The organism is Mycoplasma bradburyae (genome assembly GCF_024339025.1).
Lineage (GTDB): Bacteria > Bacillota_I > Bacilli_A > Mycoplasmatales > Mycoplasmoidaceae > Mycoplasmoides > Mycoplasmoides bradburyae.
This window is the reverse complement of the sequence record NZ_CP101415.1, coordinates 692,057-749,727: the sequence shown is the minus strand read 5'-3', so window position 1 is coordinate 749,727 and position 57,671 is coordinate 692,057. Positions and strand designations below refer to the sequence as shown.

Here is a 57,671-nt window from a genome sequence, read left to right as displayed (position 1 = left end):
TTTTCGGTATTTTCATCGTTAAGCGACAAAACATCTAAAGGTGTTTATAATAGTTTTAGTACATTAAATGGTATTGTTAATAATCTGTGAAATGATCAAAGATTAGATAAGAATCCTAGTTCAGAATTAACATTCAATTATTACAAATACTTATACACTCTTCAATGATTATTAAGAAATAATTTACAAAACTTCAAACAAATAGCTAAAACTAGCATTAAACCTGGTGAAGTCGCTTTTGCCACTTGATCATTACCAGTTGATTTAGATGCAGCTAATAGTGCATCTTCTGATAACAACCCATTAACTAAATTTGATGCTAACCCTGATGGTATATTAGGATCAAAAGGATCTAACTGAAAGAATATTGTAAGCTCTGAAGCTAGCAAAATTACTAAAGCTAACTATTGAAACAACAGTTCATTAACTTACAAAGTTTCTGTAAGTGAAGATTCTCCTAAATCTCCTCAATATGGATTTGCTGGATTAGTATTTAAAGATAGTTCAGCTCCTATCGCGGAAGAAGTTAAATCAGCTTTATTCACAACATACAGTTCATCAGGTGAAAAAGGTACTTTCTTTGGATACGGAAACAAAGATAACTTAATTGCTTATGTTGATTCAATTAAGTCTGAACGTGAATTAGATAGTCTAGCTAACAGAATTACTGATGAAACTAGAGTTCCAAGTAACGACTACTTCAAAAAAGATGATAAGAACAATCCTTTAAGTTACGATAAGAAACTAGAAGAAATCAAGAAAATGATCAACTTGATTCCTGCTTCTGCTTTTGAAAGATTTGTTGGATACATCGGTAACAAAAAAGAAGAAAACTACGATCTAAACAACACATTATTCGTTAAAGGTAGTTTAAGAAGAATTGCAACATATGTTAAACAAATTAGTTACAGTGATGTTGATAAATTAGGTGCTGGATGATTAACTGATTCTAATAAAGCATTAGGCTTATCTCAATCAGAATTATTAACTATTATTGCTATGACTGCTAATAATTCAGCTATTCAAACTCAAGCGCTAACTAGCTTAGTAAACAACAAAAAACTAACTGTTCGTGACGTAAGATTATTCGGAGCTTTAGGTTCATTCTTTGCAAAGAAGATAAATTAAGAAAAGTAATTAAATAAAATGACTAATTTAGATAATAAGCGTTTTTGTATTAAAAATTGATACAAAAACAAATTAAATAAATCGCAAAAAATGTTCTTTTTTGTGTTTTTATTGAATATTGTTGGCTTAGGATTTGTTATCTATTCTTTTATAGATAGTTTAATGCACAACAATATAGGTCCTGCTGAAAAAAGAGTTTTTAGAAACGGATTTACGGAAGTTGATAAATTTACGAATCAAAGTAATCTTTTATTATTAGTATTTGCATTTGTCTATGTGTTCTATCCAAAGAACAGCTTACTTAAAAATGAGAAGTTCTTAATTGCTTGTATGACATATATCCTATTTACTTTTGTGGGATATAACTTGATCTTAAATTTAACGGCTAAAGATAAAGGTTATGCAGCTTTATTAAATGAAAATAGAATAGCTGCTTTTGCTGCAAGTATTACCTTACACTTCATCAACCCTGTTGTATTTATTGTTTGTGGTTTCTTAAGATTTGTATTTAACCCTGTTGAAAAAATTAAATCTTTCAAAGCGTTTGTTATCCCTGGAATGATCTATCCGATTATTTACTTAATCTATGTGATAACTATTCCGTATGTTTATAATTCACATGCTAATGGTGAGTATTATTCAGTATACGGTGGGCCAACAAACGTTATTAAAAATCCTAAATTAGCTTGACCTATCTGTATTGGAATGATTTTTGTTTATTTCCCAATTACATTCTTTCTTATTTGATTCGGGGCAAGAAAAATCAACACAAAATACTACGTACCACCTAAGAGTACTACACCACTAGAAAACTAAACGAAATAAAGAAAAGAACGCTTATTCAAAGTTATTTTGAATTTAATCGTTCATTTTTCTTTTTTAAAAGCATTTTATAAACTTTTAAAAAGAATAAAGAGCCGCTGTTTTACCTGAAAATAAAATCTGTATGAGTTCATTGAATCCTAGAAAATTTAGTGTTAAAAATTGATATAAAAATCAATTAAATAAATCGCAAAAGATCTTTCTTTTTGTGTTTTTTACAAATATCATCGGATTTTTATTAGTACTTCATGGAATCTTTGCAGCTATTTATAATGGTAAGGATGCATTCGTTGTAATTGGTAAATTTACGAATCAAAGTAATGTTTTGTTACTAATCTTCTCAACCATTTACATCTTTTTTCCGAAACATAGTTTTCTTAAAAATGATAAGTTTTTAATTGCTTGTATTACTTATATTTTCTTTACCTTCTTTATTTATAATACGATTAGTGCTGTTAATGCGATCGGAGCGGTTGTCTCACCAAATTCAGATCTAGCAGCTAGCCAGAAAAAGATTGGTTATGCTTTAAGCAAAAAAGGCTTTAGATTATTTGTTGATTTATACAAACACTTATTTAATCCGGTCATATTTATTATTTGTGGTTTTATTAAGTACATATACGACCCAAATATAAGGTTACAGAAATACCATCAGTATTTGATTCCGATTAGTATATATCCGATTATTTATTCAATATATACATCAACAATTCCTTTTGTTTATAAAACTAAGGATGGAACAACTTATACAGTGTATGATATAGCGACTAATACAAAAGATTATCCGCAGGTTGCTTATCCAGTAGTAGCATTCTTAATCTTGATCTGATTACCATTAACTTGTTATTTGGTATGACTAGGAGTAAATAAGATATCCAATAAATACAAACAAAATTATGTTGATAAACAAAACTAAATAAGAAAAATGATAAGAATATAAAAACTTAACAAATTAATTATGAATACATTAGATACGGAAACTAAAAGCTTTGATTATTGATTCAAATATAAACTAGATCGAACGCAAAAAATCTTCTTTTTTGTGTTCTTACTTAATTTAATTACTTTTGGGTTTATTGTTCAAAGGATAATTGATTCATTGCAAACGAATGAAATAAGTAAGAACATGATGATGGTTGAGAACTTTAAAAATGGTTATACCGTGATTGATAAATTTACCAACCAAAGTAATACATTGTTATTAATTTTCTCGTTTTTTTATGTGTTTTTTCCAAAGCACAGCTTCTTAAAAAATGATAAGTTTTTAATTGCTTGTATTGTTTATATCTTATTCACCTTTGTTGGATATAATTTAATATTAAACGCTCTGCACGATGGATATGAGGGAATCAAAATTCCGATCAATTTTGCTAGAGGTATTTTTGTTCATCTGATCAATCCGATCGTATTTGTTGTTTGTGGTTTTGTTAAATTTGTCTATGCGCCATCAAATGGAATTAAGAAGTTTTGATCTTACTTAATCCCTGGGATGATATATCCATTAATTTATGGTATTTATATTGCGACGATTCCGCATGTTTATAACACTAAAGACAACAACACATATTCTGTATATGGTTCAGCTACAGATGTTATTAACAACCCTAAAATAGCTTGGACAGTGATCATATCAATGTTGTTTGTTTATTTTCCGACAACATACTTCATTGTTTGATGATCACATCTTAAGATTTCTAAAAAATACATTAATTTCCCGGCTAAATTAAGAAAGCGTTCTATTAAATACATTAAATTTAAAATTAGCGCATAATAAAACTAAGTCAGACTAAATATATGGATAAAAAAAACATACGTAACTTTAGCATTATTGCTCATATTGATCACGGTAAATCAACACTTTGTGACCGTTTAATTGAAATAACTGGAACAGTATCTAAAAGAGAGATGAAGGATCAACTTTTAGATAGCATGGAATTAGAAAGAGAACGTGGTATTACGATTAAACTTAATGCTGCGCAGCTTAAGTTTAATAAAAATAATGAAGATTACACTTTTCATCTGATTGACACACCAGGTCATATTGATTTTACGTATGAAGTATCTAGAAGTCTAGCGGCATGTGAAGGAGCTTTATTAGTAGTTGATGCTACTCAAGGAGTTCAGGCGCAAACATTATCTAATGTTTATTTAGCGTTAGAAAATAATTTAGAAATTATTCCTGTAATCAATAAAGTAGATTTACCATCAGCTGATGTCGAAAAAGTAAAAAATGATATTGAAACTACAATCGGGATTGATTGTTCAGACGCTCCGTTGATATCTGCTAAGACAGGATTGAATGTTGAAGATGTTATCGATGCGATTATCAAGAAAATACCGCCTCCTAAAAAAGCTGAAAAGAACGATCCATTAAAAGCATTAATTTTTGATAGTTACTATGATCCGCACAAAGGTGTAGTTTGTTTTATTCGATTGTTTGACGGTCAATTAAAAGTTGGTGATGAAATCTTATTCATGGCTAATGGTGCTAAATATATTGTTACTGAAGTAGGGATTAAAAATCCTAATATGCAAAAAAAGGATTATTTAGAAGCGGGTGAAGTGGGTTATGTAGCTGCTTCAATTAAAACCATTCGCGATATTCATGTAGGGGATACGATTACCACTGTTGATAATCCTTGCGATAAACCTTTGCCAGGTTATCGTAAGATAATGCCGATGGTTTATGCTGGGTTATATCCAGTTGATACGGCTGATTACCAAAACTTAAAAGTAGCTATGGAAAAAATTGTTTTAACTGATGCGGCTTTAGAGTATGAATATGAAACATCTAACGCATTAGGTTTTGGTATTCGCTGTGGTTTTTTAGGTTTATTACATATGGATGTAATTCGCGAAAGAATTGTGCGTGAATATAACATTCCTTTAATTCTTTTAGCTCCATCAGTTATGTATGAATGTAATTTAACAAATGGCGAAACCATTAAGGTTGATAATCCTGCTAAGATGCCTGAAAGAAATAAAATCAAGGCAATGTTAGAACCTTTTGTTAAATTAACGATTTCAACACCAGATGAGTTCATTGGTTCAATAATGGAATTATGTCAAAACTTTAGAGGTGAATACCAAGAAATGAAAGAAGTAGATAGTACAAGAAAAATCTTGATCTACGAAATTCCGTTAGCTGAAATTATTTATTCGTTCTTTGATAAATTGAAATCAGTTACCAAAGGTTATGCATCATTAGACTATGAATTAATCGGTTATCGTGAATCAAATCTAGTTAAAGTTGATATCTTACTAAACTCACAAAAAGTGGATGCATTATCATTCATTAGTCATACCCAATTTGTTTATCAGAAATCTAAAAAAATCGTGGAAAAACTCAAAGATTTGATACCAAGACACTTATTCGAAATTCCAATTCAAGCAGCAGTTGGTTCAAAGATTATTTCACGTGAAACAATTAAAGCGATGCGTAAAAACGTATTAGCTAAGTGTTATGGTGGTGACGTTTCTCGTAAGAAGAAATTACTAGAACAACAAAAAGAAGGTAAAAAACGCCTTAAAGCGATTGGATCTGTTCAAATTCCTCAAGAAACATTCTCTAAATTATTGCAAGATGATGAATAATCAGTTAGATTGATTGTTAACAACAATCATTAATCAAGCAAGCATAATGGTATCAGATAAATACAAAACATCATTAATAATTAACTTATCGTTGTTTTTGATTTGTCTGATTGTAAGTGCTATCTTTTTTTGAAAAATAAAATTTGAAAATAAGGGTTATAAAAAACTTTTTATTTTTTACACAATATTTTGAATTCCGATTTTTCTAGTTAGAAGCTATCGTGGTAGTTTACATAATGACTTAATGCTTGATCGTGGTTTATTATATTTACCGCTAAGTTTATATGGTTTTGTGGGTATTTTTACCAGACCATTGTTTGACTATTTAGGAATAAAATTTAAATCACGAAAAAAGGTCATTTTTACCGCTCTTTTGTTACAATTAGTCACTTTTATTCCGATAATTATTAAGCCTAGTTTTGCAACTAATTTAATACAAGTAATTGGTGTTGGAATAGGCGCTTCATGTATTGGTTCATTCTCATTATGATTTAATGAACAACATGCTAAAGAAAAACCTTTTTTAGCGATATCAATTTTATCAATACCGCCATTATTAGCTGATTTTATAGCTTCACCGATCCAATCATTAATAAGAACTCTAGCAATTACACAAAACAAAACTGCTGATGTCGAGATTACAAAATATCTTTGATTAATTGGATTAATTGCGATTATAATAAATCTTGTTTTTTGATGATTTTTACGGGAAAATCCGCAATTTGTAGGTTTAAAAAAAGATGATCCAAAAAATATAATTGATAAATCATTTAACAAAATATATAGTTTTGTTGTAGCTATAATATTCGCTGCTATTGTGATATTTACCAAATTTGCTATATCGGATGGAATAGCTCAAATAACACTGCAGCAATTAGTAGGTAATAGCAATAGCGCTCCTTATGAAGGTTATTTATCAAATATATTCAGTGGTGCTCAACTACTTGGTGGAGTATTAATGGGTGTTATTGGAGTTAAGTATTTTGATAAGTGATTAGTAGCCATGTTTGGTTCTTTATTCTTCATTCTATACAATGTAGGGTTAATTTTATTAATCAATACTGATGCGCTAGAAACAACTAATAAAGGATATGTTTATTTAGCTATTCAATCAATTTCAGGATTTGGTTATGGAATCTTGTACAACCTATTAATAGCCCATGCTTTATCTTACGGGTTTAAAACGAATAAAATAACCCCCTTAGGCATAAATCAAACAACAAATTCAATAGCAATTACCTTTGCTAATTTTTTCACGAGTTTTATCAAAGATAAAATTTCTATAAATTTTATTAAAGCTAATACAGCTATTTCATATATACTTATAGGGATTATTTTAGTAGGTCTAACTCTTTATTTCTTTAGTAGTTGGATCGAGAATGGTAAAAAGATCAAACCAATCTTTACTAAAAAACCATTTAAATACTATATTTAAATTGAAGAAATTCACGAAACGGAATTTTTTAGTAGATTATAATAATATAAAATGTTTTGCTTATTTCAAAACTATTAGGAATTAATTGTGGCCAAAAAGACTAAAAAGAAAAATGATCTTTTCGAGGATCAAGAAGTTAATGACGAAATAAACGACGAAGATTCAGAGGCGATATTTGGTAACCTTTATGATGGTGCTGATGACGTTGTACCAGCAGCGTTAGCATACGAAAGTGGTCAATTACCAGAAGACGGTTCGATTCAAGTAGCATTTGATGCAGATAATAATGCTTACTACATTTCATACGATGCTGAAAATGAAATATTTATCGAACCTTATGAGCAGTATGAATTAGATGCTTCATCTTTATATGATGCAGAAGGTAATCCTTTTGATTTCTTTGCTAATTATTATGTAGAGCAAGAAGAAGGTGCTGAAGAAGAAAGTTCTGGTGAATACTGAGAACAATTTATTGGTGTCGAAGGATATGGTTATTATGATGAAAATAACGAATGAGTTTGATCAGGTTATTTCGATGATAACAATGAGTTCATACCAGAACAAGCTGAAGAAGCTGTAGAAGAAGAGCCAGAAGTACAAGCAGAACAAGAAGAATCAGTTGAAGAGCCACAAGCTGATGAAGTAGCAGAAGAAGAAGTTGTTGAAGAAGAACAACCGGAAGAACTACAAACTGCACCAGAAGAAGAATACCAAGAAGAATCAGTTGAAGAAGAAGCTGCGCAAGAAGAAACTGTTGAAGCTGCGCAAGAAGAGTATCAAGAAGAAGCTGCTGAAGAAGCAGTTGAAGTGGCTGAGGAAGAATACCAAGAAGAAGCAGTTGAAGAACAAGCTGAAAAACAAGCTGGATCTGCTGAAGTTAATTGAGAAGATTACATTGGCGTTGAAGGGTATGGTTGATACGATGAAAACAACGAATGAGTTTGAGCTGGTTACTTTGATGATAACAGCGAATTCGTTCCTTATGAATACGAAGAAGAACAACCAGCTGAAGAAGCAGTTGAAGCTGCGCCAGAAGAAGAATACCAAGAAGAAGCTGTTGAAGAACAAGCTGAAGAAGATTCTGGTGAATACTGAGAACAATTCATTGGTGTTGAAGGGTATGGTTGATACGATGAAAACAACGAATGAGTATGAGCTGGTTACTTTGATGAAAATAATCAATTCATACCAAATGAATACTCTGAAGATGTAGCTGAAGAAGTACAAGCTGCACCAGAAGAATACGCAGAAGAAGCTCAAGAGCAAGCTGATCAAGAAGTAGCTCAAGAAGAATACCAAGAAGAAGCAGTTGAAGAAGCTGTTGAACAACCTGCTGAAGAAGAAGCGGTTCAAGCTGAAGCTGAAGAACAAGTTGAAGAAGCGGTTGAAGAAGCAGTTGAAGAACAACCTGAAGAAGTTGAAGCGCAAGCTGATCAGGAAGCTGCTGATGAAGTAGTTGAAGAAGAAGCTAGTGAAGAATACAAAGAAGAACAAGTTGAAGCTGTTCAAGCTGATTCTGACGCATTCGAAAAGGCTCTAGCAGAAGCTGATCAATCATACGATGAAAACGCGCTAGTTCCAGTTGAAGAACACTTCGATGACCAAGCTGCTGACGATGATGTTGTTGAAGAAGAGCCAGCTCTAGTTGAAAAAGCACTTAACTGAGAAGATTATGTTGGTGTTGAAGGATATGGATTCTACGATGAGAATAATGAATGAGTATGAACTGGTTACTTCGATGAAAATAACGTGTTCATCCCTCAAGAAGGATTCTTAGATCTACTACCTCCTCCAGGTGAAGAACAAGAACACTCTGAAGAAGATATCCAAGAACTAGAAGCTCTAATTGAAAGTGAAGAATTAGCTGAACAATTAGCTGAACAAGAACAAGATAGTTCTCGAGAAGTAGTTGAAGAACAAGCTGAAGAAGCTGTTACTACAACTGAAGAACAACCTGCTCAAGAAGTTGTTACTACAGCTGAAGAACAAGCTGGTAGTGATGAAATCGTTAAAGTTGACGAACCAACTCAACCAGAAGAAGAATCAACTCAATCAGAAGTTCCTGCTACAACTGAAGAAAAACAACCAGCAGTTGCAGATGATCAAATTGCTATCGTTGATCAACAATCTGAACAAGTTGTTCAAACTAACATCGAACAATTCATTGGTAACATTGACTTTGGTTATTATGATGAAGCTTCAGAATGAATCTGAACTGGTCAATTTGATAGCTATGGAAACTTCTATGACTTCGATGGTAATCTAGTTTATAAATCTGGAAAACCAGCTGCTGAACAAGCAGAAGTTGTTGCTGATAAACAACCATCTGAAGCAGTTGCTACTGATGAAATCAAACAAGTTTCAACTGAAGAAGTTGTTCAAACAGAACAACAAACTCAACCAGTTGTATCTCAAGAAACTCAACCAGTTGCATCTCAAGAAACTCAACCAGTTTCAACCGATGAAAACAAACCAGTTGTAGTTGAAGAAGTTCAACAACAAGTTGTTACTAATGTAGCTGTTGAAGAAGTTAAACCTCAAACTCCTGCATTTGAATTCAAACCATCTGATTTATCAGATCAAATTCCTCAAACTTCATTAGTTGTTAGTGAAGCTGACATTTTATCTGAAAACATCGTTCAAGAAGTTAATTCAGATCTATTAGACTTTAACAAAGTTGAAATCGCTGGATTATTAAATTCAGCTCAAGTACCAGTTCAAGTTGAACAACCTAAGATTCAACCAGTTTTTGAACAAGAAAAACTTGCTTTACCAGCATTTAATACACCAATCCAAATCAGCACAGCTGAACCATTAATTCAAAACGAATTAATTGATGTTAAAGTTCAAGTTGAACAACCTGCTGTTGATTATTCTAAGCGAAGTGAATCTACTGCCTTAGCAATTATCAACCCAGTAGTTGTTGAAGATCAAGCTGCTAGCGATCTAATTAGTGTTGATGCGAACAACTTTGTTCCAGAAGCTACTCAAGCTATCTTTAATCAACCTAAACCAATTCAACCAATCCAATTTGACGAAATCAAGTTATTACAACCAACTGTAATTGCTGATGTTAAATTTGACACACCACAAGCTCAAACTGCTTTAGCATTAGTTCAACCAGCACCAGCATTACTTGGATATGACAAGATTACACACATCAGTGATGATCTTAAAGTTAATGTTGATATCTCATCATTAGAATCTACTGATGAACAAATCAGAATCAATTTATCTCAAGAAGCTCTATCTGGATCTTCTAAATTTGATTTGTTTGCTAAAAAACCAGAAGCACAAAATGAATTTGTTCAACGAGTTGAACAAAAACTTGATCTACAAGTAATTGAACAACCAGTTGTGCTAGAACAACCTAAATTATCATTAGATAAACAAACTTATGCAGATGAATCAAGCGCTATTAACATTAATGTTGATGAATCTGTTTCAGTTAAAGAAAAAGCAATTCAAATCAACCCAGTAGTTAATGAAACTTCTGATTTTGATATTAACAATATCTTAAAACCAAAACAAGAAGAAAAACCTGCTGAAGTTATTACTGTTGAATTACCTAAAAATCAACCAGAAATTATTCCAAGTCTTTATGTAAGTGTAGTACATGAAGAAGCTAAACCAGTTGAACAAATTATTGACGATAGTTTAATTACGGCTGATGAAATTATTGTTCAACCAGAAGCAGTTGTTGAAGTATTTGAAACTACAGAATTAGATTCTGATAAGATTGAATTCGAAGTTGTTGAAGAACAACAAGAATTAGTTGAAGAATTAAATATTTCACCTGAACAAATTCAACAAGCAATTATTGAATCTGAAACTAAAGCAATCAATAAAGATGATGAAATTACTTTAGTTGATGATGAACCATTCTTTAACAAATTCATCGGTGATGAAAACTACGGATACTACACTGATAAAGGTGTATGAATCTGAAATGGTTACTTTGACGAAGAAGGTAACTTCGTATCTGATAAACAAGACAAGATTTCTAAAGTTGATGAATTAATTGAAGAAATGAATCAACAAGCTGAACTTGAAAAAGCGCAAGCTGAAGCTGAACCATTCTTTAACAAATTCATTGGTGATGAAAATTACGGATACTACACTGACAAAGGTGTATGAATTTGAAATGGTTACTTCGATGATGAAGGCAACTTCGTATCTGATAAACAAGACAAGATTTCGAAAGTTGATGAACTAATCGAAGAAATGAATCAACAAGCTGAACTTGAAAAAGCTCAAGTTGAAAAAGAAACTGAAACATTCTTTAATAAATTCATTGGTGATGAAAATTACGGATACTACACTGAAAAAGGTGTATGAATTTGAAATGGCTATTTCGATGATGAAGGCAACTTCGTATCTGATAAACAAGACAAGATTTCGAAAGTTGATGAACTAATCGAAGAAATGAATCAACAAGCTGAACTTGAAAAAGCTCAAGCTGAAAAAGAAACTGAAACATTCTTCAATAAATTCATTGGTGATGAAAATTACGGATACTACACTGACAAAGGTGTATGAATTTGAAATGGCTACTTCGATGATGAAGGCAACTTCGTATCTGATAAACAAGACAAGATTTCGAAAGTTGATGAACTAATCGAAGAAATGAATCAACAAGCTGAACTTGAAAAAGCTCAAGCTGAAAAAGAAGCTAAAACTGAATTAAAATTAATTGAATCTAACGATCAAAAAGAAGAATCTAAAGAAGTTAAAGCAAAAGAAACTTTTGTTATTGAAAACTTTATTCAAGAACCAATTCAACTATTAAACCCTGCTAAAGAAGCTGAAAATCTATTAACTGTTTATCAAACTGAAAAAATTGATATCAATAGTCTTCGTGAAGAATTTAATAAGATCAAAGCTAGAGAAGAAAAAGAAGAATTTGATAACTTTAGCTACATCAATGATTTAGATGTAATTAATTTAGATAAAGCTTCAACTTCTAAGAAGAGTAATGTTTATGTATTCTCTGGATTCGAGAAAAAAGAAGAACAATTTGATAAGAAGAACTTAAGTTATTTAGAAGAATTAAAAATAAATGAAGTTGTTCCATTGTTAGAAGAAACTAGAGTAAGTAATTTAAGTGAATTCTTAAAACAAGATCCACAAGTTTTACTTCTAGAAGCTCACGAAGCTAAACCAGTTAATCCAAATACAAGTTTAGCGATCATTCCAGCTAAAGATGAAATTAAACTTATAACTGAAGTTCAAGTAGAATCTATCGAAAAAGAAGTTGAAGTTATTGAACAAGTTAACGCACTTCAGCCTATTGAACAGGTACAAGAACAACACGAACGTTCATCTCTAGAATTTTATGTGCCTAAATTTGATGATCAAAAATCATTTGAAAGTGTTGGTTTTGCATTACCTGCATCTAAACAACCTGAAGAAAATGAAGTTCAAGAAGTTGAACTGATCGATGTAATTACTCCTATTGAACAAGATGAATTATCATCTGAAAAACGTTCTGCTTTAGATAGTTACAAACCTACATTTGAAGACTCTAAATCATTTGAAAGTGTTGGTTTTGAACTTCCTGTAGTTAAAGAAGTTGCTCAAGTTCAAGAACAAAATAACTATGAAGAATTCGAAGAAGTTGATTCAATCGATGTAATTGCTCCGATTGAAGATGATCAAATCGAAAAAGTTCAAGAAACCGAAAGATCATTATTGAATAATTACAAACCAAACTTTGATTCTGAAAAAGCGCTTGATAATTACGGATTTAATTTTGCTAAACAAGACTTTAGTAATGTTCAATCTGAACAAAAAGTTGAAGAATTAGCAGTTAATGATGATTTAGTAACTGCTTTAGATCCAATTGAACAAGATGATATTAATATATCAACTAGAGAAGAACTTAAAGTTCAATTACAACCAAATATAGATCCAATTGATGTTATCTTAGATGAAGTTAGTGCTTTAGCTGAAGAAGACGATCAACCAATTACTAAGATTCACTCATTCAGTTCTTCTGATAACAAAAAAGTTGAAGATATCATTATTAAAACAGAAGATAATGATAACTACATTCAATTAGATGAACAAGATGAGCTTGATCAATTAATTAATCATGCAGATGATTCATTTACAAATGTCGTTGTTGAGTTAGAAGAAGAATCTCAACCAATTGTTGTGAGTGACAGCCAACAAACTCAACAACAAGAAAATATAACTAATCAAATCGCTGTACCTAACGAAGTATATAAGAAGGATATTGCAGAATTGAAACAATTCTTAGAAAAACGTTCTGAAGAGTTATTCAAACAATACTTTGCTAAATTTGAAGAATTATCAAAACGTCAAATTGAATCGTTTAACAATATTAAAGATGAATTACGTTCTGAAATGGACGAAATTCGTGACGAAGTTAAAGCTAACCAATTAGCTGTAACTTCTGAAATTAGTGAAGAAATTTATCCTTCAGCTCCTAAAATTACAAGAAAACAACAACTTGCATCTGATTTCATTAATCAAACAAACGAATTTGAATTTGATAATTCGTTATCATTAATTAATGAAAATAACTATGATCTATACGAATTACTAGATCGAATCATTAATTACGAAGACGTTCAATTAACAACTAGCAATGTATTCAAATCAGAGGAATACCAAGCTAAGATTAAACAAAGCGTTAATGAAGTTAAGATGATTCTTAAAAACTCTGAAAGAGAAGCGACTAAGAATTACAACTATATCTTATCTACACTGAAAAATGAAATCAGTTTATTACAAAAAGATCTACCATTAATCATTGCTCAAATTAATAAGATTCAAAATGATTTAAGATCTGGCGCTGTTAATAAAAATGATTATCGTTTTGCTCAAGAACAAATCCAACAATTACGAACAGAACACGCTAACAAATCTAGAGCTATCAGCTTCTACAATAAGAAGATTAGCGATCTTAAGTCAATTTACGCTCAACAAATCAGAAAAATTAAATCTGATTACAAGAGAATTAACGATTTAATTAACAATAAACAAGAAAGAAAACCGTTTATTCAACCACAACCTCGACCAAGAATGGCTTTTGATAATTCTAGATTTGCTCCTAGACAAGATGTCAAACGAAACTATGAACAGTTGTACAAAACTCAATTACAACAAAATCCATTCAGTTATGGAAATAACTACGGTAGTTTCAAACGCTTTGATTCATTAATTGATAATAATAATTATGAATACTTCATCGATCACCAACCAAGAGAATTCTTTAATGATTTAGAAAGTATTGATAATGATATCTTCAGTTCTAACGATTTAATTTATTCAAACCGCAATACATATTTAGATGAGAATTTCAAAATTAATGATTTTGAAATAACAAGCGGATTCGATGATATCGATGCTATCTATGGTATGGATAGATTAAGATTACCTGCTCTTGAAAGTGGTAATTCTATGAATGATCTAGACTTTACTAATATGTTTGATATTGATTTTGATACTGATTATTAATAAAATAATAGTTAGGTAATGAGGTAACTAAATGGACAATAATGAAACAAAAACACTGGATTTAGGTGTTCCTTCAAACCATAATAAATATGGTGATGGTTTAGCTGTACCTCAAGCAATTCAATTAGATCGACAGGCTAATAATTTTTATAATAATCATTACAATTCAGCTTCACTAGAATTATCTAATTATCAAGATCAAGCACAATTATCTTTAGAAAGACCACAAGATAGAAAAATACCAAAGTTTTATAAAAAAGAAATATTTTTTAATTCAATTGAATTAATCTTCGGGATTTTGGTATTATTGTTTTTTGGATCAGGGCTAACGCTATTGTGTTTATACATTTACTTTAATAGTAAATCTTGACATATCTTGTGGTCGCTTATTCCGTTTGCAATTCTTGCGATATTTATTGGTTATCGAACAATAAGTAATTACGCTAATATTAAATCCGGATTAAAACACGAACATATTTTTAATAAAAACCAAATTGCTGTTAATATTAAAAGAGCTTATAAAAGCTTAAGAATCTTGCCGATTAATGTTAATTGATTGTCAGCTGGTATTTATATAACTGTGATAATAGCTATTGTAGTCACTTTAGTAACTGCTTTTGCTGTTAATTTAATTACGATCGCTAACAATACAGATAGTTTTACTCAAGAACAGATAAAAGAGGCTAAAGCGTTTGGTTATTTATATGTTTTAAAACCTCAAGCTAACTTGGATAGTTGACCACTTTATTCAATTATTGTTAATGGTTCAATTGGTATTACTACTTTAGTGTTACAAATTTACTTAATAATTAATAGTTCAGTTAGAGCTAGATCGATTGAAAATTATTATGGCAAAATGCCAATCGAAGAACAAGATATTCAAAAAGCGATTGAATCTGCTAATAAACGTAATTTTAAAATATTTTTGGTATATCTAATAGTATTAGGTTTAATAATGCTTTTAGCAAAAAAAATTATTTCAGGTTCATTGGGTATTTTAAATAAAAAGAAAGTTGTCTCAATTGGATAAATTTTGTTATCTAAATATTTAGATTAACTAAATAAACAATCAAAACGAATATATAATGTCTTATTTAGAAAATAATCAACTTAAATTAATTGGAATTGATCTTGATGGTACTTTATTATCGGTAAAAAAGAAGGTTACCAAAAAAGTAATTAATGCTTTACTTAAATTAAGAGAAAAAATTCCTGATATTGTTATAGCTATAATTACTGGTCGTTCTTCGCTAAGTGCTAAAAGAGTTGTTAAAGAATTAGAAGATGCTGGTGTAAAAATTGATTATCTTTGTTCTTCTAATGGTTCAATGCTTTATAAAATAAATGCTAATAACCAATATCAGAAACTTGATGAGAATAATATTGATCCGATTAAAGCTAAGATTATTTTTGATTACTGTTTAAAGAATAAAATTTTATTTCAAGGTTATTTAGCTAATAGTAAAAATGATAAAAATGTTGTAGTGTCAAACACTTTTTTTGGTAGATTATTTTCACTACTTAATAAAAAACACAGCTTTGTATCAAATGATTTTGTTGAATCTGAATATCATAAGATTAATTTAATAAGTTTTTCTAAAAGAAAACTAAAAAGATTTAACGAACACATTGCTGAAAATTATCCAGAAGATTTAGAGATTGCTAACATATATTCAACATTTATTGAAATAACAGCTAAAAATATCAATAAAGCATATGCGTTAAAAAGCTTATGTAAGTTAGAAAATATCGATTTAAACCAAACAGCGGTTATCGGTGATTCGTTAAACGATTATTCGATGTTTAAGATAGCTAGCTATAAATTCGCAATGAAAAGAGCGAATAAAAAACTAAAACAAATTTCTACATATATAGCAAGTTCAAGGCGTAATAATCAATTTAATGAAATCATTGAAAAAACAATTGCTATTGTTGATGAAAAGAAAAAATAAAATCACGCGAATTAATTCAGCGTGATTTTATTTTGATTAATTTTAACTTTTGATTAAATTATCGTTTAATGATTTTGTGATATAGCTCATAAGCTACACCGTTGTTATCGTTATTAAATTTTGTAATGTATCTAGCTAATAATTTAGCGCTTGAAATCCCGTTCTTCATTGCATAACCAAATCTAGCTTTTTGTAACATTTCAATATCATTCTCACCATCACCAAAAGTGAAAATGAATTCTTTAGGAATCCCGTAATAACTACTAAGATAATCTAAAGCATTACCTTTGTTAGCATAAACAGTATTAACTTCTATAATATCACCAGAAATTGGTAAAGATCATCTTCTAACAACGAAAGTGCTAAAACATTCCTTTAATTGGAATATAACTTCATCAATGTTATTAGGGTTTTTAATTTGTAACAAAATAGTATTTGGATCTTGTCTTAAGTTAGCTAACTTATCCTTACCAAAAGAACAACTATCCATACCATCAATATGGAAACATTTCAAGAATTCTTCATATTCTTTAGGACTATTAGGTTTATTCATAATATAAGTCCCTTCATTATTTTCCACGATAATGTTATCAACTAATTTAACAATCGAGGTTTTATTTAATAAGTTGGTTACTAAAGATTTAGAAAAACTTAAATTAATTTCCTTAAAATAACGATCATTTGGATGTCAAATATACGAACCATTAAGATTAGCCATAACCGTATTCAAACCTAATTCATTGTAAATATCGATTGACGCTCTTGATGGTCTCCCTGTAGCAATACAGAAATAATGACCAAGCTTTTTTAAAGTTTTAACTGCAATAATTGTTTCTCTTGACAACTTCCCCTGACTATTTAAAAGAGTTCCATCTAAATCTGATATAACTAAAAATTTCTTATTATTAATCATTACACCACCATTCCTAGTTTTTTATAAACATTTAATAAAGTTGCTTGCGCGATTGGTAATAAATTTTCCTTACCTTTCATTAATACTTTTTTTACATCTTCATCCGAAATATTTTTAATATTAGTTTGAATAGTTCCTAATATGTTTCAGATGATTTCAAATAATTCTTCTTTAAAATCCTTATATGATTTATTGTGATAGCGATTTATGACATCCTCTACTAACACTTCGCTTGATTTGTTAAATAACTTAGTGCGCAATTCATTATTTAAATGATCATTAATTGATGCATAATAGATACCAACTAAGTTTGAGATCTCTGGTTGAGTTTTATAATCAAAACCAACAGTATTTAAATTATCGGTTTTAGCTGATTTAATTTTATTAAAAACATCTTCTTTAGAATCATCTAAATTAATAATCCCTTTTTTAGATAAAGCTGATTTAGACATTTTTTTGTTAGGATTAGCTAGATCCATAATTCTAGCTCCTACTTTAGCGATAATTGGTTCTGGTACCTTAAACAATTCACCATACTTATTATTCATTCTTATCGCTATATTTCTAGTAAGCTCGATATGTTGCTTTTGATCATCACCAACACAAACATAATCTGCGTTGTATAACAAAATATCGGCCGCCATTAAAGTTGGATAAGTTAATAACCCTGTGGGAATCTTAATTGTTTGATTATTTTGAACAAATTTTTGTTTTTTATCTTTATATTGGGTCATTCTTTCTAATTCACCCATTGTGGTGTGACACAACAAAACATGGCCTAGTGCTGGATGTTCGTTAATATCTGATTGTAAAAATATATTATTTTTACTTACATCAAGACCGCTAGCTAAATATATTTTTACTAGATCAATTATGTTTTGTCTTCCTTGAAAACGATCAAAATCAACGGTAATTGTGTGCAAATTCGCAACAAACAAATTTAATTGATATTGATTTTGTAAACTTAGATTTTTCGAAATTGAACCTAAGTAGTTTCCTAAATGTAATGAACCTGTTGATTGAATTCCTGAGATTATCTTATTCATTATTGTGACTATAATATTAAGATATATTATAAAAATATAATATATAAATATATTAAAAGATCGAGTAAGATAATTCTTTATACTATGTCAGATATTACAAACAACCAACAAGATAATATAGTGTTATTTATTACAGCTTCATGTATTGGCTGCACTAGAGTCAGAAGATTCTTTAAAGAAAACAATATTAACCATAAGGAAATAAATTTTTATAAGAATCCGATTGATGAAAAGTATTTTAAAGACATCTTATCATTAACTGAAAAAGGTGTGTTTGATATTATTTCGACACGATCTAAATACTTACAAAACAATAAGGTGAATATTGATGAATTAACAATAAGTCAACTTATTGATTTAGTTCATGAACATCCATCTATTCTTAAGCGTCCGATAATACTTCAATATGATAAGTCAGGTATTCCTAAGCGATTAATGATTGGGTATAACTCAACCGATATCAAGGTATTCTTAAGAGATGTTGCTGATGTTAAGGCTTATTATTTAGATGAATACTGATTTGATGAACAAAGTTCATTAAATACAAAAAAAGAAGATGAATAAAAAATATTGCCTAATTTCTTCGTTAGCTGATAAAGCAACAAGTCTAGAACCATTAATTAAAAAAGTATTAGATAAGAAATTAATAGAAACAAAAGATCCTGAACAAGCAGATTACTTATTTATTAATGGTGGTGATGGTACTTTTATAAAACATGCCATAAAACACGATAGGCAAGGATTAAAGATCATCGGAATCAATGGTGGGACTTTAGGATTTTATACAACTTTTAACGAAAATAATTTTGAAAGCATTATTGATTGTATTGATGATTTAGAATACACCAATCTAGATTTTATTAGGTTAAGGATTGATAATGAATACTATAATGCCTTAAATGAGTTTAATATCAATTCAACCACTGCTTATGGTTATGATATTTACATAAACAATGAATTCTATCAGAAATTCAGAGGGACAGGATTACTAATTTCGACCAGAACAGGTTCTACTGGAATTAATAAGTCTGCTAATGGTGCCATCTTATTTCCTGGTATTAATGCACTACAAATCGTAGAAATGAATCCGTTACTACATTCTAGTTTTATGACAGTTCAATCACCTATTATTTTGCCAATTAATGTCAAGATAAGAATTGAAATTAAAGAAAACTACTGTGATGGTGATGCTTGCCCAAGGATTATTGCTGATGGTACAGTGATTAAAAAAGGTTTAAGCTCTACATTAATAGAGTTTGATGTTATCAAATCTAAAGCTGAATTTATTTTTGCTAATGATCTCAAGAGTTTTATTCAAAGATTACAAAAAACATTTATAAGCTAGCAAATAACAATTTTTTTAAAAACCTAATTAAAAATTTTATAATCACAAAACGATTAAAAGATTAATTAATTGTTTAATTAATTACTAATTGCTTATATTAAAAAAATAATGAACAGACATACTTGAATTTTTTTAAACATTATTACATTAGGAATTTTAAAGCTTGTAGCTACTAAGAGGGCTAAGAAGATTTCAAGTAAGGTTAATCATGAGTTAATAAAGTCAGACAAGTTACCTTTTAGTTTAAATGACTTTATTGAAATTCTAGGAAAGATTGAAAACATCAAGAGTTCAGAATCTACATTAAACATGATAAAGATTAATGTAGAAGATAAGAGCAAGGTTGATCAGGATAAGTTAAAGAACAAGTTAAAGTTCAAAGGAATTATGTGAGCTAACACTAATCTGTCATTAGTATGTGGTGATTATGCTAGCAGTTTATCTGAGCAAATTAATGCTAAGATAAAGTTGAATTAAAGTTCTTAACTAATCCTTAAATAAGAATAAAAGATTCTTATATAAAAATATACCTGGCTTAATTTAAAATAATTAAGCCATTTTTTACAAAAACAATTAAATTTAAAAACAGACAATGAATAATTTAAATACAAACGAACAAAATAATGGATTAAAAAATGCTCCGCAATCAAAAAAAATTGGATTTTTTTCAGGAATTGGGATTGCGATTGGATCATCAATTGGTGCAGGTATCTTTTTTAAAGCTCAAGCAGTTTTGCAAAATTCACAATTTTCTTTAGTGTTTGCAATATTTTGTTGGCTATTTGCTGCTTTTTCTGTGATTTCGATGGCATTAGCGTTAATCGAAATTTCAAGTGGTAGAAATGATAATTTATCTATCATTGGATGATGTCAAACATTTACCAATCGATATGTTTATAAAAGTTGTAAAAACTTTATGGTGTATATTTATGTACCTTTAACATATTTTTTTATGCCACTTTATTTTATTTCATCTATTCAAGATGGGATTAAAGCTCTTAATGATAGTTATAATGGACTAGGAACTCAAAATGACTGAGCTATTATGATGTTAGCATCTCTTGGTGTATCTAGTTATTTCATTATTGTTACTGGGCTTAGCTCAAGAGCTGGCAATGTCCAAAACATTATTATTTCATTGGTTAAATTCTTACCTCTAGCTTTTGCAATTATTCTTGGTTTTGTAATTTTTACTAAAAATAACTATCTACCTATAAACGATAAAATTTCGGCAGGTTTTCAAAAAAACGACACAACTGATTTAGCTGCTAAATATAGTTTTAACAATTTATCTCCTGGGTTTGGAATGTTTATTGCTGTAGGCGGTATTTATTTTGCGTATGATGGTTTTTATTATGCTGCTGGTATTCAATCTGAAATGAAAAAACCAGAAAAAACACCATTAGCATTATTAATAGGATTAGCTTTTGTTACTTTAGTTTATTTATTAATGGCTGTTGCTATGTCATTAGGTTCAGAAGATGGTTCACCATTTGGATTTGAATCATTCTTTAAAAAGAATAATTTAGTTCCATTATATGTTGCGTTTCAAGTAACTATTGGAGTTGGTATTTTAGGGATTATCAACGGATTGAGTTTATGAGCTAATCGTTTTATAGAAGATTTAATTAAACAAGGCGAATTACCGTTTAGTATGAAATTAATTAACAAAATTTCATCTAAAAACGCATTAGTAGGACTAAAATACAATTTAGTTATAGCAGTTCCGGTTATTATTATCGCTAGTTTGATTGGAGGATTAGGTTATATTGATAGCGGTTATTCTGATTCTGATTATGGAACAGGAGTTGGAAAAATTTATAGCTTTGCTGATTTAATGGGGAATTGAACATCAGTAATAGCTTTTGGGTATATCGTTATTACATTGTTTGGCGGTTTATCTAATCGCAAAACTAATAGAGTAAAAGTTATTAAATCTAAATTGTTTATTCCTTCTTCAATCTGTGCTATTGTTACGATGTTAGTAACTGTAGGATTAACATTCTTCCAACCTTTTGCTGATTTATTTTTACTATATAACATTCCATTAACTGATGAATATAAATCAGTATATATATCAAGAATAATGACTGTAGTTGTGCTATTTATTTATTTAGCAATTATGTTTATTCCAGTTATTATTGAAGATCGAAAACTAATTAAAAAATACGGTTCAATTCAAAAAGGTGAGATTGCAAAACTAAGAATAAAAGCTAAAGTTAAAAATACCACTTTTAAAGAAGAATTATTAGATTATATTGAAACTTCAAAAATCATTAAATTAAATGACGAATTAAAAGAAGCGTTAATGGAAGTTGGTGAAAATAACTTTATTTAAAGGTTTGCAAAACTAAATAACAATTAAATTAAGAAATTAAAACATTAAGATAATGTTATTGTTTTTTTCTATTTAATTATTATTAAGATATAACAAGTTAATATGAATTTATTTGATATATAAGTTTATTGATAATCTTTATTAGGATCTAATTCTAATGTTTTTTGTCATAAAAACTATGTTTATTTAAACAATGATAAAAACTAAATATCTATTAAAAATATTCGGTTTATTAACTGTTTATTCTTTCTTGGGATTAATTGCTGTTAGCTGTAGAAGTGTAAAAAGAATTGAGTATTTAGATTCTTCAAACGGATCATATAACCCTTCTAAAATGGATTTTAATGAATCTAACAATCCGTTGATTATTGGAATTAAAAAAGAATTAGACTTAGTATTAAACAATAAGCGAGCTATACTTGATTCTTATGCTGATTATTCTAAAATTCGATCAGAATTAGAAAAAGCATATACTGCAGCCGAAGTAGCTAGTAGCTCTAATAACGTATCAGTTAAGGAATTAGATGATGCTAGAAAAATTTTAGAATTTGCATTAACTAAAGCTGAACAAGATAAAGATAATTTTGACAAACAACACCAAAACTTAGTTTTTGTTTATAAAAATCTTAAGGATAACCTAAGTAATAGAATTAGAATTTTATCTTCATTAAACGAAGATAAATATTTTGGTATAAAAGACGTTCTGGAAAAATATTATTTAAAAGCTCAAAAAATTATAAATGATTCAGTTGATGCAGATGATTTAACCGAAGATAAAATTAATGATATTAATTTAAAAATAACAAATATTACATCGGACTTAGACTCTAAAAAAACTAATATTGACGAATATTCTGAATTTAAAAAATTTGTTATTCAAAACCAAAATTTTAATGGTTCATTTATAAAAAATGATACAAACAATGAAGAAATAGTTACATATATCACTAGTATTGCTAATAATAATTGAAAATACGCTAAAAGAAAAATACAAAATGTTAACAATAATGATTTATCAAAAATCACAGATGTTAGCTGAATTTATGATTTAAGAGCTCAAAATTCTAGTAATGCTTCTTATGATTTAATTTTTGATTATTATGGTGGTAGTAATGCAACATTATGATTTCCTTATAAAACTTATTCATCAAATCAAAATATAAACAATTTAGGGTTGCAATATAAATTAAATGATAATCAAATAACTGATATATCTTCATTAATATCTAATGCAACAATTAATGAAATTAAAGTTGCTGAAATCAACCTAACAGGATTAAATTTTGGTAATAACAAAATCTCATTTAGCGTTCCTCAAAGTAAAGAAAACCCGATGATTGGTAATTTCTTTATAACTTTATCAAATGATGAAGAGTATAGAAATAAAGTTTATGACGCAATATTTGGAACAGAAAAAAATTCTTTAAATGAAAATGAGGTTGTTGTTAATTTCGTAAAAGGGTATGGTATTGCTAAAAAAGTGAATATGTATCAAACACTTTTTACCAAACGTACATCGCCAATTAATGATATGGGCGATTCAACAGATCAATATGTTCTTGGATATTTAGGAAATGTGACAGGAGCTGGTGATAATAACAATGTTAAATTTTATACTTTTTATGTAAACATACCTAAAACAGGTAGATATAATATAAGCGGAATTATTAATACCAGAGATAGGAGAGGAATTTATTTTTGAAAAGACAGATTCGAAAACAATCAAAATCATGCTAAGTTTATCAACTTAACTTCTTTTAATAATTGAGATAAATTAAAAACATTCGATAGTAACGATGGTGATGGTTCTACGTCGACAAGTTTGCAATTAACCAAAGGATTAAATAAAATTATAGTTTCAGGTGATTCTAGAAACAGAGATGCACCTAATTTAGGAAATATCAAATTTACATTGAAAGATTAGTGAATATTTTTATAAAAAACCTTAATAAACTTCTTTTTTATAAAAGAATATGATTGGTTTTTAATGGATAAGTTAAGTTAATAAATTTTTTTATAACTACTATTTGTTATCATTTGAATTTATTATTTTATTTAAAACAGTAAGTTTTACTAACTTACTATAGATTTTTATATAAATTAATTTTTAAGTATTATTAGGTTAATGGATATTAGCGTTGCAATTAGTTATGTTAAGAATTTAGACAATAAAGAAGAAATAAAAGTATACGTTGACACTTTTAATGTTAATTCATTTTGTTTAGTTGATAAAATGGTAAAGGAATTAAAGAATAATAAGTGTTATTCGGGCTACCTTCATCTAGCAAAGCGCAGTATTTATTTTTATATTTTTTGTATAAACAATAAATTGTCTTAACCAAAATAAACTGTTGCTACCAGTTATAATAATACTTTTAATAACCACACACACACATATATATATATATATATGATAGACAATAACAATTAATTGTCTTAATTTAGATATATTGTAAGAAGAATATATCTATATTAGATGTTTTCTAATTTTGATAAGCTTATGAATAAATTCGATTCAAGAGAGAGAGGTTTGTAAAATTAATACTTTTACACCTCTATAGATATCTTTTAACGATTTTAATTAATAAATAAAAGTCTATATAAGCTTTTTAACAAAATGTTTGAAAATAAATACATAAATAAAATAATTCTTAATGATTTTTCTTGACAACAAACTTGATTCAATTATTAGACTTTAAAGAATCTAAAACCAAAATAAAGTAACTAATTATTTAATATTTCTTAAAATAACTTACGATAAATCTAATGATTCTAACAATTTCTATAATTTAATATTTTAGAATCATTCATCTTTTAGTTTCTCAATTAGATCAAACACGGATTTCAACCACAACAAAAAAATAAACTCTTATAGTGAAACTAAGAGTTTATTTTTTACAAAATTGACTCAAATATAAATTAGCTATAATCAATTATTGAATCATATCGGCGTTATCAGATCAATTACTAGAATCTACAGATGCTTCTGCGTTTTTTCTTAGTAGCTTTTGTAGATTTTGAGTTTCTTCTTGAGTCTGTAATTCAAAGGGGATTTGAATTACAGATTTGCCAAATTTACTTGATAAAACTTCTACTTTCATATCATGCGCTTTAGCAAATACTTCGATTTGTTGTTGTATCAAAGCGTTGTTAAATTCAAGTAATTGGATGATTCTTTCTTCATTTGTTGGTTCGCTTGATTTTTTATCTTCTACTAATCCTTTAGCAATCTCTTTGCGTTTCTTGAAATCTTTAACGATTTCATTAATATAGTAGACAATAAACAAAACAGATACAAGAATTATGTTGATGATTACAAAACTGATGATAGCAGCAAAAAACTTGCCAATATAAATTCCATCAACCTGTCATTTTTGCAGGTCACTAACATTATATAGTTTAGCTATAGCTGCAATAATCACATCATTAGCTAGTGAAGCTATTACAGCATTAAAGCTAGTTCCTAGCAATAGACCTATTGCTAGCATAAAAATGTTTCCTCGCTTAACTACTTTAGTGGCATTCGCTATAGCAGACTTGGCTCTTGAGATGTGTTTTTCTTTCTGAATCATTATAACTTCATTTCAATAAATTTACACTCATCTAAAGATTTCTTATTCTTAGACGAATTATTTTCAAAATTAATAGGGATCAATTCGCATTCATCTAAAGTTTTCTTCTTAAGATTAACTTTAGATGAATCGTCTATATTTTTATCATATTTATCTTTATTTTTCTTTTTTTCTTTTTGGTTTTGTTCGGAACGTTTTTCCATTTCTGATAAAAAAGAACCAGCAATAATCCCTGAAGGAATTGCTACTATAGCAATTGCTAATAAAGAAATAAAACTAACAATAACTCTGGATATTGGAGCGTGTGGTGAGAAATCGCCATAACCTACAGTTGTAAGGGTGATTGTTGTGAAGTAAAAAGCTTCAGGGAAGCTTTGGATGTATCCGTTGGCTAATGAATTAAAATTAGCTAGATCAGTCTCATCTAAGTATTTGATAGCAGCAACTACTTGTTCTTCGGTTACTTTGTTAATAGCTTCTTCATATTGACCTGATCCTTCAGTAAATGTAGATAATTTGTTAAATATATTAAATTCAGGATGGCTAGAATACTTATTACTTATATTAGCTAGAAAAATAGCATGGTTCCGCAATAAGTATACTGTCTCTTGAGATCAGATAATTATCGCAAAGAGAATAATTAAAACAATAATAATAAAGAACACTGATGTAAGTAGTTTTCTTTGATGAACAAAAACTCCAGTGATCGCTCCGAATGGTTTAAATAAACTTAGAACCATAAACAGACGAATTACTCTTACTAATCCAAGGGATTGAAAAGTAGCAAAGAGTAATTCGTTATTAGCATCAAAGTTATTAATAAAAAATTTAATTGCTTGACCAGACGATAGGAGACATAAAATAATAACAATACTATTAAAAGTAAAGATATATTTAAGTAATGACTTTAAATAAGAAATCTTAGTTTGTTTGATAACAAATTTATATGTAATAGCATGCGATATTCAATCCACTATAAAAACAAAAAAAGTAATAATCAAAGATACCTTAGCAAAAGTCGCAAAAGCATCTTTACTATTTGCTTGAGGGCTAATTACTAATGTTACGAAAGTAACTAAACAAGCAAATACGATGATTAATGCGTAAATACCTCTTAAAACCTTAATTCTCTTCGAATATTTTATTAGGTTATCATCGATTTCTGATTGCGATCAAAAAACGATTGACAATATTTTCATTAATTTATAGTGATCGATTTTAAAATTATTAATTTTCAAATCCATAAAATATATTATAAAAATATCAATTTTTATTAAAGTTGTAGTTTTAGCTTAATAATTTTAATTATTAATACTAGCATTTAGATATTTTTGATAAGATTAATATATTAATAGATGATATTAATTTTTTGTAATTAGTATATCTGAGTATTAATCGTATTAATCAAATAAGTATTAATTAAATCAAAGATTGCATATAAAAGAAAATATGAAAACCAAGAAGTTAATAAAAATAATAAGCGGTTTTTTATTTACCGTTCAAACAAGCTTATTGATCTCTTCTTGCAATAGTTCGATAAATATTACCAATCCACCGTCTAATAAAGATAGACAAGAAAACGGAGTTAATTTAAATCCAATTATTCCTTCTAATCCTGATGGTAACATTGACTCAGACAGTTCTACACCTAATCAACGATTAAGAGATTATGTTAATAGAATTGATCAATCTTTTTTTAATGTAGTTGATGCTAATTCGAAAAAAGAATTAGATAGAGTGAACACTAAACCAGATGCAGTAGTTCCTGATAATTTTTCATTATCTTTAACTAATGAGTTAGCTCAAGGATGAGATGTTAGAGTCAATATTGTAGATCGCAATAATGTTAATGGGACTATTGACATAAAAGTATCATTTTCTAAACAAGGTGAGAATGATATTAATTCTAACGATATTCAATTTTCAGGTTTTAAATCATTAGGAACAGCGATAGCTTCTAAATTACTTAAAAGAGTTAAATTAAAGGATGGATCTAATCAAGAGGTTACAGTTGTAGATGTTGGTAATACAAACTTCAATACATTAAGAGTACTTAATGAACCGGTAATTTTAAATAAATCTAATAATGCGAATGTAACAATTATTGGTAATGTATCTTCTAGTGATGGTTACATACCATTATCATCTACTAAACTCGTTCAAAGTGGAAACACTGTATATACAAATGGTTTTTATGGCTCGTTCTTAAATGCTAATGCTTCAGCTTTAAATGAAATAAAACAAGAATTTAAAATTGATGATATTTACATTGATGGTCAAGCTAATTTAGAGAAACTTTATAGAGTTGGTAATCAAGATCATGGAGCGATTTATTATTATTTAACATCAAGACCGGATAAACCTTTAACAATCAAATCGATATCTCAACCAGATTTAGCAATTAAAGTTCCAGCAATAATATCTCAAAATATAATCCCAGATGATATAGATATTTCTATATCATCAGTGAATTTGGAAGGTGTTCATTTTGATAAAAACAAGCAATTATATAATCAAGCTTATATTGATGCGATTAATGACATAAATAATGATGCTGCTATATCTACATATTCATATGATCCTGTTAGAGATATAATTAAAGTTCAATTAGAAAACAATAAGGATTATTTGATTAAGGCTATTAAAATTCCTTATATTCCGCCTAATAATAACGATAAGATATTCTTTAAGGTAAGATATATATTTGATGGCACAAAAATAAATACAGATATTTTTACAGCGAAGATTAGAGCAGAGAAAATTTTATCTAGAAAGAATATATATAGAAAAGTATTAACGAGTGATGAGCTTGCTGGAACTAGAGCCAATCTATCAAATTACCATGAGTCTAGACGTGAAATGGTTGATAATGCTTCTAGTTGATTCTGGGGGTGAGATATAGATATAAACGGTTCAGCTAATTCGGATAACGGTAGAGGAGTTAATGTTTTAGTTAATAATCCAAAAACTCCTGTTAGTCAATATCCTAACGGAATGAAGAATTTGGAATTAGATGAATCAGAACCAATTAATTCTAATTACAAAGAAGCTACCAACTATTTATTATTAGGAAGAATATCATATAAACTGGCTAATGGTTATTATGGATATTATTGACCTAATAAATTAACAATTCTTCATATTCAAAGTCCTGATAGTTAGAATCACTTAATAACAGATTAAATTTTCATAAAAAAGCATAAAAAAAGATTGAATTTTGATAAACAAATTCAATCTTTTTATTTGTTAAAAATATTAATTGTTATTGGTTATTAAAATAAATAACCAATAATGCTAATTAAGAATTAGACTTTTTAGTTAAGTCTCAAGTTATATCTTGTAAATTATAGTTAAAATTAACTATATTATCGCCAGAAAGGTACAGACTTAAAGTGGCGTTAAAGTCAGCTTTAAGTTTATTGTTATCTAATCTAATATTTGTTATCCTATTGATTTTTAAAATTAGTCTTTCTATAAAAATTAAGATATCATTGTGACTTCTTCCAGTCATTAATGCGCTATATTGATTTGAATATTTTTGATCTTGAGTTCCTAGTTTTTGACCTTTAAATCAAATTTCAAAGTAGTTATTAGGTATAAAGTTATTTTCTCTTCGATCATCAAAGTTTCCGTTTAAAAATACTATGTTTCCAATAAGTCTATCTAAACTAGGATTATCATCAACAATAATTTCATAATTCTTGCTATCTATATTTTTGTCTTTTAATCGTTTAATTTCATTTCTAATTCAACTTTTATTTTCGATTCCTAAATTAGTTATTACAAAATCATGATTTAGGGAATCTAAATTGTTTCCGGTAAGCTGCTTAAATCCTTCTATTGTAAATTCTTTAATAGATGAAACGTAAATATCTGAATAACGATCGTTTTCTGCTCTTAAATCTATACTAAATTTTAATGTTCCCTTGATATCATCGGCAACAATATTTTTTGGATTAATACGTATTGGTAAATTAAAGTTTTCTCCAGCCATATTGTTGTTTTCAGGTAATGCCACAAAAATACTAGGTTCAAATAATTCTTTATTAAACTTAGCTGCATAAAAAGATGGGTATAATGAAGTATTATTGGTTTTTTTAATAGTTGCCGTTGATATTAAATAATTCAGTTGTTCTTGAATATTGAAACTATCTAAAGAAAAATTATTAGAAAAACCTCTATTACTTCTGTATAAAGTTACTTGCTTTTCAGTTTTTTGATTTTCGTTTAAGACAAATGCTTTAGCTGTTATTTCTAAATCTAAGTAATATCTCCTATTTTCGTTGATTAACTTAAATTTATTTATAGTGTATCTTGAACTATCTTTAAATAAATCTTGAAGTAAAAAACTTGAGTTATTAACATCGTTTGAAATATAAAACGGATCAATAGCATCTAGTAATTGATTCATTTCATATCTAGAAACTATCTCAGGAGTTACCTTATTTTTGTAATAATAATTATTTTTCAATTGAAAAATACTAGTAACTCTACATTGAGCTAACGCTTTAAAGCCTGTAATCGCTAATTGAAAGTTGTCATTATTTTTTGTAACATTCGCTTGAAAATTACCTAAAGTATCATCATAAGAAATATTTTCAAATTTGATATTTGTATTTTTAGATAATTCATCGATTATTTGACTAGGTAAAAACGCATTATTTATATTATTGAAATCATCTATATTATGCAAATTTGTCGAAAATTTCAAACCATTATGATGAATATTTTTAAATACTTTTGGTTGGTTATTGTCGGATGATTGTGAATCATTTACTTCAGACGATTCTTCGTTATTTGAACTAGAATTTTCGTTATTTTTATCTAAATTTTCTGAACTATTTTGATTAGTATTATCACCTTCATTAACTGAATCATTATTATTGCTATCCTGTTCTGTTTTATTTGTTTTATCTGTAGAAGGGCTAATAGAGTCATTATTTTCTTTTTTATCGTCAGACAATTTAATTTCTTCTTTTTTCTCTTCTTCTACTGCTTCTTGACTAGTTTTACAAGATGAAAGGGATAAACTGCTTGATATTGGTAAAAGTAAATTTATAAGTGATAATAAGGTTTTTTTATAAGTTTTTTTCTTCATAAACAAAAATATTATATATTTTTGATTGTTTTTAAACAAATTAAAAATAAGTTCTTATTGATAACCCTAAAAACCTATATAAATGTTATCTGCTTATTTCTGTTATAAGACATAGCAAATAATATTGGAAATACGATTAATAAATCGAATATTAAATAAGTTTAAAATTATCACTATAAGCAGTTTTATTTTGTTTTTATCAAGCACACTCTTTAATTTGATATTTACAAAAAATACGGTAAATTTAATATATTTATAAAAATATATACAAATTTATTACGGTTAAGAACTAATTATTTTTGCTTGTTTTTCTTTAGCTAATGTTTTGAAATAAACGCTTATTTCAAATATAGCTGGAATAATGCCAATCATAGTTGGTAAATAAAACAATCCAAATCTTCACAAGAAAATGGTGTCATTAATATCAGATTGAACCAATTCGCTATTAAAGTATTCAATTAGATTAGGGTTTAATAACGATTTATTAACTAATGATGTGAAATAAAGTTCTAGTGTAAATTGAATAGTACCCTCGCCTCCAGGGATAGGTATAAAGTTATTAGCTGTTACTGATACATTACTAAAATTAAATACATCAATAAATTTATATGCACTAGCTAATTTAGAATCTAATATCGATAAAGAAAAATACACTGAACTATATTGAAAAATGACTAAACTACCAGTAAATAGTATTTGAAAAACAACAATTCAATAACGCTTAAATTCTTTAATAAAAGCATGTTTTTGTTTAATGTATTGAATGCGTTTATCTTCATTTAATTCTTTGAGTTTTAAAAACTTTCTAATTTTGTTTACTAATTTATAAACGAACAAGTGAAATTTAACACTAAAGACAGCAGTTGCAAAAGTTGAAAAAATGCAAAAATCAACAATCATTCCGCAGAATGAAAATCAGTAAGCTATCAAACCTTTATCTGATTGAACTAATAAATTATATTTAGTTGATATATAAATAAAACTTGGTCAAGTAACAATAATCTGAACAAATGATCAATAAATAGCTGTAGTACCAACAATTGTTATTGCGTCAGATAACTTAACTTTATTTTTAACCAATCAATACACTTTGTATGGTTCAGCGCCGCTAGCAAAAGGAGTAACATTATTTATTAATGTACTTACCAATGCGTATACTAACCATTCATATCATTTAGCTTTAATACTATAGTTTCTAGCAATTACATACACTGTTAAAAATTGTCACAAAAATCCATAGCACATGCAACTGAATATTAAGATAATAAACAAGTTTTGTCTTTGATTCACCGGATTTTGTAATATACTAAAAACCTTTGAAAAATTTGTGTTCTTTAGAAAGATAACAGTTAATATTGCGATTAATAAAACAATACAGCTAACTGCTGTAATACCAATCCTTTTTATATTTACCTTATTTTTGTTAATATTTTCGTTCAACATTAATTGATCTTCTATGTATTACATATTATATATATTGATATATAAGAAATGCAATAAGATCGTAATAACTAAAATAAATTAGCAATCTTATTGTAAAAGTGCTAATTTTTTATTATAATCTTATACATATAACTAAAACCAAATAATTGGAATCAACTAATCGAAAGGATTAAATTAAGAATGTCTGATAATAACAACGGATTAATTATTGGTATTGACTTAGGAACAACCAACTCTTGTGTATGTGTAATGGAAGGTACACAAAAGACTGTAATTGAAAACCCTGAAGGTAAAAGAACTACTCCATCTGTAGTTTCTTACAAGAATGGTGAAATTATTGTTGGTGATGCTGCTAAACGTCAAATGCTAACAAACCCTAACACTATCGTTTCTATTAAACGTTTAATGGGTACTAGCAAAAAAGTTAAAATCAACGATAAAGGTGTAGAAAAAGAATTATCTCCAGAAGAAGTTTCTGCTAGCATCTTAAGTTATCTTAAAGATTTTGCTGAAAAGAAAACTGGGCAAAAAATTACAAGAGCTGTAATTACTGTTCCAGCTTATTTCAACGACGCAGAACGTCAAGCAACTAAAACAGCTGGTAAGATCGCTGGTTTAAACGTAGAAAGAATTATTAACGAACCTACAGCTGCTGCTTTAGCTTACGGTATCGATAAAGGTGATCGTGAAATGAAGGTTCTTGTGTATGACCTTGGGGGTGGTACATTCGACGTTTCATTACTTGATATTGCTGATGGTACTTTCGAAGTTATGGCTACTGCTGGTGATAACAGACTTGGTGGTGATGACTGAGATAACAAGATTATTGAATGAATCATTGAACAAATCAAGAAAGATCACCCATCATTAGACCTTAAGTCTGATAAGATGGCTATGCAAAGATTAAAAGAAGCTGCTGAAAGAGCTAAAATTGAATTATCAGCTCAATTAGAAGCAATCATCTCATTACCATTTATCGCAGTTACTCCTGAAGGTCCAGTTAACGCTGAATTAACTTTATCTAGATCTAAGTTCGAAGAATTCACTAAAGATTTAGTTGAAAGAACTAGAAACCCAATCGCTGACGTATTAAAAGAAGCTAAAGTTGAACCTAGCCAAATTGATGAAATTCTTTTAGTTGGTGGTTCTACAAGAATGCCAGCTGTTCAAAAACTAGTTGAATCTATGATTCCTGGTAAATCTCCTAACCGTACAATTAACCCAGACGAAGTAGTTGCTCTAGGTGCTGCTGTACAAGGTGGGGTTTTACGTGGGGATGTTAAAGATATCTTATTATTAGACGTAACTCCTTTAACATTAGCTATTGAAACTTTAGGTGGTGTTGCTACTCCAATTATTAAGAGAAACACAACTATTCCAGTTTCAAAATCACAAATTTTCTCAACAGCTCAAGATAACCAAGAATCAGTTGACGTTTCAATCTACCAAGGTGAACGTCCAATGGCTAGAGAAAATAAATCATTAGGTACATTCTCTCTAGGAGGTATTCAACCAGCTCCTAAAGGTAAGCCACAAATTGAAATTACTTTCAACATCGATGCTAACGGTATCTTAAACGTTAAAGCTAAAGACTTAACAACTGGTAAAGAAAACAGTATTACAATCTCTAACTCAAGTGAATTAGATGAAAACGAAATCCAAAGAATGATTCGTGATGCTGAAGCAAACAAAGAACGTGACGCTATTGTTAAACAAAGAATTGAAATGCGTTACGAAGGTGAAGGTATCGTGAATACAATCAATGAAATTCTTGGATCTAAAGAAGCTGAAGCTCTACCTGCTGAAGAAAAAGCAAGTCTTACTAAGATTGTTGACGGTATTAACAGTGCTCTTAAAACTGAAAAATGAGACGAACTTAAGACACAAATCGACGGATTCAAAAAATGACGTGATGATATGTCTAAGAAATATGGTGGCGGAGAAGGTGGAGAAAGCAAATAGTATTTGCTAACCAAACCAACTAAAACATGTAGGCAACTAAACCTACATGTTTTTTTTATTACGTTGTCAATGCAGCTATATTTCTTAACAATAATTTATAATATATAAATTAACAAAAGATTAGGAAAAATTATGCTAAGGAAAACTGGCTGATTTAAGTTATTATGTGGATTAAGTGCGGTCAGTGTTGTTGCATCATCATGTTTTGATCCAAATAAACTCTTTTTTTCAGATAAAAATAAAGTTGATGTTAATAGCATAACTAATGATGATCTAAAAATTGAATATAAAAAAGAACATTCAAAAATTTTTGCGAGTCAAATCAATCTTGATAATTATCAAGAGTATTTCGTTGTCAAATTGATTAAAAAAAATGATAACAAAGATCTTACTGATTATGTAAATATTGATCTTGGCGATTTCAATGCTGATGATGAAAATGGTGTTTTATCTTTTATTGTTAGCGTATCGGTTAAAAATGGTGATCCTAAGATTAAACGATCATACAGTTTGGAAATATATGGATTCTTGAAGAATCCAAGAAATAATAATAATTCATCTAATAGCGAAACAACTAATTCACCGGTAATTATTCAACCAAATCAACCTAAATTAGATAAACCAATTCAACCAGAAATTATTCCTCCAACAGAATCTAAACCAGAAATGAATAATGATCTTGGTAATGATTTATCTAGCGGTAACAATTCTGGTGATAATTTAGATAATAGCGAACCGGATTCATCTGAAACTAGTAGTCCATCTAATCGCGCGGAAGTCAAAGTATTTAGTGATAATGAAATTTATCATAAGATTTATAAACGATCTTTTTCGTTGCAATTTTATACTCGTTACAATTTTAATGATCCTAAAGATCAAATGAATAAAACGCTTTATTACGTAACTAATGGTACGGGTTGATTGTTAGATTATCAAAAGAGTGTTTTAAATCCTAATCTTTACCGATTATATGTAGCAACAAACCTACATGTAGCTCAAACATTATGAAGAGCTAATGATTTTGATAATCCAATAAACGATTTAGAAAAAATTCCAGAAACAGTTGGCTTTTCAATTGGTAAATCTGATGATGTTAGTTTTTATCCTAAACCAACACCATCATTTAATAAGCCGGCTAAATACGTAACTTTATTAGAAGATCTTCCTTTTTATAATAAAGTACCCGATAATCAAAATACTTATCGAGTAAGTTCTAATAGATTATTAACAATTCCTAGAACGATATTTGCTGCTGTTGATTTTGTTCGCGATGAACAAACTAAAAGGGATTTTTCATCGTTATGAAATAGCCAATTCAAGGGACAATTCATCAATGGAGGTCTTGGTGGGCAAAATCTTTTAGAAAGTGCTTATTCTGATGATAAACAAGACAGAGAAAGGTTGGCAGATCAATTTATTCAAAAAGGCATTGGTTTATACAAAGACTTTGCTGTTATTAGTTTTGAAGTAAATATTGCTCAAGATATTGATTCACTTAATCCAAGAGCGCTGATAGGAAGTAAATTGCTTCGTAAATATGTTTTAGATGCTGTCGATGAGCTTAACGAATCAGTTAAAATTGCTAAAACGCCTGGTCAATATAACTTAACTACTCCAAACCTACCTTATGTTGATATAGATTATCCTTCAGTTAAAACTTCAACTGACACCGCAATTAGTCTTGATGACATACATAAAGCTTATATTGCTGGTTATCCAGGGATCGATGAATTAAATGATCAGAATAAAACAGTTAACCGATTCAAATGGGTGCAAAACAATTTAAGCAAAAATCCAGATAGTTTGTTGTCTGGAAATATCAATAAAAACCTTCTAGGTCGGTTACAAACCTTTAATGGAAAGATTCAATCTTATCACAATAAGTATTACCATCAATACGGAATTACCCAAGAAGTAGAACGATCATCATTACAAGCAGGTTCTAGTGGTAGTGTTGTTTATTCTAAGTATGGATTACCTTATGGGATTTTCTGAGGTGGATATAATAGTGGAAGTAAAGATGGATTTGTTGCACAACAAGAACGAGGAGTTTTCGATTATTTAGCGCAATCTAAAAAAACTGAATTTAAATTCAATATTCGATTTGATGATTCAGATCAACCAATGAAATATAAGATTAATATTGAAGCGTACAATCTTATTGATGGGACTGATAAAACTAAATACCCTAACCAAACTAATTCTTATCGTGAAGCATTGAAAAAATATCTTGCCACTAAATCTCACGAAAAAACTAAAGGTACATTCTTATTCCCTCAACCATAAAATAAGTCTAACCAATCATAACCATATATAATAAGTAGATATTCTTATATATCTACTTTTTTAATTGTTTTTTATTTTCTATTCTATTATCGATATAATTTATATATGTTCATTTTGAATTATCTTGTCTTTCTAGCAGATAGAATGACAATATAGCTAATAATGAATAAATAAGAATAATAAAAGAAATTAACTGTTAAATATAGACTAAAGCATATTTTGCAAATTTTTGAAAAAATAGTGCAAAATATTAATCTGTATAAAACCTATTTATTTAAGAAAGGCTTTGTAAATAATATGAAACGATCTAAAAAATTAATTATTAGTTTAGGTGCTGTGTTGCCAATGGTTGGAACTCTTGCGCTAAGCTCTTGTGGTAAGATGGCTCAAGCAAGCAAACCGTATGAATTCAAAGCTGATGCTGATTTTAGAAAAGCAGCTTTTGGAAATATTGGGACAATTAACCAAGTTAAAAATGTTGTAGAAAATTCGTTACAGATACCTGCGGATGCTCCTGCTGGCACTATGATGAGTGGTACTGCTATGGGTACAAATAATGGTGCTGGTGGTAATACTACAAGCTCTAGATCTAGTCTTGTTTTAGTTGAAGGTGATACTTCTGGTAGCGGAGGAACAGGTGGTACTGATTCATCAACAGCTCCAGCTCCTGCTACTCCTGCAGCTCAACCTGAAGCTAAACCAGCTGAACAAATGTTCATGGGTGCTTGAAAGCAATTTAGAGCAATCATCGATAAAATGACTGATGGCGAAGCTAAAAATAAAGCAAATGAAGCTATCAAAACATTTAAAGCTGATTTCAAAACTAAATTTGGTGAATTATTAAAATTTGGCGGTGATAACATGACTGCTCTAACAAATGGAAGTGCTACATTAGAACAATTGAACGCAGCTAGAGATAGTTTTGTAGCTAAATGAAAAGAAGTATTTACTGTATACAACACTTTTGGAAAAGCTCTTAACCAATCAGTTATTTTTGACACAACTAAAACTTTAAGAGAATTAGCTCAAGCTGGTGATGGACTAAAAACTTTCTACAAACTTAATAATGTAGACGTTTACAATTTCTCTAAACCTGTAGCTGGCGATTCATACAATGACTTAGCAAGATTCTTTGAAGCTTTAAACAGTTTCTTAGGAACTCAATTCAGCAACAACTCAACTCCTGAAAACGTTTTCAAATTATTCGGAAACATCATGGCTCTACTTATGGACCGTGAATTAAGAATTATTGATGGTGCTATTAACGCTGTTCAATTAACTACTCCAACTAACAACAAAGCAGGTGTTGAAGCTAAATTATTAGCTAACTTAAACAAAGGTTCAACAATTTTAGCTAGATTCAATAAAGCTACTGAAGTTGTTAAATCTGTTAAAGATCAAACTGACATGTGAGCTGCTAACGCTATCATTAAAAAAGAAGGTAACGCTCAATCTAAGTTACAAATGGCTGTAGCTAAAGCTAATGAAGAATCTAAAAAAGTTTTATCTAAATTAAGCGATGCTATCTATGGTAACGAAGCTAACATGCCTGGATTTACTAAAAAAGGTTTATTAAACTCTGTTGATGCTTTAAGCAAACAATTAAAAGCTGCTGAATCTTACGTTTCAAGCAACTACACTAGTTTAGACAACTTTGTAAGCTTCTACAAGATGACTAACTCAACTTGAATGGATGCCGTTGGTATCTTCTTAAACACTAGACCGATTGCAGGTTTAACTAATGACGCAATCGAAAAATTAGCTCCAGCAGCAGATACTGATGCTATGCTATTCACTGAAATCAAAACTCAATTAAAAGCATTGATCGCAGCTACTCCTAGCTTAACTAAAGTTGGTGACGGTCAAGACGTTAAGTCAGCATTCTACCTAAACCAAATGGTAAGAACAATTACATCTGATAACCAAGCTAGATTAGCTTCTATCGGTGAAGGCGTTGACGGTTTCAAAAACTACGCTAACATGTCTCTTTAGTCGAGATCATAATTAATTAAAACCATAAATTAAACCGCTAAAAAGGTTTAATTTATTATCTTATCTTAACAAGATGCATTAGTTCTAATTTTTCAGCTAAGAAATTAAGCATTTTGTTATATAATATATAAAGCACGTTCAGCAAACTAATATTAAACTAAAACAAAGGATGCGTAATAGTTTTATATAGAAGACTATTGGGTTCGTTACTAGGTAGGCTGATATTACCGAAAGCGTTTAACATCTTTTTATTATTTAAGAATTAGTTTTATATCTAATGTTTGTTTGCGTGTATAAATTCACATAAACAAGGATTTTCATAAATGTCACGATATACAGGCAGTATTTATCGTAAATCTAGAAGATTGAATTTCTCAATTCTTGAATCTGGAAAAGAATTTACGAATAACAAGTCAAAAAAAGGTGTTAAAGTTCCCGGACAACACGGATCTTTAATTCGTCCTAAATTATCAAACTACGGTGAACAATTACAAGAAAAGCAAAAAATGCAATTCATGTATGGTTTAAACGACCGTCAGTTTAGAAGATTATTCGCTGTATCTAAAAAGATGAGCGGGATCTTAACAATGAACCTATTTAGAACTCTAGAATCTAGACTTGATAGTTTAGTGTTCCGTATGGGTTTTGCACCAACTAGAAGAGGTGCTAGACAATTAGTTAACCATGGTCACGTATTAGTGAATGGTAAAACTTTTGATATTCCTAGTGCGATTATTCCATTAGGATCAGTAATCGAATTAAAACAAAGAGCTCACAACTTACCATTAGTTAAATTGGCTTTAGAATCTAAAGCTACAGCTCCGTTTGTTGAAGTAAATAAAAAAACATTATCAGGAACTTATGTAAGATATCCAGAACGTAATGAACTACCTGCTGATATCAATGAATCATACGTTGTTGAGTACTACAAACGTTTAGTTAAATAAGGTAGGAGATAAATACATAATATGGCAACAATTGCACAACTTATTAGAAAACCAAGAAAAAATAAAGTTAGAAAATCTAAATCTCCAGCGTTACAAGTTAATTTAAACACCCTAGAAAAAAAGATTACTGACAAATCATCTCCATTTAAAAGAGGTGTATGTACTCGTGTAGGGACAATGACTCCCAAAAAACCTAACTCAGCGTTACGTAAATATGCTAAGGTTAAATTAACAAACGGAATGGAAGTATTAGCTTATATTCCAGGTGAAGGTCATAACTTACAAGAACACTCTGTTGTGTTAATCAGAGGTGGTCGTGTAAAAGACTTACCAGGGGTAAGATATCACATTGTTCGTGGTACATTAGACACTACTGGTGTAGATAAAAGAAGACAACAACGTTCTGCATATGGTGCAAAACGTCCGAAAGCAGATAAGAAAAAATAGGTCTAAGATATGCGTAAAAATCAAGCTGAAAAAAGAAAAGTACTACCAGACCCAGTTTATAACTCAGTACTGGTTACAAGAGCGATCAACACCATTATGCTAGATGGTAAAAAAGGGATAGCTCAAAAGATTCTATATGGTTCATTTGATGTGATAGCTGAAAAAACTCAAAAAGACCCATTAGAAATATTTAATAAAGCAGTAGAAAACATCATGCCAAGACTAGAACTTAAAGTTCGTCGTATTGCTGGTGCTAACTATCAAGTACCTACTGATGTAAGTCCTGAAAGAAAAGTTACTTTAGCGCTTAGATGATTAGTAACTTTCTCAAGAAAACGTCACGAAAAAACAATGTTAGAAAAAATTGCTAACGAAATTATTGATGCTTCAAACAATGTAGGTGCATCAGTTAAAAAACGTGAAGATACTCACAAAATGGCAGAAGCTAACAAAGCGTTTGCTCATATGAGAATGTAATTATAAACAATTATGGCTAGACAATATCCTTTAGAAAAATTCAGAAACTTCGGTATCATGGCTCATATTGATGCCGGTAAAACAACAACTTCTGAAAGAATTTTATTCCATTCAGGTAAGACTCACAAAATCGGTGAAACTCACGATGGTGCGTCAGTTATGGACTGAATGGCTCAAGAAAAAGAACGTGGTATTACGATTACATCAGCAGCTACTTCAGTTACTTGAAAAGATTGCCAATTAAATTTAATTGATACCCCTGGACACGTTGACTTTACTGTTGAAGTTGAACGTTCATTAAGAGTATTAGATGGTGCTGTAGCAGTATTAGATGCTCAAATGGGTGTAGAACCTCAAACTGAAACTGTTTGACGTCAAGCAAGTAGATACGAAGTGCCTAGAATTGTTTTTGTAAACAAAATGGATAAAACTGGTGCTAACTTCGAAAAATCAGTTGCTTCAATCCACTCTCGTTTAGGTGTTAAAGCAGTTCCAATTCAATTACCAATAGGTTCTGAAAGTGATTTCAACGGAATCATCGATTTAGTTGAAATGAAAGCTTACTTCTTTGATGGTGGTGAAAACGAAAACTACGAAATCAAAGATATTCCTGCTGAATTCAAAGAACAAACTGATAAAGCTTATGCTCACATGTTAGATGAAGTTGTAACATTTGATGAAGCAGTAATGGAAAAATACTTAAACGGAGAACAAGTTACAAAAGAAGAAATCAAATCTTGTATCCGTAAAGGGGTTATTTCATCTTCTTTATTCCCAGTTCTTTGTGGTACAGCATTTAAGAATAAAGGTGTTAAACCTTTATTAGATGCAGTAGTTGATTACTTACCTTCACCAGTTGATGTACCAGCTGCTAAAGGTTACAAAGGCGATGAAGAAGTTCGTATCTCAACAAGTGATGATGCTCCATTTGTTGGATTAGCTTTTAAAGTTGCTACTGACCCTTATGTTGGTAGATTAACATTCCTTAGAGTGTATTCTGGGGTGTTAACTTCAGGTTCTTATGTTTACAACACAACTAAAGATAAAAAAGAACGTGTTTCAAGAATTGTTAAGATGCACGCTCAACAACGTAATGAAATCGATGAAATCAGAGCTGGTGATATCTGTGCAATCGTAGGTCTTAAAGATACAACGACTGGAGATACAATTACATCAGAAGGACAAGAAGTTACATTAGAATCAATGTCTTTTGCTGAACCAGTAATCTCATTAGCTGTTGAACCTAAAACTAAAGCTGACCAAGAAAAAATGGGTCTATCATTATCTAAATTAGCTGAAGAAGATCCAACATTCAGAACATTTACTGATGAAGAAACAGGTCAAACAATTATTGCTGGTATGGGTGAATTACACCTTGACATCTTAGTTGACCGTTTAAGAAGAGAATTCAAAGTTGATGTTAATGTAGGTGCGCCTCAAGTAAGCTACCGTGAAACATTAAAAGCGAAAGCTGATGTTGAAGGTAAATACATTAAACAATCAGGTGGTAGAGGTCAATATGGTCACGTAGTGATTACATTTGAACCTAACCATGAAAAAGGATTTGAATTCGAAGATAAGATCGTTGGTGGTAAGATTCCTAAAGAATACATTAAGTCAGTTAAAGCAGGTTTAGAAGCTGCTATGAACAACGGACCTTTAGCTGGTTACCCAATGATCGATATTAAAGCGAGTTTATTTGATGGTTCATACCACGATGTTGACTCAAACGAAATGGCTTATAAGATTGCTGCATCAATGGCGCTTAAAGAAGCTGGTAAACGATGTCAACCCGCTTTATTAGAACCGATTATGGGAATTGAAGTGACTGTTCCTGAACAATACTTCGGTGACACTATGGGTGATATCTCTTCTAGAAGAGGGATGATTGAAGGGACTGAATCACGCGATAATATTCAAGTAATTAAAGCGAAAGTTCCTTTAAGTGAAATGTTTGGTTACGCAACAGATCTAAGATCATTCACTCAAGGTCGTGGAAACTACATTATGCAGTTCTCTCACTACGCAGAAGCTCCTAAATCAGTAGTTGAAAAAGTAATTGAAGCTAAATCTAAAAAAGCTTAGTATAACTACTAATACAAAAATAATTAAGATAAGTAAGATTTTTATTTAAAAAAGAATTTTAATTATTTAAAATAAGGATAACAGCTTTTGCTGAACAAACTATAATGGGTCAAGATTTAAATACATTAAAAAAACGTAGATTGATAGCTATTATTTTAATGGCTATCGGAGGTATTGCCTTAATATTGGGTATCGCATTCCTTGCGATATTAGCTATTCCTTCAAATGAAATTAATGTTAAGGTGATGGAAAATGGAATGGAATCTATTCAAATGATTAATGTTAGTACATTCCAATTCTTATTAAATTCTTATGAAGGATATGAATTAAGTATTGAAGGAATTTTACAAATTGTTGGTGCTGGTATAGGGTTAGTAGCAGCTATCGCTTTACTAGCCGCTGGTGGTATCTTCTTTATGAAAACAAGACGCCAAATGATTGAAGCGATCATGGCTATGCAAGCTTCTGAAGAAGAATACGAAGAACAAGCTCAAGAACAAGAAGAAGTTGCTGAAAATCAAACTGAAGAAGTTAAACCTGAACCTTTAAGCACAGAAGCATTAAACGCTCAACCTACTCAAGCAGTTCCTACTGGTAATATTCCTACAGAACAACTTAATACTCAGGCAGTTGCTGCGCAATTTGGTAACGCTCCAACAATGCAAGTTGGTAACCAACCAAACAACATGAATCCAAATCCTAATGGAATGCCTAATCAACAAATGGGTCCTGGGTTTGGTCAAATGCCTGGTGGTCCAAGACCAATGCCTAATCAACATGGTCAATTTAACCAACAACAAATGCCAGGTCAAAACCCAACTATGCAAATAGGCGGACCTAGATCAATGCCTGGTCAAGCTCCTATGCCTGGTGGTCCAAAACCGGTTCCTGGTCAAGCTCCTATGCCTGGTGCACAAGGTCAAAGACCAATGCCTGGTCAAAACCCAGCAATGGGTCCAAGACCAATGCCAAATCAACTAGGTCAACAACCTAATCCTAACGCACAAGGTCCAAGACCAATGCCTAACCAACAACCAGGTCAAAATCCAACTATGCAAATAGGCGGACCTAGACCAATGCCTAATCAACAACCTGGTCAAAACCCAGCAATGGGTCCAAGACCAATGCCAAATCAACCAGGTCAACAACCTATGCAAAATGGCCCAAGACCGATGCCAGGTCAAAACCCAGCAATGGGTCCAAGACCAATGCCTAACCAAGGTCCTAAAAAATAATAATTGCCAAATGATCTACGAAAATAAACCGCATAATAGCGGTTTATTTTTTTATATAAAAACATTACGATCAAATAAATCTAATACAAATATAATAATATTTCATCAAAAATCAAATATTTGTATTGATTTAAATTTAAAAATAAAGCAGTTACAAAATGGGTAAAAATTATTTAAAAAAATTATAAAAAAGCTAAGATTTATTATTTACAAATAATATAAATTAATTTATAATTTTTATAAATTATGTTTAAAAAAATAGTATTGGCTTCTTCTGCTTTGATCGTTCCATTAAGCTCTTGTTCTAATATAGCTAATGGTTCTAACTATCTATTAAAACAAGCGACATCAGAAGAAAAAGAGCAAGAAAAAACAAATCAATTACTAAACGAGTTTTTATTAAAAATGTATAAAACTCAAGATGTAGTTAATAAATATATTGAAGCGCAAAAAAAATCAGAAGAATCAATAATAAAATCATTAGATGTTTATCTAAGATTGTATAACGGATTTAATATAGCGACTGATTCAGATTATGCTTACGGTAGGTCTATTGAAGATGTTGGATTTATCAGAGGAGTATCACTAGATATTCAAGATGCAACTGTTCAAATCTTCAGATTTATTAAAAGTGATTTTTATACTTTCTTAACGAACTACAATAAATTTAAATTTGTTGGTTATTTAGATGGTAATGATAAATTCAATAAAGATATTGAAGGATATTTTTATGAAATGAGTTTTTTAAAAACTTATCACAAGGAAAAAGGTATTGATGTTTTTTATGTTCCTAAAACTAATCAAATTATTGATTACAAAGAAATAAACAATTATCACTTCTTTAAATTTGCTGATTATTCGATAGCATCGATAAAAAATGTGGGTGATAAGTACTACATTATGCCACTAATCCATATGGTTAAGAATGATAAAAATAAAAATGTCGATGTAGATATTCAAGAATTCTATGAATATATGAATATGGAAGAACCTACTACTGAAAAGATTCAAAAATGAAATGAAAAATATGGAGTAGCAATTAGTTATGCGCTTAGGATGACTGTCTAAATTATTATCAATAGGTGTGCTAGCATCAACATTATCTACATCTTGTGTTAATTTAAATCGCGAAAATTCTGATATTTTAAAAACCCAATCAACAGCTAAAGATAATCAATTAGTTTTATCAAAAGATGAATATATTAAACAAACAGCGATACAAGAAATATTAAATCAAGTTTACCAAGAAGATGTAGATTCTAAAAATACTTATATTCAAGAACAGTTAGATACAAAATCTAATGAAATATTCGAAGAATTTCAAAACACTTTAGCTTACTATAATTTAAGCGTTGTTAGAATCTACTCTAATCCATTTGCTGATACGCCCGAAGATTTTATTACTGGAAGAAGAAAATTCATTAAATTAATTAATGATAATTGATTATTCTTTTTATACAACTATCATAAATTGCAATTTCTAGGATCTTCACCGGCATTAATTAATAGTAGCGATGAATTTAATAGAAAATACTCAGCTAAATTAAAATGAATTCTTCAAGCAGATAGTAATAAAATTAAAGATTACGCAACTAATGAAATTCCTGCTTTAGAAACTGAATATGGATCTTTTTCAAAAGTTCCACCACCTGAAAAAGATGATAAAGGAATCTATAAATATCAAAATTGACCTTATTATAGAGTCTTATTTTATCTAAGAATGAATAACGATACAATCGTTTCTTTATCAGTTAATCATTTAAAAGATTTTAAAGGTGTATATCTAAATTCAAGAATCACAACACCAGAATTTATCCAAACTAAAAAAATAAAAGATTTTAGTATAGCTGAATACGCTAAAAACTTTTACAAAGTAGATAGCAATCTTGATGCTATTTCAACTAAATATAAATCATCTTCAAGTTTCTATGAAGCACAAAACGGAGATGCAGTGCCTTATAATCTAAATTTTATTGTTAAATAATATGCAAAATCAATACAAAACTTTTTATCGTTTCTTAAATCTATTTATATGATCCAAGAAATCGATGTACATAATTCCAATTATCGGTTTTATTGTTATCTTAATATCAGGATTAGTATTAAGTCTTGTTAATAATGCTGAACTGTTTAAAACAGTTTTAATAGCACCTATTTTATCAACATTATTATTTAATGTTTTCTATAGTACAAACAGCGCGATTACCATTTTTAAATCAATGGAATCAGAAGGTGTAGAGTTATTATTATCTTCAAAACCAATATCTAGAAAAGTTAATATTTTATCAAAAATAGGATACTTATTTATTATCGGTTTCATTAGCTCAATTATTAGTTTTGTTGCTTTTAATATTGGTTTATTAGGATCACGAAATACTTCATTTTTACCGCAATTTTTTTATAATTCTTTAATTGTTAGTTCATTTTTTGTAAGCTTTTTTTGTTTTATAACTTTTGGTTTTATAACCGCTTTAATTTCAATTAAATTAAATCGTAGAATAGCTTACTTCTTAATGCCGAGTTTATTTTTACCTTTATTTTTATTAGGTAATATGAGTGGTTATTTTTCAGATACAGCAATTAACTCTTTTTCAACAAATATGTTTAACAGTCAAAAGTTAATTCCATTCTATAACTTTTCGACTAAAAATACTAATGATGAAATCTTTATTGTTCCAAAAAACGAAAGAAAAGGATTCATTGGAGCTGAAAAAGATGCTATTAAATTAAATTACTTAGACGCTAAAGATAATTCAATCATCTTTCGATTTATGAGTTGATTAAATGTTCCTTTACAATTTGGTTTAGCTTTTTCTGAAAATGGTGGAGATTTCTTAAACACTCGTTCAATTTATAAATCTTCATTATTAAACGACACTGTTTATTATTCTCAAAACGATAACTTAAGATATAGCTATGAATTAGAAGAAAATAAAGATTTATCAACTGGAGTTGAAGGTGGTTACTTAGTACCTAACTTACCATTAACAACTGATAATGAAATTATTTATGCTTGAGAAAATGCTAATGCTGAAACACTACTTCCGCAAGATACATTTGGATTCTCAACTATCGATAATTATGCCGGAAGAATTAAATGAGATGTCATTGAAGAAGGTTTAAAAAACAAAAACAATATTAATTTCTTTCAAGAAGTTATTACAAAAAATAATGATGGTAATTTTGAGAAATTATTAAGTGATATTCATGCAAATTTACCGGAATTATTAAAAAAATATAATGATCCATTAAATGTTAAATTTAATAAATTAAACGATCTTGAAAAACAAATTTATTTATACACTTTATTTGCATACCAACTATTCTTCTTAGAAAATGGCGCTAATAATTCACCATTGCTTGAAGATGCTAAAAAATATTTAGGTGAACAAATAAAAGTAACACTAATTAACGGTGATAAATACTTCATTGGTGGTTATTCAGATTTTAGACCAATATTAAGAACGATTAATAATCCTGACGCTGATCCAAATAATGACTCAACAACCGTTATTCAAGTTGCAAGAATGCAATTAGATCCAGTTAAGGACAAAAATCTATTTATTAAGGTTAAAGATTTTTATTCAGTTAAAAGAATAAAAGATGCGGTGCCTGCATACGGACTATACTTATTTTGAGTAGCGTTAAATCTGATTTTAATAACAAGTGTATATTTTACATACAGAAGAAGAGAGTTTAAATAATATGAATCCAATTATTGAAGTAAAGAACTTTACTAAAAAATATAAAGGTGATTTTTTAGCGGTTAATAATATATCATTCCAAGTTCAGCCAGGTCAATTTCATTGCTTCATCGGTTCAAATGGTTCTGGTAAAACAACTACTATAAAATCGATTATTAATGCTAATGTTGAATTTGATGGATCTATCTTAATTAATGGTCATCTTAATAACTCTATTTACGCTAAAAAATTAATTGGTTATATTCCAGAAACATCAATTTTTCCGACGAATTTTAATGTTGATAAGTTCTTATATGGTTTTGCATTATTGTCTGGATACTCAAAAGAAGAAGCTAAACAACGCAAAAATAAGGTTGCTAAAGATTTAAATATCGAACATTTATTAAACAAAAATCCAAACAATTTATCAAGTGGTCAAAAGAAAAAAATAATGTTAGCTCAATGTTTGATTGATGAATCACAAGTAATCATCATGGATGAGCCGACAACAAACTTAGATCCATTAGCTAGAAAAGAATTGTTGGAAATATTATCTGATTTAGTTAAAAATAAAAAAACGATCTTTATAAGTACCCATAATTTATCTGAAATGTCAAAATACGCTGATTCTGTTACAATAATTGAAAAAGGTCATTTGATCTATTCTGGTGAAACTGACAAACAAGACTTAGAAGAATTTTATATAAGCAAGCTAAAAGAATATGAAAAACAAAACAATTAAGAGAATAAGTAATGTATTAGCAGGTTTTTCGTTAGTTAGTGTGTTTTTATCTAGCTGCGGTAATCTTTCTATTCCGAAAGAACGAAAAGATTTATTATTGAATGGCATGCCTAACTTAAAAAGTGAAAGCAATCCAATTGATTTATTCTTACCAAAGATTTTTACTGATAAGGACGACATTTTTATCAGTGACTGAAAAAAACGACAAGAACCCTCTAAGGAATGATTAGAAGAATTTAAAAATAACTTAAAATTTTTCCATGCTAATCGAGAAATAATTTTGTCTAAAATGCGGGAAAAATGATATTATTTCTTATCTAATTTAAAAACATTAACTTGAGGTTATACCAAAGTAGATACAGAGATATTTGATAAAGCTAGTCGCTGTAAAGGTGTAAAATTATCAGATGATTTCTATGAAAGAAAAAAAGAATTTGTAGACAGTGAAAGTGATCTTAAAAACGATCTTAATTTTGCTAACGAAAAATACATAGAAGATGCAAGAATTCCTCTTGAAGTTACCGATTCATTCTTAACTTACTATTTCTTATTAGACGATCAGCATTTCATGCTTTTAAGTTATGATTTTTCTCCAAGTAACGGCACAGGAGCTGATGGCAGACCTGATATTAATTGAAATGTTTATCGTTTTGCTAACAAGGATAGAAAACCTAACTTTAAAGAATTTGAATGAATCAAACACGCAATTCTAGCCCATTCTGGTGACTGCACTTATGAAAAAGAAGGGTTTTCTAAATTTGATAGATTATCACGTTTAGATGGCGTTTTATTGAAATACGAACTTAAAAGTATAGATTTAGGGAATGGTATTTCAGGTACAGATGAAACTATCAAAGAAGATAAATCTCAACCTAAAGATCATAATGATTTGGATATGATTGATTTATCTAATCCGGATGGAACTGAAAGTTTGAATAAAAACAACGAAGATTCAGATAGTTCTAGAGAAACATTAGAAAGAGAATTATCAAGTATTAGCTAAAAATTAATCAATAGCTTGTTTAGAAGAATATAAGAAGATTTCAACATCCTTTGTGTTGAAATCTTTTATTTGTATATTATTTACAACAAAAGGAGTTTTAATAATTTGGTACATACCATTATCTTCATAATCTGAATAATTAATGTGTGATGCGCTAAATCCAAATAGTTCTTTGTTGTTATCTATTAATGCTTTTGCATTGGACAAGAATTTATTATCATTTGCAAGTAATAATAATATCTGATCAAAGCCTCTTATATCATTTTGAACTTCATCGTTTAAAATCAATGTTTCGTATTTTAATAACAAGTTCTTAAACCTTTGAATAATCGATTTTAATGAACCCTTATTTTCGTCATTATCTAGATTTTCAAAAGTGTTCATTGTTTCGATATAGTCTTGTTGGTATTTCTTATTAATATTTTCAGAGTTGTCTGAATAAATAAGATAACTATTTGATTGCTCATCAATAATAATTTTTGTAGCTCTCATTAAAGCTCAACTAATAAATAGTTTCTCAACTTTTTGTTTTAATAAAAAAGGGATAATATTCTTGTTTAAATTGAATTTATCAAAGATTAAAGCTTTGATCTTATTAATGATCTTATGATCAATTTGATTAATAGACAATATTTTAAGCATAACAAGATTTTAAAATATTTTAAAAGTTATTGTTAATATGTTAAAATATACAGGTATAGTAAATAATTAAAACAAAATATGGCTCGTAGAGATGATCTAACCGGGCTTGGTCCTTTAGCGGGAAATAATCGTTCTCACGCCCTAAACATTACCAAGCGTCGTTGAAACTTAAACTTGCAAAAAGTTAAAGTAAAAACTGATCGTGGTGTGCTATCTGTTAAGGTTTCAGCTAGAACGATCAGAACATTAAGAAAACTAGATCTTTTAGCATAGTTTTTAAAAATAAAATTTATATAACAGTGTTTCTTAACACTGTTATTTTTTTATTATGTAATACTTGTTTATTATGGCAACAAAAAATTACGAAATAAAAGCAAAATTAAACTCAGATAAAACAGTTACAGGAATGACTTCTAAACACGAAATCTTAATGGATGCTACAACAACCAAAGGGATGACTCCATTAGAAGCTCTTCTTAACGGTTTATGTGGATGCGAAATTAGTGTAATCAATTATTATGGTCCTAAATTATTTGGTTTAGAACTTCAAGAATTAGAAATGGAAGTTAAAGCTTGAAGAGATCCTGAACCGGCTGATGAATACTACGGTCTTAGAAAGTTATCAATTCACTGAATTGTTAAATCAAATAAAACTCTAGAAGAATTCAAAGAAATTATTAAATATGCACATAAAACATGTCCTGTATTTAATACTTTATCTGGTAGAATTGTTTTCGAAGATACTATTACCATTAAATAAAAAAATTACCTTATTAACACAATGATTCTAATTTTTAGATTCCTTGGTAAATAGGGTAATTTTTTTATACTTATAAACTTATTTTATTCTTTCTTTTATTTTGAATATATGTATCAATTTTATTTAATGCTTTTAATAAATATTTAGCTGGTAAATAATACATAAATGGAATAACTATTACATTAAAGATAATTAAAAAACTAAACAATATATTATTCGTGTCCTGATTCGTTGCGAATCTTAATAATGTTAATGGATATCAAGCAGGTTCAACATCGATACCAAAAATTATATGTAATATTAAATAACCATATATAAACCTTGAAGTTCATCCAGCTAACTGAAATCATAAAGGGTAACAAAAACCAATATGTTTGCTAAATTTATTAAATGAATTAATAAATTTATTTTTAGTTGTTTTACTTTCTAGATTAAATCCTACACAGCTATTAATTCATAATCATGACAATAAAAATATTAAAGGTGAAGCATATCCGCTAGCTAAAGCGAAATTATATTTATTTATTCGATTGGTTTTAAAATCTAAAATAGTTTGAGCAACGATAGCAATAGCAGTTAAAATAGATAACATCAAAACCGAGAATTTAAACTTTCAAATTCTCATATATTTTCTCATATACAATCCAAAATAAAATAAAGAGATCGTATTAATAAATGAACTATATCTATGTATTTTAGATAACCAAGGATTATCCATTCCTATAGTTGGAAATTCATTGGCTATCAGGCTAGAAATGTGCGTAAAAAAACAGTAAGAGATAAGGGTTACAATCAATAATGTATTAGCAGCAAAACCACTCTTATTCAAAAAATTAATAATTAAAAAACCAAATAAATTAAATCAAAATAAAGATACAATAAAAGAGGTTCCGATAATGTTATAGTTTTGAGTTGGAAATAATGTATACAAGAAAATGTAACCATATCATTTATAAGGATCAGTACCCCATCCTATAACTTGATCTTTTTCGATTTCTTTAAGAGCAGTTATTCCTAGTTCTAATAACTTATCATTCTTATTTTGTAAAATTACTAAAGTTATTACAAATATCAAAATAATTATAAAAGCAACAATATAAAAATAAAAATAAAAAAGTTTATTTTTATAAATATATTGCTTAAAAGTTAAATGCTTATCTGTATATATATTAAATCCTAACGCGATAGCTGATACGCAATATCCTAATCCTATAAAAGGAAATCATATTAGGTTCAAAAAAATTTTAAAACCAACTGATAGTTGGCCGCCAATCACTAAAAATCCAATTGAAGCTAAGGAGCTAACAACTCCAATAAATATTATTGCTCTTAAGCCGTTAATATTGAATTTGTAATTAGATAGCGAATTATTGTCAATATATTTTTTCATTAATGCTTTGTTTTAAGCAACATATTGATTTTATCAATTTAATTTTAAATAATTAAAATTAAGATATGGCATTGTATTTAATCGGATTACCGATAGGGAATCTTAATGAAATTAATAATAGAGCAATATCGGTTTTAAATGATTTGCAAATTATTTTTTCTGAGCACACGGATAATTTAAAAAAAATACTTAATCTGTTAAATATTAATTTCGCTGATAAAAAAATAATCAGCTATCACAAGTTTAATGAGACATCTAGATTTGATGAAGTTAGTGAATATCTAAAAAATAATGATGTAGGTATTGTAAGCGACGCTGGTTTTCCTTGCATTAACGACCCTGGTCAAAAATTAGTTAATTATCTAAGAAATAATAATTATAACGATATCATATGTATTAATGGATCTAATGCCGCTTTATGCGCATTAGCTTCTAGCGGGTTTGATAGTTCAAGATTTTATTATGGCGGATTTTTCGGTTATAAAAAACAGGAAATTATTAACGAACTTAATGAAAGGTTAAAATATCAATCTACTTTAATTTATTATGAAGCAGTTCATCGAATCAAAAGTACATTAGAAATAATAGAAGAAAGCTTTCCTGATTTAGAAGTTTGTGTAGCTAGAGAATTAACTAAAAAATTTGAGACATTCTATTTCGGAAAAATTAGCGAAATTATCGGTAAAATTGAATATAAAGGTGAATTTGTTTTATTAATCAATAAACCATCTATTAATAAAAATCATTGCGAAATAAATGAATCAATTATTGAAGAATTAAACCTTTTGATTAAATATAATATGCGTCCTAAAGATGCTTGTAAATATTTAGCTGATAAATATAATTTAAAGAGTTCTAATTTATATGCTTTTTGTATCAAACAAAAATAAAGAACCGTTTTATTCTCCTAAATCAATAGATGATTTAATAGGGCAAAAACATTTATTTCATGAATACGGATTATTAAAGAGAATGGTTGAACTTAAGAAACCATACTCTTTATTAGTAACTGGTGAACCAGGAATAGGTAAAACTACACTTTGTAATCTATTAATAGAAGAGATGAATTTACCAAGTTATAAATTCAATTCTGCTAGTGATAGCTTAGCAGAATTGAAAGAATTCATCGATAAATCTAGACAATTTGATAAATGTGTCATCATTATCGATGAGATTCATCGATTACATAGAGATAAACAAGATATATTAATTAAAGGATTGGATGCTAAGTTGTTTAATTTATTCGGTATAACAACCGAAAATCCATATTTCAGTATCAATCCGGCTATTCGTTCCAGAGTTCATACAATTAGATTAACTAATCCAACTAGCACAGAACTTTTTGAAGGTTATAAAAAGATTATTAAAAATAAAAATATAACCAATATAAACGATGATATTCTTTATAAGATATCGCATATTGTAAGTGGTGATTTAAGAAAAGGGATTAACATCATAGAATTATTGAATACATATTATAAAAATATCGAAATTACCGATGATATTTTAAAAAATGTGATTGATAATAATCTTTCATTATCTTCTTATGGAGATAAATTTCATGATTTAAAATCTGCTTTACAAAAATCAATAAGAGGATCTGATCCTGATGCCGCTGTCTATTATCTTGCGCAATTAATAGCAACTAAAGATTTAACAACAATATCAAGAAGATTAATTGCATGTGCTTACGAAGATATTGGACTAGCTAATCCAGAATTATGCTCTAGAGTTTATATAGCAACTCAAGCGGCTAAAGAAGTAGGTTTTCCAGAGGCTAACCAAATACTAAGTAGTATCGTTATTGAAATGGCTCTATCAGAAAAATCTAGTAGTGCTTACGAATCAATATCTAATGCGTTAATAGATGTATTTGGTGGTGAAGCTCATGACGTTCCTTGGCATATTAAAAAGAATGCATTTGATACTTCTAACCCTTTATATAATTTTCAAAAATACAAAAACCCTCACAATTATAAAAATCACTGAGTAGATCAGGATTATTTACCTAGAGAAGTTCGAAACAAAAAATACTATGATCAACAAGATCATAATTACAACGAAAAACTAATGAATGATTATTGATTAAAATGAAGAAAAGAAAAATAGCCTTTATAGGCTATTTTTAATCATATTCTAATTAAAAAGCGTTTTTAAGAGTGAATACACCAATATTTTGTGTTCATATTGTGTGAGGTGTTCCGCTTATAAAGTTAAAACCATAACTGATATTTAAATAGAACGCGACATTTTTATTAACTTCATCTACTTCAACGCCTCTTATACCTCATCTTAAATCATTTGTATCGTTTTCACTAAGACCTACTCTATAGTTATAAACATCTTTATTAGGACCTAAAGAATCTTTAAAAAGAAATAAGTCTTTATCATTTATTTTTACATTGTTTATAAAATTTTTTAGATCATTTTCTGTTAGCTGAATAACAACAAAACCACCATCATCAAAAAATGCACTATTAGTTAATTTATTTTTGTTACCTTTAAAAGCTTCTAGGTAATTAAAAGGTGATGGTACAATTTGACCAGATCGAGGGGGTAAAGCATTTTTTATATTATTTACATCAGTAAATTTGCTTTGCAGAGTTAATTCTAATTTTTTGAGATTAATCTTTCCGTATGAACCTGTTGCTTCGAATTTATATGTTTCCTTTTTCGTTTCTGATTTAGACTCAGAAGAATCGCTAGGATTCTTATTATCTTTCTTTTTACCAATAACAGATGAATTACTTGGTTTATTGCAAGAACCTAAAATTAGTGGAGTCATTAACAACAATATAGATGATGCGATTTTTATTTTTTTTAAATTCATATTTTGTTTTTGAGTTGTTGATAGTTATTCTATTCTTCATCTATACCTAATTCAGATTTAAGTTCAGGGTATATTCTGCAAGCTTCTGAAAAGAAGTCAGATAGTTGATCTACAGCTCTAGATCGTTTAACTACATAACCTTTAATAGATTTATAGAACATAGATCTTAGTATTAAACTTAAGATACTTAGAGCTAATAAGCCGCCGCTAACACCCATTAAACTAAGAGAAACAAGATTTAAATAATGCGTAAATTTTTCAGCGGTAGCCTCTTTATTCAGAATTACTAATTTATCAACGATGTTAGTTATTGGAGTAATGGTTTTAGATACTTCTTCTGCTAATTCAGAAATATCGATAACTTTAGCTAATCGTTTAGCTTCATCAAAACCCGACTCTACATTGCTTAATATTTTATTCGATTCAGGAATTACTGTATCAGATAAATTTTTCGCAATTTTCTGGAATTCATCTAATTTTCTCATAGTATCTTGGTAATCACTACTATTACCTGTAGCAGTGAAAGCTACCATATATTTTTTCAATTTTTCCCGAACTTCATCAATCGATTGATCAACATTTTGAATATTACTTTTAGTTTCTTTAATTATTCCTTTAAAGTTATTTAAACCACCGCCAACTGTATCAACAGTATTGTTAATTTTCATAGGAATAGTTAAAATATCTTGATTGGTAACAATTTCATTTACTCTATTTAAAACATCCTTTGCTTGACTTAATAAACCATTATTACGATCTTGAAATCCTTCGTAAAATTGCGATATCTGTTCCTTAAATATATATCCTGCAGTACCCACCCCTCCAAGTACTAGAATAAAAATTAAACCAATGCTATAAATAATTCTTTTTATTGTCTTATTAAAAAAATTCAACATAATTATTGAGTAATTAAACTAATAAATTATTTCATCAGCAACATGAATGTAAAAATAAATGATCTATCTAAATACCAATTTATTAACAATGAAATATATTTGGATAAGTTAAGTATAATATTTTATCAAATTAATAAATTTAATTTAAGTAAGGATAAATACGATAAAAAAGTATGAGTTATTAATTTAACCGATAAAAAACCTAAAAGATGCAAAATTCTTGATAACTATACAATAGTCAATAAACTTAATGATGAAGAATTATTGCTTCAAAAGAAAGATAAGTTTTTTGTATACGATTACAAGAAAAACAAGATTATTAATTTCTTGAAATTAGAGAATACGGAAATTAATAAGATTAAAGTTCTTGATAAAGATACTTATCTAATGCTAATTAGAACTAATGTTAATGATAAATATGAAGTCATAAGAAGAATTCCATTTTACTCTGATGGTTCTAGTGATTTTTGTCATAACCAAGAAATCAAATTAGTTAAATATAACTTAAAAGATAAAACGATAGTGGAATTATCAGATAAAAATGAAATGGTAACAGATTTTTATCTAAATGATTCAAATCTTTATTATTCTTATCAAGAATACAATAAGGATCAAATAAATAGTCGATACAGTGGTCTAAAATGGTTTAATCTATTAAATAACGCAAAAAAATATCTAATTAGAATTGAAGATAAAAAGACTATTTATGATTTTTATTTAACTGATAAAAACCGTTTAATTGTTAGCATTAATGATTATTCTAGAATAGGGATGAATCAAAATGGGGATTGGTATAACTTAGATAATAAAGGCAAATTGACTAGAATTGAAAGTAAATACGATATTTCTTTTTGAGATTCTGTAAATGTTGATCATACTTATGGTATTAAAAAACTTAGTCATGTCGATAAAGATGTTTATAAAATATCGACATATAAAGATAAACAAGAAATATTTAAAATAAGTAATAAAGAAATATCAAAAATATCGAATTTATCCGGTAATATCTTGAGTTTTTTGAAAATTAATGATGAAAAATTTTTATTAAATTACATCACATGAAACGAAATTAATGAGTTGTATTTTTATAACCCAAAGACTAATGAATTAAATCGATTAACTAATCATAACCAAAAAATAAATAATAGTTACAAAAAACTTAGACCTATTGAGACATTTGAATTTGAAAACAATTCTTATAAACATATAGGTTATGTGATTTACCCTGAAAAATTTGATACAAATAAAAAATATCCGGTAGTTTTACAAATTCACGGAGGTCCAAAAACTGCATATTCAACATCATTCCAACATGAAATGAGAATGCTTTCATCTTGTAATGCATTTGTAATTTTTATGAATCCTAGAGGATCTGATGGTTACGGTGAAAAGTTCAGTGATATTAGATCGAAATATGGAACTGTTGATTATGAAGATTTAATTAAATTTGCCGAAGAATTTAAAGAAAAATATTCTAAAAATGTTGATAAAAATAATGTAGCTGTTATGGGTGGCAGTTATGGTGGTTTTATGACTAATTGAATGATTTCTCATACAAATAAATTTAAAGCCGCAATCACTCAAAGAAGTATATATGACTGGCAAACAATGTTCTATAATTCTGACATTGCGTTAGACTTTCCAAATGACCAAATATGTAAGGGTGAATATAACGAAGAACTAGTTAAAAAACAAAGTCCTTCAACATTTATAAAAAATGTAAAAACTCCAACATTAATTATTCATTCACTTAATGACTATCGCTGCCCTATTGATCAAGCATACGGTCTTTATACAAACTTATTAGCTAATAATGTTGATACGAAATTATTACTATTTAAAAATAACTCTCATGGTCTATCAAGAAATGGAACGCCGTATTGCAGAATCGGTAGATTGTATGCTATCCAAGAATGACTACATAAACATTTAGATAATTTTGAATTAGATGAATCAAAGGAATTAAACAAGCACAGTAATAAACATATAAATTAATTAGTAGATTGCGATAAAGCAAACTGAACAACTATTATTATAATAGTCGTATAATTTAGATATTCTTACATACATATTATTTAGAGATATTAATTAAACAAATTATGAGTAAAATACTATTTATTAAT

At 28.8% G+C, this 57,671-nt stretch carries 44 protein-coding genes (2 of these 44 running past the window's edge); 34 read left to right on the top strand and 10 right to left on the bottom strand.

Annotated elements, in window-relative coordinates:
* From NMG77_RS02930 to NMG77_RS02890, 9 genes are all read left to right on the top strand, one after another.
* Positions 1-1,128: the final stretch of a DUF3713 domain-containing protein gene (locus NMG77_RS02930; protein ID WP_255045721.1), read on the top strand. Its footprint begins 2,484 nt before the window's first position; the window shows 1,128 of its 3,612 coding nt (coding positions 2,485-3,612); the start codon falls outside the window, past its left edge; its stop codon occupies positions 1,126-1,128.
* Positions 1,129-1,146: 18 nt separating this feature from the next.
* A complete protein-coding gene (locus tag NMG77_RS02925; protein WP_255045720.1) occupies positions 1,147-1,944 on the top strand; it encodes a DUF1600 domain-containing protein in 798 nt (265 codons plus the stop codon).
* A 130-nt stretch (positions 1,945-2,074) separates the two neighbouring features.
* Positions 2,075-2,866: a DUF1600 domain-containing protein gene (locus tag NMG77_RS02920; RefSeq protein ID WP_255045719.1), complete on the top strand. Its 792-nt coding sequence runs from the start codon at positions 2,075-2,077 to the stop codon at positions 2,864-2,866.
* Between the two features lie 42 nt (positions 2,867-2,908).
* Complete coding sequence (locus NMG77_RS02915; protein WP_255045718.1) at positions 2,909-3,721, top strand: DUF1600 domain-containing protein; 813 nt, start codon at positions 2,909-2,911, stop codon at positions 3,719-3,721.
* A 23-nt stretch (positions 3,722-3,744) separates the two neighbouring features.
* On the top strand, positions 3,745-5,544 hold the full coding sequence (gene lepA / locus NMG77_RS02910) for a translation elongation factor 4 (RefSeq protein WP_255045717.1): 1,800 nt from the start codon (positions 3,745-3,747) through the stop codon (positions 5,542-5,544).
* Positions 5,537-6,979, top strand: coding sequence for an MFS transporter (locus NMG77_RS02905; RefSeq protein ID WP_255034467.1), 1,443 nt, complete (start codon positions 5,537-5,539; stop codon positions 6,977-6,979). The genes lepA and NMG77_RS02905 overlap by 8 nt, the downstream gene beginning before the upstream one ends.
* 87 nt (positions 6,980-7,066) lie before the next feature.
* Positions 7,067-14,464 (top strand): EAGR box-containing protein, encoded by a 7,398-nt coding sequence (locus tag NMG77_RS02900; protein ID WP_255045716.1) that lies wholly within the window; start codon positions 7,067-7,069, stop codon positions 14,462-14,464.
* A 31-nt stretch (positions 14,465-14,495) separates the two neighbouring features.
* Positions 14,496-15,494, top strand: a complete 999-nt coding sequence (locus NMG77_RS02895; protein ID WP_255045715.1) for an MSC_0882 family membrane protein — start codon at positions 14,496-14,498, stop codon at positions 15,492-15,494.
* Between the two features lie 55 nt (positions 15,495-15,549).
* The gene (locus NMG77_RS02890; protein WP_255045714.1) at positions 15,550-16,416 is read left to right on the top strand and encodes a Cof-type HAD-IIB family hydrolase; all 867 of its coding nucleotides are present in this window, start codon (positions 15,550-15,552) and stop codon (positions 16,414-16,416) included.
* Positions 16,417-16,474: 58 nt separating this feature from the next.
* On the opposite strand, the gene NMG77_RS02885 is transcribed toward NMG77_RS02890, so the two are convergent.
* Both NMG77_RS02885 and trpS read right to left on the bottom strand, forming a co-directional pair.
* Entirely contained in the window at positions 16,475-17,329 is an 855-nt protein-coding gene (locus tag NMG77_RS02885) for a Cof-type HAD-IIB family hydrolase (RefSeq protein ID WP_255045712.1), read from the bottom strand.
* Positions 17,329-18,375, bottom strand: a complete 1,047-nt coding sequence (trpS, locus tag NMG77_RS02880; protein WP_255045711.1) for a tryptophan--tRNA ligase — start codon at positions 18,373-18,375, stop codon at positions 17,329-17,331. The genes NMG77_RS02885 and trpS overlap by 1 nt, the downstream gene beginning before the upstream one ends.
* An 84-nt stretch (positions 18,376-18,459) precedes the next feature.
* On the opposite strand from trpS, the gene NMG77_RS02875 reads away from it, so the two are divergent.
* The 5 genes from NMG77_RS02875 (at position 18,460) to NMG77_RS02855 (ending at position 23,982) form a co-directional block, all read left to right on the top strand.
* A complete protein-coding gene (locus NMG77_RS02875; RefSeq protein WP_255034461.1) occupies positions 18,460-18,939 on the top strand; it encodes a Spx/MgsR family RNA polymerase-binding regulatory protein in 480 nt (159 codons plus the stop codon).
* Positions 18,932-19,720: an NAD(+) kinase gene (locus tag NMG77_RS02870; protein WP_255045709.1), complete on the top strand. Its 789-nt coding sequence runs from the start codon at positions 18,932-18,934 to the stop codon at positions 19,718-19,720. The genes NMG77_RS02875 and NMG77_RS02870 overlap by 8 nt, the downstream gene beginning before the upstream one ends.
* Before the next feature lie 108 nt (positions 19,721-19,828).
* Entirely contained in the window at positions 19,829-20,197 is a 369-nt protein-coding gene (locus NMG77_RS02865; protein WP_255034459.1) for a PTS sugar transporter subunit IIA, read from the top strand.
* Between the two features lie 115 nt (positions 20,198-20,312).
* A complete protein-coding gene (locus tag NMG77_RS02860; RefSeq protein ID WP_255034458.1) occupies positions 20,313-22,058 on the top strand; it encodes an APC family permease in 1,746 nt (581 codons plus the stop codon).
* 193 nt (positions 22,059-22,251) lie between these two features.
* Entirely contained in the window at positions 22,252-23,982 is a 1,731-nt protein-coding gene (locus NMG77_RS02855) for a hypothetical protein (RefSeq protein WP_255045708.1), read from the top strand.
* Positions 23,983-24,991: 1,009 nt separating this feature from the next.
* On the opposite strand, the gene NMG77_RS02850 is transcribed toward NMG77_RS02855, so the two are convergent.
* Together NMG77_RS02850 and NMG77_RS02845 are read right to left on the bottom strand one after the other, a co-directional pair.
* Positions 24,992-25,630 (bottom strand): MscL family protein, encoded by a 639-nt coding sequence (locus NMG77_RS02850; protein ID WP_255045707.1) that lies wholly within the window; start codon positions 25,628-25,630, stop codon positions 24,992-24,994.
* Positions 25,630-26,829, bottom strand: coding sequence for a potassium channel family protein (locus tag NMG77_RS02845; RefSeq protein ID WP_255045705.1), 1,200 nt, complete (start codon positions 26,827-26,829; stop codon positions 25,630-25,632). The genes NMG77_RS02850 and NMG77_RS02845 overlap by 1 nt, the downstream gene beginning before the upstream one ends.
* A gap of 250 nt (positions 26,830-27,079) precedes the next feature.
* Here NMG77_RS02845 and NMG77_RS02840 point away from each other — a divergent pair, with 250 nt between their 5' ends.
* Entirely contained in the window at positions 27,080-28,792 is a 1,713-nt protein-coding gene (locus NMG77_RS02840; RefSeq protein ID WP_255045704.1) for a hypothetical protein, read from the top strand.
* 136 nt (positions 28,793-28,928) lie between these two features.
* Here NMG77_RS02840 and NMG77_RS02835 read toward each other — a convergent pair whose 3' ends face one another.
* Together NMG77_RS02835 and NMG77_RS02830 are read right to left on the bottom strand one after the other, a co-directional pair.
* On the bottom strand, positions 28,929-30,728 hold the full coding sequence (locus NMG77_RS02835) for a hypothetical protein (protein WP_255045702.1): 1,800 nt from the start codon (positions 30,726-30,728) through the stop codon (positions 28,929-28,931).
* 282 nt (positions 30,729-31,010) lie between these two features.
* Complete coding sequence (locus NMG77_RS02830) at positions 31,011-32,171, bottom strand: lysylphosphatidylglycerol synthase transmembrane domain-containing protein (protein ID WP_255045701.1); 1,161 nt, start codon at positions 32,169-32,171, stop codon at positions 31,011-31,013.
* Positions 32,172-32,351: 180 nt separating this feature from the next.
* Between NMG77_RS02830 and dnaK the strand changes: the two genes are divergently transcribed.
* The 13 genes from dnaK to NMG77_RS02765 all read left to right on the top strand — a co-directional run bounded on the left by dnaK (position 32,352) and on the right by NMG77_RS02765 (position 49,030).
* On the top strand, positions 32,352-34,133 hold the full coding sequence (gene dnaK / locus NMG77_RS02825) for a molecular chaperone DnaK (protein ID WP_255034451.1): 1,782 nt from the start codon (positions 32,352-32,354) through the stop codon (positions 34,131-34,133).
* Positions 34,134-34,265: 132 nt separating this feature from the next.
* Complete coding sequence (locus tag NMG77_RS02820; protein ID WP_255045700.1) at positions 34,266-36,419, top strand: MIP family Ig-specific serine endopeptidase; 2,154 nt, start codon at positions 34,266-34,268, stop codon at positions 36,417-36,419.
* Between the two features lie 297 nt (positions 36,420-36,716).
* A complete protein-coding gene (locus NMG77_RS02815; protein WP_255045699.1) occupies positions 36,717-38,411 on the top strand; it encodes a hypothetical protein in 1,695 nt (564 codons plus the stop codon).
* A gap of 323 nt (positions 38,412-38,734) precedes the next feature.
* Positions 38,735-39,358, top strand: a complete 624-nt coding sequence (rpsD, locus tag NMG77_RS02810; protein WP_255034448.1) for a 30S ribosomal protein S4 — start codon at positions 38,735-38,737, stop codon at positions 39,356-39,358.
* Between the two features lie 21 nt (positions 39,359-39,379).
* Positions 39,380-39,805, top strand: a complete 426-nt coding sequence (gene rpsL / locus NMG77_RS02805; RefSeq protein ID WP_255034447.1) for a 30S ribosomal protein S12 — start codon at positions 39,380-39,382, stop codon at positions 39,803-39,805.
* Positions 39,806-39,814: 9 nt separating this feature from the next.
* Positions 39,815-40,282, top strand: coding sequence for a 30S ribosomal protein S7 (gene rpsG, locus NMG77_RS02800; protein ID WP_255034446.1), 468 nt, complete (start codon positions 39,815-39,817; stop codon positions 40,280-40,282).
* Positions 40,283-40,294: 12 nt separating this feature from the next.
* Positions 40,295-42,367 carry an elongation factor G gene (gene fusA, locus NMG77_RS02795; protein ID WP_255045698.1) on the top strand — a complete coding sequence of 691 codons (2,073 nt, stop codon included), beginning with the start codon at positions 40,295-40,297 and terminating at the stop codon, positions 42,365-42,367.
* Positions 42,368-42,471: 104 nt separating this feature from the next.
* Complete coding sequence (locus tag NMG77_RS02790) at positions 42,472-43,602, top strand: hypothetical protein (protein WP_255045697.1); 1,131 nt, start codon at positions 42,472-42,474, stop codon at positions 43,600-43,602.
* Between the two features lie 246 nt (positions 43,603-43,848).
* Entirely contained in the window at positions 43,849-44,670 is an 822-nt protein-coding gene (locus tag NMG77_RS02785; RefSeq protein WP_255045696.1) for an aromatic motif membrane protein, read from the top strand.
* A complete protein-coding gene (locus NMG77_RS02780; RefSeq protein WP_255034442.1) occupies positions 44,648-45,586 on the top strand; it encodes an aromatic motif membrane protein in 939 nt (312 codons plus the stop codon). The genes NMG77_RS02785 and NMG77_RS02780 overlap by 23 nt, the downstream gene beginning before the upstream one ends.
* Positions 45,587-45,650: 64 nt before the next feature.
* Positions 45,651-47,306, top strand: coding sequence for a hypothetical protein (locus tag NMG77_RS02775; protein WP_255045695.1), 1,656 nt, complete (start codon positions 45,651-45,653; stop codon positions 47,304-47,306).
* Between the two features lies 1 nt (position 47,307).
* On the top strand, positions 47,308-48,027 hold the full coding sequence (locus NMG77_RS02770) for an ABC transporter ATP-binding protein (RefSeq protein ID WP_255034440.1): 720 nt from the start codon (positions 47,308-47,310) through the stop codon (positions 48,025-48,027).
* The gene (locus NMG77_RS02765; protein ID WP_255045694.1) at positions 48,008-49,030 is read left to right on the top strand and encodes a hypothetical protein; all 1,023 of its coding nucleotides are present in this window, start codon (positions 48,008-48,010) and stop codon (positions 49,028-49,030) included. Before NMG77_RS02770 ends, NMG77_RS02765 begins: the two co-directional genes overlap by 20 nt.
* Positions 49,031-49,033: 3 nt before the next feature.
* Here NMG77_RS02765 and NMG77_RS02760 read toward each other — a convergent pair whose 3' ends face one another.
* Entirely contained in the window at positions 49,034-49,672 is a 639-nt protein-coding gene (locus NMG77_RS02760; protein WP_255034438.1) for a hypothetical protein, read from the bottom strand.
* A gap of 78 nt (positions 49,673-49,750) precedes the next feature.
* Between NMG77_RS02760 and rpmB the strand changes: the two genes are divergently transcribed.
* Both rpmB and NMG77_RS02750 read left to right on the top strand, forming a co-directional pair.
* Positions 49,751-49,945, top strand: a complete 195-nt coding sequence (rpmB, locus tag NMG77_RS02755) for a 50S ribosomal protein L28 (RefSeq protein ID WP_255034437.1) — start codon at positions 49,751-49,753, stop codon at positions 49,943-49,945.
* Positions 49,946-50,018: 73 nt separating this feature from the next.
* The gene (locus NMG77_RS02750) at positions 50,019-50,432 is read left to right on the top strand and encodes an OsmC family protein (RefSeq protein WP_255034436.1); all 414 of its coding nucleotides are present in this window, start codon (positions 50,019-50,021) and stop codon (positions 50,430-50,432) included.
* Positions 50,433-50,502: 70 nt separating this feature from the next.
* Here NMG77_RS02750 and NMG77_RS02745 read toward each other — a convergent pair whose 3' ends face one another.
* Complete coding sequence (locus NMG77_RS02745; protein WP_255045693.1) at positions 50,503-51,822, bottom strand: hypothetical protein; 1,320 nt, start codon at positions 51,820-51,822, stop codon at positions 50,503-50,505.
* 65 nt (positions 51,823-51,887) lie between these two features.
* Here NMG77_RS02745 and rsmI point away from each other — a divergent pair, with 65 nt between their 5' ends.
* Positions 51,888-52,712: a 16S rRNA (cytidine(1402)-2'-O)-methyltransferase gene (rsmI, locus tag NMG77_RS02740; protein ID WP_255045692.1), complete on the top strand. Its 825-nt coding sequence runs from the start codon at positions 51,888-51,890 to the stop codon at positions 52,710-52,712.
* Positions 52,687-53,931 (top strand): AAA family ATPase, encoded by a 1,245-nt coding sequence (locus tag NMG77_RS02735; protein ID WP_255045691.1) that lies wholly within the window; start codon positions 52,687-52,689, stop codon positions 53,929-53,931. Before rsmI ends, NMG77_RS02735 begins: the two co-directional genes overlap by 26 nt.
* A 31-nt stretch (positions 53,932-53,962) precedes the next feature.
* On the opposite strand, the gene NMG77_RS02730 is transcribed toward NMG77_RS02735, so the two are convergent.
* Positions 53,963-54,652, bottom strand: a complete 690-nt coding sequence (locus NMG77_RS02730) for a hypothetical protein (RefSeq protein WP_255045690.1) — start codon at positions 54,650-54,652, stop codon at positions 53,963-53,965.
* A 29-nt stretch (positions 54,653-54,681) separates the two neighbouring features.
* Complete coding sequence (locus NMG77_RS02725) at positions 54,682-55,548, bottom strand: MG_279/MG_280 family protein (RefSeq protein WP_255045689.1); 867 nt, start codon at positions 55,546-55,548, stop codon at positions 54,682-54,684.
* Positions 55,549-55,590: 42 nt separating this feature from the next.
* On the opposite strand from NMG77_RS02725, the gene NMG77_RS02720 reads away from it, so the two are divergent.
* Complete coding sequence (locus tag NMG77_RS02720; protein WP_255045688.1) at positions 55,591-57,543, top strand: alpha/beta hydrolase family protein; 1,953 nt, start codon at positions 55,591-55,593, stop codon at positions 57,541-57,543.
* A gap of 104 nt (positions 57,544-57,647) precedes the next feature.
* Positions 57,648-57,671, top strand: the start of a protein-coding gene (locus NMG77_RS02715) for an FMN-dependent NADH-azoreductase (protein ID WP_255045687.1). It continues 570 nt past the right edge of the window; 24 of the gene's 594 nt are visible here — the first part of the coding sequence; it begins with the start codon at positions 57,648-57,650; its stop codon lies off the right edge, out of view.